This is a genomic window from Gracilibacillus sp. JCM 18860, assembly GCF_055395245.1.
Genome location: NZ_AP043868.1, coordinates 4,127,723 through 4,185,393, shown reverse-complemented (window position 1 = coordinate 4,185,393; position 57,671 = coordinate 4,127,723). Strand labels below are relative to the sequence as shown.

The 57,671-nt window shown below is 36.7% G+C and carries 48 protein-coding genes and 1 pseudogene (2 of these 49 running past the window's edge); 10 read left to right on the top strand and 39 right to left on the bottom strand.

Annotation, left to right across the window (positions count from 1 at the left end):
* From ACZ5R4_RS20290 to ACZ5R4_RS20270, 5 genes are all read right to left on the bottom strand, one after another.
* Nucleotides 1-168, bottom strand: the 5' portion of a protein-coding gene (locus ACZ5R4_RS20290; RefSeq protein ID WP_464367906.1) for a double zinc ribbon domain-containing protein. The gene continues 531 nt to the left of window position 1, outside the view; the window shows 168 of its 699 coding nt (coding positions 1-168); it begins with the start codon at nt 166-168; its stop codon lies beyond the left edge, outside the window.
* Nucleotides 165-1,517, bottom strand: a complete 1,353-nt coding sequence (locus tag ACZ5R4_RS20285) for an ATP-dependent helicase ComFA (protein ID WP_277678780.1) — start codon at nt 1,515-1,517, stop codon at nt 165-167. The genes ACZ5R4_RS20290 and ACZ5R4_RS20285 overlap by 4 nt, the downstream gene beginning before the upstream one ends.
* Nucleotides 1,518-1,649: 132 nt before the next feature.
* On the bottom strand, nt 1,650-2,492 hold the full coding sequence (locus ACZ5R4_RS20280) for a DegV family protein (RefSeq protein ID WP_109983844.1): 843 nt from the start codon (nt 2,490-2,492) through the stop codon (nt 1,650-1,652).
* Between the two features lie 207 nt (nt 2,493-2,699).
* Nucleotides 2,700-3,401 carry a response regulator transcription factor gene (locus ACZ5R4_RS20275; RefSeq protein WP_109983566.1) on the bottom strand — a complete coding sequence of 234 codons (702 nt, stop codon included), beginning with the start codon at nt 3,399-3,401 and terminating at the stop codon, nt 2,700-2,702.
* 101 nt (nt 3,402-3,502) lie between these two features.
* Entirely contained in the window at nt 3,503-4,633 is a 1,131-nt protein-coding gene (locus ACZ5R4_RS20270; protein ID WP_277678785.1) for a sensor histidine kinase, read from the bottom strand.
* A 141-nt stretch (nt 4,634-4,774) separates the two neighbouring features.
* Between ACZ5R4_RS20270 and ACZ5R4_RS20265 the strand changes: the two genes are divergently transcribed.
* Nucleotides 4,775-5,425, top strand: a complete 651-nt coding sequence (locus tag ACZ5R4_RS20265) for a YigZ family protein (RefSeq protein WP_054859870.1) — start codon at nt 4,775-4,777, stop codon at nt 5,423-5,425.
* Between the two features lie 73 nt (nt 5,426-5,498).
* On the opposite strand, the gene ACZ5R4_RS20260 is transcribed toward ACZ5R4_RS20265, so the two are convergent.
* From ACZ5R4_RS20260 to ACZ5R4_RS20250, 3 genes are all read right to left on the bottom strand, one after another.
* Nucleotides 5,499-5,642 (bottom strand): hypothetical protein, encoded by a 144-nt coding sequence (locus tag ACZ5R4_RS20260; RefSeq protein ID WP_181397431.1) that lies wholly within the window; start codon nt 5,640-5,642, stop codon nt 5,499-5,501.
* A 40-nt stretch (nt 5,643-5,682) separates the two neighbouring features.
* Nucleotides 5,683-6,177: a VanZ family protein gene (locus ACZ5R4_RS20255; protein WP_109983567.1), complete on the bottom strand. Its 495-nt coding sequence runs from the start codon at nt 6,175-6,177 to the stop codon at nt 5,683-5,685.
* 179 nt (nt 6,178-6,356) lie between these two features.
* The gene (locus ACZ5R4_RS20250; RefSeq protein ID WP_054859869.1) at nt 6,357-6,686 is read right to left on the bottom strand and encodes a helix-turn-helix domain-containing protein; all 330 of its coding nucleotides are present in this window, start codon (nt 6,684-6,686) and stop codon (nt 6,357-6,359) included.
* Between the two features lie 290 nt (nt 6,687-6,976).
* On the opposite strand from ACZ5R4_RS20250, the gene ACZ5R4_RS20245 reads away from it, so the two are divergent.
* The gene (locus ACZ5R4_RS20245; protein WP_109983568.1) at nt 6,977-7,564 is read left to right on the top strand and encodes a class D sortase; all 588 of its coding nucleotides are present in this window, start codon (nt 6,977-6,979) and stop codon (nt 7,562-7,564) included.
* 65 nt (nt 7,565-7,629) lie between these two features.
* Nucleotides 7,630-9,648, top strand: coding sequence for a penicillin-binding transpeptidase domain-containing protein (locus tag ACZ5R4_RS20240; protein WP_464367905.1), 2,019 nt, complete (start codon nt 7,630-7,632; stop codon nt 9,646-9,648).
* A 265-nt stretch (nt 9,649-9,913) separates the two neighbouring features.
* Here the strand turns inward: ACZ5R4_RS20240 and ACZ5R4_RS20235 are convergent.
* Nucleotides 9,914-10,909 (bottom strand): annotated as a pseudogene (locus ACZ5R4_RS20235) (Gfo/Idh/MocA family protein).
* 192 nt (nt 10,910-11,101) lie between these two features.
* On the bottom strand, nt 11,102-11,554 hold the full coding sequence (locus ACZ5R4_RS20230; protein ID WP_277678778.1) for an IDEAL domain-containing protein: 453 nt from the start codon (nt 11,552-11,554) through the stop codon (nt 11,102-11,104).
* Nucleotides 11,555-11,733: 179 nt separating this feature from the next.
* Here ACZ5R4_RS20230 and ACZ5R4_RS20225 point away from each other — a divergent pair, with 179 nt between their 5' ends.
* The gene (locus ACZ5R4_RS20225; RefSeq protein ID WP_109983570.1) at nt 11,734-12,774 is read left to right on the top strand and encodes an FUSC family protein; all 1,041 of its coding nucleotides are present in this window, start codon (nt 11,734-11,736) and stop codon (nt 12,772-12,774) included.
* Nucleotides 12,775-12,877: 103 nt separating this feature from the next.
* Here ACZ5R4_RS20225 and ACZ5R4_RS20220 read toward each other — a convergent pair whose 3' ends face one another.
* Nucleotides 12,878-14,593 carry a methyl-accepting chemotaxis protein gene (locus ACZ5R4_RS20220; RefSeq protein ID WP_464367904.1) on the bottom strand — a complete coding sequence of 572 codons (1,716 nt, stop codon included), beginning with the start codon at nt 14,591-14,593 and terminating at the stop codon, nt 12,878-12,880.
* A gap of 194 nt (nt 14,594-14,787) precedes the next feature.
* Here ACZ5R4_RS20220 and pxpB point away from each other — a divergent pair, with 194 nt between their 5' ends.
* From pxpB to ACZ5R4_RS20205, 3 genes are read left to right on the top strand one after another with little or no spacing between them, the layout of a single operon-like run.
* Entirely contained in the window at nt 14,788-15,477 is a 690-nt protein-coding gene (gene pxpB, locus ACZ5R4_RS20215) for a 5-oxoprolinase subunit PxpB (protein ID WP_464367903.1), read from the top strand.
* Nucleotides 15,474-16,418, top strand: coding sequence for a 5-oxoprolinase subunit C family protein (locus ACZ5R4_RS20210; RefSeq protein WP_464367902.1), 945 nt, complete (start codon nt 15,474-15,476; stop codon nt 16,416-16,418). The genes pxpB and ACZ5R4_RS20210 overlap by 4 nt, the downstream gene beginning before the upstream one ends.
* 2 nt (nt 16,419-16,420) lie before the next feature.
* Entirely contained in the window at nt 16,421-17,158 is a 738-nt protein-coding gene (locus ACZ5R4_RS20205) for a 5-oxoprolinase subunit PxpA (protein WP_054859863.1), read from the top strand.
* 30 nt (nt 17,159-17,188) lie between these two features.
* Here ACZ5R4_RS20205 and ACZ5R4_RS20200 read toward each other — a convergent pair whose 3' ends face one another.
* From ACZ5R4_RS20200 to lacZ, 8 genes are all read right to left on the bottom strand, one after another.
* Nucleotides 17,189-17,791 (bottom strand): DUF624 domain-containing protein, encoded by a 603-nt coding sequence (locus ACZ5R4_RS20200; RefSeq protein WP_464367901.1) that lies wholly within the window; start codon nt 17,789-17,791, stop codon nt 17,189-17,191.
* A gap of 133 nt (nt 17,792-17,924) precedes the next feature.
* Nucleotides 17,925-18,935: a LacI family DNA-binding transcriptional regulator gene (locus ACZ5R4_RS20195; protein ID WP_109983574.1), complete on the bottom strand. Its 1,011-nt coding sequence runs from the start codon at nt 18,933-18,935 to the stop codon at nt 17,925-17,927.
* A gap of 94 nt (nt 18,936-19,029) precedes the next feature.
* On the bottom strand, nt 19,030-19,662 hold the full coding sequence (locus tag ACZ5R4_RS20190; RefSeq protein WP_054859861.1) for a YesL family protein: 633 nt from the start codon (nt 19,660-19,662) through the stop codon (nt 19,030-19,032).
* A gap of 36 nt (nt 19,663-19,698) precedes the next feature.
* On the bottom strand, nt 19,699-20,535 hold the full coding sequence (locus ACZ5R4_RS20185) for an ABC transporter permease subunit (protein WP_054859860.1): 837 nt from the start codon (nt 20,533-20,535) through the stop codon (nt 19,699-19,701).
* 14 nt (nt 20,536-20,549) lie between these two features.
* Nucleotides 20,550-21,479, bottom strand: coding sequence for a carbohydrate ABC transporter permease (locus tag ACZ5R4_RS20180; RefSeq protein ID WP_109983576.1), 930 nt, complete (start codon nt 21,477-21,479; stop codon nt 20,550-20,552).
* A gap of 69 nt (nt 21,480-21,548) precedes the next feature.
* Nucleotides 21,549-22,832 carry an ABC transporter substrate-binding protein gene (locus ACZ5R4_RS20175; RefSeq protein ID WP_464367900.1) on the bottom strand — a complete coding sequence of 428 codons (1,284 nt, stop codon included), beginning with the start codon at nt 22,830-22,832 and terminating at the stop codon, nt 21,549-21,551.
* A gap of 339 nt (nt 22,833-23,171) precedes the next feature.
* Complete coding sequence (locus ACZ5R4_RS20170; RefSeq protein ID WP_054787101.1) at nt 23,172-23,354, bottom strand: cold-shock protein; 183 nt, start codon at nt 23,352-23,354, stop codon at nt 23,172-23,174.
* A 124-nt stretch (nt 23,355-23,478) separates the two neighbouring features.
* Nucleotides 23,479-26,583: a beta-galactosidase, LacZ type gene (gene lacZ / locus ACZ5R4_RS20165; protein WP_464367899.1), complete on the bottom strand. Its 3,105-nt coding sequence runs from the start codon at nt 26,581-26,583 to the stop codon at nt 23,479-23,481.
* A gap of 141 nt (nt 26,584-26,724) precedes the next feature.
* Here lacZ and ACZ5R4_RS20160 point away from each other — a divergent pair, with 141 nt between their 5' ends.
* Nucleotides 26,725-27,687 (top strand): LacI family DNA-binding transcriptional regulator, encoded by a 963-nt coding sequence (locus ACZ5R4_RS20160; protein WP_277678767.1) that lies wholly within the window; start codon nt 26,725-26,727, stop codon nt 27,685-27,687.
* Between the two features lie 17 nt (nt 27,688-27,704).
* On the opposite strand, the gene ACZ5R4_RS20155 is transcribed toward ACZ5R4_RS20160, so the two are convergent.
* The 5 genes from ACZ5R4_RS20155 to ACZ5R4_RS20135 all read right to left on the bottom strand — a co-directional run bounded on the left by ACZ5R4_RS20155 (nt 27,705) and on the right by ACZ5R4_RS20135 (nt 31,727).
* A complete protein-coding gene (locus ACZ5R4_RS20155; protein WP_109983580.1) occupies nt 27,705-28,463 on the bottom strand; it encodes a sugar phosphate isomerase/epimerase family protein in 759 nt (252 codons plus the stop codon).
* Entirely contained in the window at nt 28,464-29,459 is a 996-nt protein-coding gene (locus ACZ5R4_RS20150) for a hydroxyacid dehydrogenase (protein WP_464367898.1), read from the bottom strand.
* 169 nt (nt 29,460-29,628) lie between these two features.
* Entirely contained in the window at nt 29,629-30,240 is a 612-nt protein-coding gene (locus tag ACZ5R4_RS20145; protein ID WP_054787106.1) for a hypothetical protein, read from the bottom strand.
* Nucleotides 30,241-30,337: 97 nt separating this feature from the next.
* Nucleotides 30,338-30,706 carry a VOC family protein gene (locus tag ACZ5R4_RS20140; protein WP_054787107.1) on the bottom strand — a complete coding sequence of 123 codons (369 nt, stop codon included), beginning with the start codon at nt 30,704-30,706 and terminating at the stop codon, nt 30,338-30,340.
* A 10-nt stretch (nt 30,707-30,716) separates the two neighbouring features.
* The gene (locus ACZ5R4_RS20135; protein WP_109983583.1) at nt 30,717-31,727 is read right to left on the bottom strand and encodes a dienelactone hydrolase family protein; all 1,011 of its coding nucleotides are present in this window, start codon (nt 31,725-31,727) and stop codon (nt 30,717-30,719) included.
* 181 nt (nt 31,728-31,908) lie between these two features.
* On the opposite strand from ACZ5R4_RS20135, the gene ACZ5R4_RS20130 reads away from it, so the two are divergent.
* On the top strand, nt 31,909-32,160 hold the full coding sequence (locus ACZ5R4_RS20130; protein ID WP_054787109.1) for a YkuS family protein: 252 nt from the start codon (nt 31,909-31,911) through the stop codon (nt 32,158-32,160).
* 184 nt (nt 32,161-32,344) lie between these two features.
* Nucleotides 32,345-33,742 (top strand): Na+/H+ antiporter NhaC family protein, encoded by a 1,398-nt coding sequence (locus ACZ5R4_RS20125; RefSeq protein ID WP_109983584.1) that lies wholly within the window; start codon nt 32,345-32,347, stop codon nt 33,740-33,742.
* Nucleotides 33,743-33,890: 148 nt separating this feature from the next.
* Here the strand turns inward: ACZ5R4_RS20125 and ACZ5R4_RS20120 are convergent, their stop codons facing one another.
* The 15 genes from ACZ5R4_RS20120 to ACZ5R4_RS20050 all read right to left on the bottom strand — a co-directional run.
* The gene (locus tag ACZ5R4_RS20120; protein ID WP_464367897.1) at nt 33,891-34,544 is read right to left on the bottom strand and encodes an SGNH/GDSL hydrolase family protein; all 654 of its coding nucleotides are present in this window, start codon (nt 34,542-34,544) and stop codon (nt 33,891-33,893) included.
* 410 nt (nt 34,545-34,954) lie between these two features.
* Complete coding sequence (locus tag ACZ5R4_RS20115) at nt 34,955-37,144, bottom strand: YhgE/Pip domain-containing protein (RefSeq protein WP_464367896.1); 2,190 nt, start codon at nt 37,142-37,144, stop codon at nt 34,955-34,957.
* A gap of 184 nt (nt 37,145-37,328) precedes the next feature.
* A complete protein-coding gene (gene yicI, locus ACZ5R4_RS20110; RefSeq protein WP_464367895.1) occupies nt 37,329-39,593 on the bottom strand; it encodes an alpha-xylosidase in 2,265 nt (754 codons plus the stop codon).
* Between the two features lies 1 nt (nt 39,594).
* Complete coding sequence (locus tag ACZ5R4_RS20105; RefSeq protein ID WP_464367894.1) at nt 39,595-41,628, bottom strand: beta-galactosidase; 2,034 nt, start codon at nt 41,626-41,628, stop codon at nt 39,595-39,597.
* Entirely contained in the window at nt 41,618-42,520 is a 903-nt protein-coding gene (locus tag ACZ5R4_RS20100; protein ID WP_347834641.1) for an ROK family protein, read from the bottom strand. Before ACZ5R4_RS20100 ends, ACZ5R4_RS20105 begins: the two co-directional genes overlap by 11 nt.
* A gap of 86 nt (nt 42,521-42,606) precedes the next feature.
* The gene (locus ACZ5R4_RS20095) at nt 42,607-44,289 is read right to left on the bottom strand and encodes an ABC transporter substrate-binding protein (RefSeq protein WP_109983590.1); all 1,683 of its coding nucleotides are present in this window, start codon (nt 44,287-44,289) and stop codon (nt 42,607-42,609) included.
* Nucleotides 44,290-44,343: 54 nt separating this feature from the next.
* On the bottom strand, nt 44,344-45,225 hold the full coding sequence (locus ACZ5R4_RS20090) for a carbohydrate ABC transporter permease (protein WP_109983591.1): 882 nt from the start codon (nt 45,223-45,225) through the stop codon (nt 44,344-44,346).
* 28 nt (nt 45,226-45,253) lie between these two features.
* A complete protein-coding gene (locus ACZ5R4_RS20085) occupies nt 45,254-46,114 on the bottom strand; it encodes an ABC transporter permease (RefSeq protein WP_425454566.1) in 861 nt (286 codons plus the stop codon).
* A gap of 453 nt (nt 46,115-46,567) precedes the next feature.
* Complete coding sequence (locus ACZ5R4_RS20080; RefSeq protein ID WP_464367893.1) at nt 46,568-48,250, bottom strand: ABC transporter substrate-binding protein; 1,683 nt, start codon at nt 48,248-48,250, stop codon at nt 46,568-46,570.
* Nucleotides 48,251-48,779: 529 nt separating this feature from the next.
* Complete coding sequence (locus ACZ5R4_RS20075; RefSeq protein WP_181397433.1) at nt 48,780-50,120, bottom strand: DUF4340 domain-containing protein; 1,341 nt, start codon at nt 50,118-50,120, stop codon at nt 48,780-48,782.
* Complete coding sequence (locus ACZ5R4_RS20070) at nt 50,107-50,790, bottom strand: YesL family protein (protein WP_245902257.1); 684 nt, start codon at nt 50,788-50,790, stop codon at nt 50,107-50,109. The genes ACZ5R4_RS20075 and ACZ5R4_RS20070 overlap by 14 nt, the downstream gene beginning before the upstream one ends.
* Nucleotides 50,791-50,805: 15 nt before the next feature.
* Entirely contained in the window at nt 50,806-52,323 is a 1,518-nt protein-coding gene (locus tag ACZ5R4_RS20065; protein WP_277678353.1) for a response regulator, read from the bottom strand.
* A gap of 32 nt (nt 52,324-52,355) precedes the next feature.
* Complete coding sequence (locus ACZ5R4_RS20060; protein WP_277678352.1) at nt 52,356-54,113, bottom strand: sensor histidine kinase; 1,758 nt, start codon at nt 54,111-54,113, stop codon at nt 52,356-52,358.
* Nucleotides 54,114-54,627: 514 nt separating this feature from the next.
* Nucleotides 54,628-56,103: a glycoside hydrolase family 1 protein gene (locus tag ACZ5R4_RS20055; RefSeq protein WP_464367892.1), complete on the bottom strand. Its 1,476-nt coding sequence runs from the start codon at nt 56,101-56,103 to the stop codon at nt 54,628-54,630.
* A gap of 18 nt (nt 56,104-56,121) precedes the next feature.
* Nucleotides 56,122-57,671, bottom strand: the 3' portion of a protein-coding gene (locus ACZ5R4_RS20050) for a glycosyl hydrolase family 95 catalytic domain-containing protein (RefSeq protein WP_464367891.1). Its footprint extends 703 nt past the window's final position; only the last 1,550 of its 2,253 coding nucleotides appear in the window; its start codon lies off the right edge, out of view; its stop codon occupies nt 56,122-56,124.

Genomic DNA, 57,671 nt, shown 5'->3' with positions numbered 1-57,671 from the left:
CCCTTGTTGCTTCATTTGTCGACCACATTTTTCGCATATGTCTCCTTCTATCTGTTCTATCTTTTTTTGGCATTCTTCACATAGGTTGCTAGCTTTATTAGGAAAAAGAAAATTGGACCATGTCACCTCTGTTTGAATAAAGGACTGACAAATTAAACAGTAGCTCATAACGCTTTTCCTTTCTGGTTCATTCGTTTTATTTGCTTGACCGCTTGAATCATAGCTTCTGTCTTACCTTGATGAATCAACAATACATCTCCTGTTGGATCTTTTGGGCTTCTGCCAGCGCGTCCAGCAATTTGAACGATTGCTGCTTCATCAAAAACGTCGTGACCAGCATCGATCATAACCACGTCAATGGAAGGAAAGGTGACGCCTCGTTCTAAAATCGTTGTTGTTATTAATACATTTATTTTCCCTTCACGGTATGCTGTAATTTTCTCTTTTCGTTTTGGATCATCGGCATGAACGGTAGCAAGGTCCAGACCTTTTTCCTCTAGTAATTTCGCAAAAGGAGTTAGCAGTTGTATCGTTGGAACAAATAGTAACCATTGTCGCTTCGGATCATGGCTATCTAGAAACGCTTCTAAACTATGAAGCATTTTATTTTGAGAGATTTTTCGCTTGAGACCTAACTCAAGCCTTAAACGTGGAACAGGTAGTGGATAGCCATGAAAACGAATCGGGACAAAGATAGCTTTTAATTTGTTCGATTCAATCAATCGTTTTTGTTTTGGGCGAGGCGTTGCGGTGAGATAAATTTTAGTGGCATATTTTTTGGCAGATCTTACTGCAAACTGATGTAGTAATGGATCATGATGAAATGGAAAGGCATCGAGTTCATCAATGATAAGTAAATCAAATGCATTCTGATAACGGATTAACTGATGGGTAGTTGCGATAATAAGCTGCCCAACACCTGTCCTATCCCCTGTTCCGCCATATAATGCCTCCATTTCTGTATTTGGAAACACCTCTTTTAGACGGGGGTATAATTCTTGGACAACATCTGCTCTTGGTGTAGCAAGACAAATCCTTTTATTATGTCTAATCGCTTCTGTAATTGCTGGATAAAGCATTTCTGTTTTACCTGCACCGCAAACCGCCCAAATCAGTAGCTCTTGCTTCGGTTTACTAGTAGCATGAAGGATAGCATTTGCTGCTAACTGCTGATGCTTAGTTAGAGTACCATCCCAGTAGCATGGATTTTTTTGCTGTGGCCAGACGATATCAGGTCCCGTCCAAAGGAATAGTTCTTCACAAAAAAGTACTCTACCAGTTTGGATACAATTTCGGCAATATACATGGGTGGTTTGGCAACGAGAGCATGGGATTTTACCAAAGTGATGTAGGGTAGTGGTGTGACATCTATTACATTTATATTGATGAAATTTTCTCGTGATTGCTGGAATTGATTGAAGGTAACCAAGTTCTATTAGATGGTGAAATTGGTCATTGGGGATATTAATTTCTTCACGAAGTAAAATTTTCCCTGCTAAATAATGACTTTCTTTCATACAAACCTCCTATTCTACCATTTTGTTCGTCATCAATAGAAGGAGTTGCAAACTAAAACCTAAGGTAATGTCTGCATGACCAACCTCCTCCTCTGATGAAAGTCTCGCTTTATTTCAATACAGAAAAATTGCTTATTTTTTGTACCATCCTATCCCTAAAGACCCTTCTCCCAAATGTGTCCCGATTACCGGACCAAAATAGCTAAGTTCGAAGTCGACATGAGGATATTTTTCCATTAACTGTTGCATGATTTCATTTGCATCTGCTTCTCTGTTAGCATGGATAATGGTTGCTCGGAGCGGTTCTCCACTACTTGCATCCTCATCAAATAACTGAAAAATTCGTTTTAAAGCTTTCTTCTCTGTTCGGATTTTTTCAAATGGAACGATAATCGTATCTTCAAAATGTAGAATTGGTTTAATTTGAAGCATACTTCCGATTAGGGCTTGAGCTCCATTCAATCGGCCACCGCGATGTAGATGGGAAAGATCATCCACCATAAAGTAGGCTCTCAAGCTTTTCTTCATTTCATCAAGCCTTTGAAGAATAGTAGGAGCATCCTTTCCTTCTTTAGATAATCTTGCCGCTTCTAAAACGTAAAATCCTTGGGCCATACAACTAATCTCTGAATCGAATGGATAGACCTCTATATTATCTGCCATTGATTGTGCAGTTCTAACCGTTTGATACGTGCCACTAATACCACTAGATAAAGTGATAAAGATAGCTTGGTCATATTCCTTTGATAGTTCACCTAGTTTTTCATTTATCTTACCAATGGATGGTTGGGTTGTTTTGGGTAGCTGTTTAATTGTTTTCACTTTTTCATAGAATTCATCTGTCGTGATATCTACCTCTTCTTGATAGGCCTTATCACCGAACACTACACTTAGTGGCACCATGTGAATATGATTTTTTTCTCTTTGCTGTTCAGGTATATATGCTGTACTATCTGTAATGATTGCAACCTTCATCACATCGTTTCCTTCCTATAATTTATATTGCCTTCTATTTTACCTAATTATGAATGGGATGCATAGTAATATTATATAAATTTCTAAGTGTTCATTCTGCCATGTCCGGTTCTTTTTAGTTAGAAATCTATATATTTTGCTATAATACCCGTTTTTCCTCCCACCAAATAATAAAATCCCCGAACATCTCCGGGGATTTCGCGTAATTTATAAAATTTCAACCCAACCTTTTTTGATCGCGATAACGACAGCTTGGGTTCGATCCTTAACTTTCATTTTTTGCAGGATACTACTCACGTGATTTTTCACGGTTTTTTCACTTATATAGAGGGATTCAGAAATTCCTTTATTGCTTTTCCCTTCAGCTAGTAATTGTAGAACCTGGCATTCTCTTCGAGTAAGTAAATGCAATGGTTTACGATGATCGATTTTCTTTAATTTAGATAATGTATTATCCGAACCATAAAGCGCATCTTCTTCTGCTATTAATCTGCGGTACTCTTGAACTAAGTTATGGGTTACTTTCGGATGGAGGTAAGATCCGCCTTCACTTACAACAGTAATTGCTTCAATTAGGGCATCAGAATCCATTTCTTTCAACAAATAGCCTTGAGCGCCAGATTTTAATGCATGTGTTACATAATTTTCATCATCATGGATGGACAAAATAATGACTTTAACTCCAGGATATTTTTCTAATAATTCTGCAGTAGCTTCGACACCATTAACATCAGGCATGTTAATATCCATCAAGACTACATCAGGTTTGTACTTTTTAACTAGGTCAATGGCAATCGAACCATCATCCCCTTCTGCTAATACGTTAAAGCCTGATTCTAATTCTAGAATTCGCTTGACACCTTCCCTAAATAGTTTGTGATCATCGATTAGTATGATATTTGTTGTCATGTAAAAACCTCCTAGATTTTATTCTATTTTTATCTATGCTTTTAGGAAAACGTTCTTTTTTACTAGCTCAAAGTTATTATACACTGATTCTAAATAATGTGTTAATTTTTAGTTATTGGAATTCGTATCAAAACCTGTGTTCCTTTTCCGAGTTCACTTTTAATTTCTAGTTTGCCACTTAACATTTCAATCCGTTCTTTCATCCCTATAATCCCGAATGATTTTTCATTTTTAAGAGACTGATCAAAGCCTTTTCCATTATCACGTATTAAAACAGTAGCTTGATCCTTCATAATCTCTAGCTTTACATCAATTCTAGGTGCTTCAGCATGCTTTAAAGCATTTTGTATCGATTCTTGTATTAACCGAAAGAGTGCTACTTCATATTGTCCTGCTAATCTTTCCTCCGGTGCTCTGTATGTAAAATAAATCTCTCCATGCTGATCCTCGAGTGTAGCTATATATTTCTTTATCGTCGGAACAAGTCCTAAATCATCTAAAGCCATTGGTCTGAGATCATAAATAATCCTTCTAACCTCATGTAATGAATCACGAATCATAACACGAGTGCTTTTCAGCTCTGACATCGCATTTTCTACATCCCCTTTACGATAAGCACGCTCGACAATGTCGGATCTAAGCAGGATATTCGCAAGCATCTGTGCAGGACCGTCGTGCATTTCTCTTGAAAGTCTACGCCTTTCCTCCTCTTGTGCTTCAATTATCTTCAAGCCAAAAGCTTGTTTTTCTTGGGCATTTTGTAGTATATCTGATATATGTTTGAAATCTTCACTTAAATAATTGAGGATGATCGAGATCTTCCCCATAACATTCTCAGCTCTCGCAACGGTGCCTTCGATGGTTTTCAGGCGTAGCTCGATCTCATCCCTTCTATGACGTAAAGATTTTTCCTTATCACGCTTCATAATGAATTCTGACTGAATTTGATGAGCTACATCATAAGCATTTCGTATCGCATCCTCCGAATAAGTGGCGAAATTTCTACTCACCTCTGAAAGCTTTTTTCGTGCTAAGCTAGACTTACGCTCTAGTTCATTACCTTCTTCGATGGTTTTGGCTACTTGCTTCTTCAAGGTTGCTAGCTCTTTCGTCAGCGCTTCATATTCTTTACGTGATTCTTCAGTGATATCGAAAACATCATCCTTACTATTTTTGACTGTTTCGATCATTTCTTCTATTATAGAATCTAAATCATGCTCCAGGTTCTCCATATTATTCAACTTTCACCACCTAGTCTCATTTACACATTTTCGATATAATTAGTACTTTTTATGGGGGTATAAATAATTTTGTTGTAGTACGATTTTACACATTATTTGTGTGATAATACAAGTTTTTTAGGAGGAAAGACAATGCTCGATCAATATTATACTGTAAAACACGAGGGAGTTGATGAACAAGTCATCCAAAAATCTCGTTTTATCGGTTATGTAAAACGTGTAGAAACCGAAGAAGCTGCTCAGCAATTCATTTCTCAAATAAAGAAAAAACACCATGATGCAACACATAATTGTTCTGCATATATGATTGGAGAACATGACCAACTACAAAAAGCAAATGATGACGGCGAGCCGAGTGGTACAGCTGGTGTACCTATCCTAGAAGTCTTAAAAAAGAGGCAGTTAAAAGACACAGTAGTTGTCATAACTAGGTATTTTGGTGGTATAAAGCTTGGTGCTGGTGGCTTAATTCGTGCATATGCAAGTACCACATCTCTTGCAATCAATTCTACTGGTGTTGTGGAAAGAAGTCTAATGCAAGAAGTAATCCTAACCATTGACTATCCATTACTTGGAAAAGTCGAAAATGAACTACAACAATCCTCTTTCATTTTAGACAAGATAGAATACTTAGCACAGGTAACACTACATGTTTATGTAAAAAAAGATGAAACAAACAAATTTAAGGATTGGCTGATAAACCTTACTAATAGTCAAGTTATCTTAACAGACGGTGACGTGAAATATATCGAGGTTGATCTACCTATTACTAATGACCTTTAATCACATTTCCCTGGGAATAATTTTTTAAAAGAGTGTGACAAATCTATAATTCTAGTTGCACACTCTTTTATTTTTACTTTTTTAATGTAATCACATTAGATTGTTTGATTTCATCTGATAGTTTTTTTATAAAATCAGAGGAATTTTCAATTTGATCACGCTCTGTTTCATCTAACATTTTTTGTAGGATAGATTTGTAAATTTCCTGTTCGGACAAACTCTCAACCCCTTTTTCGTACCCTCTAGTATATAATATGTTAGTGCATGATTTTTGTTCGATGCTGAATGATACGAAGAATAGAAATAATAAGCACAGCGATGATTGCACCTATCCCATCCAAAAAGATATCCCCTATATATGGGGTGCGATTTGGTGTCCAACCTTGATGCCATTCATCGAAAATAGCGTACAATATCGTGGAAAAAAATGCAAATAAAACTGCCATTCTACTACTAGCTATCGTTCTCGTAAATGCATAGTATAGCAATAGACAAAGAATTAGAAACACCGTAACATGTGCTCCTTTTCGAATAAAGAATTCGATGAATCCTCCGATCCCAAGAGATGCGATGCTTACTTCTGATTGATGATATACAAAGGAAACATGATCAAATATCGGTTCCAAAAAGGTTAGATCCAAATATTTTGCTAATGTTGGCTTTAAATCTTGGTCTTCGTAGGGCTGTGAAGATGAATAAAAGATAACCCCCATCCAAAGTAATGCTGGTATATAATAGGTATACTTTTTCATCTGCTTCTCCTTTACTTACGAATAAATTATCCCCTATGCCGACTCTACTATATCATTGGCAATTACCTATTTTATTTCGGGGGTATTTTGATAGATTATACAACATATTATAAAAACAAGAAAGAATGCGCGAAAGAAAAAAAGCCAGTCTCTTGAGTAAGGACTGACTTATTATTAGTTTAATGTGATTGTTTTTTCCATTTATTAAATTCTAAAAAATCTTTAAATTCCTCTTTTGATACACCTGACTTCATGGCTTCTTCCGCTAATTGTAACCATTCATCGTCTAATTGTTGGCGAAGTGTTTCATTATCTGCACTCATTAACAGCTCATTGACAGATACTCCAAGAACCTTTCCTACCTTTTCCATAAATTGAATAGACGGATTGGACTGAATTCCACGTTCAATGGAGCTTAAATATGATTTAGCAACTCCAGCTTGTTCTGCAACCTCTGAAAGAGACATTCTCTTTTCTTTTCGGATTCCTTGTATTTTTTTGCCAATCATAGTGACTCACCTACTTTCTATTTTCCAATATCATTATAGCACAATCTTCCCATTTGTTCTATATAAAGTTACATTTTTTGTCGAAATCATGAATAACATATGAATAAAACGTGTATTTTAGACGAATAATTAGTTCTAAATACCTATTTTAGTTCTTGAAATAGAATGGGTATTTTTACAAGTATAGGCATTAAATAACGAAAATATGATGAATTTTTTTATTTTGCTTTGCGTGCATTTTTCACCATTTACCAGTATAATATGTATAACATATGTAGTGAGGTGTTTCAATGAGGAAATTAGCCTTAATCTTTATCATTGCTGGTTTAGTATTACTAGGAGTTGGGGGCTATCAATATTTCAAGATCCAAGCGGCTGAAAAGCAAGCGGCAACAGAGGCAAAGGAATTCCTAAAGCAACCTTCAGATCAAAAGTCAGCAGAAGATTCTTGGAAGTACTCTTCTGATACCTTTTTCCCTGAAACAGGGCTTGAGGTTGGTTTTTTAAGAATTCCTACACTAGATGCTGAACTTCCTATCGTGGAAGGAACGGATCCTGATGACTTGGAGAAAGGCGTTGGGCATTATAAAGGCTCAGCATATCCATTACAAAATGATCAAATTGTACTGTCTGGACATCGAGACACTGTCTTTCGTAGTCTTGGTGAAGTGAAAATTGGTGATACTTTTGTGATTGAATTACCATATGGTGAATATACATATGAAATGGTAGATTCAAAAATAGTAGATGCAGATGATACAACAATTATAAAGTCTACAGCACCTCGAGAAGAGCTTGTGATTACAACCTGCTATCCATTTTCTTATGTAGGTAATGCACCAGATCGCTACATCATTTATGCAAAACCTGTTTACTAAAAAGCGTATGATCTTATACGCTTTTTCTATTTATCACAACAAATAATGAGGGGGAATAATTTGTGATGAAAAAGTTTTTATTTTTAGGCACTATACTCTTTACAGTATTACTCATCGGCTGCCAAGAAAAAGAGGAAGTGGAGCCAGAGGAACGCTTACAAGAGTATGCTGATCATTGGATGAACCAGGAGTATGAAAAAATGTATAAGATGGTAGCGGAAACAGAGAAAGAAGATTTTATTGATCGTTACCAAAAGATATATAAAGACTTAGAAATAAACAAAGTGGATGTTTCGTTTGACGTCCCAGATACAGAAGAAAAAGAAAAAAACGACGAAGCAGAAACAGAAGTATTTCCTCTGAAAGTCAGTATGGAGTCTGTTGCAGGACCGATCACTTTCGATACCGAAGTCGAAATGAAAAAGGTCGTTAAAGAGGTGGAAGGTGAAGAAAAAACGGACTGGCTTGTTAATTGGAATCCTGGACTTATTTTTCCTGAAATAAAAGATGGGGGCACAATAGGTTTAGAAACCATTGAGCCTAAAAGAGGAGAAATCTATGACCGAAATCGAGAAGGACTTGCTGTTAATGCAAGTGTCTATGAGTTAGGCGTCGTACCTGAACAGTTCACGGATGATAAGATCAAGAGTGAGAAAGAAACCATTGCTAAAGCATTGGGTATTACTGTAGAAGAAATAGATAATGCTTTAGATGCTAACTGGGTCCAACCTAATTATTTTGTCCCATTAAAGGTTGTTCCTTCTTTAACAGACGAAATAGAAAAGGCGATTAGTTCTGTCCCAACACTAAAAACCCAAACCACCACAGGCAGAATTTATCCATTAGGGGAAGCAGCGGCCCATTTAGTAGGATATATTGCACCAGTTACAGCAGAAAAATTGGAAGATTTAGATGATGCCTCTTATTCAGAGAATGATATGGTTGGTTATCGAGGATTAGAAGAACTATATGAAGAACAACTTCGTGGAGAAGCTGGGGTCAAGATTACCGTTGAAAAAGAAGGGCAAGAGCCTGTTATTCTAGCGGAAAAAGAAGTGAAAAATGGTGAAAATCTAAATTTAACGATAGATATAAAAGCACAAAAGAAAATATTTGAACAAATGGACAATGAACCTGGAACGGCCACTGCTATTGATCCTAAAACAGGAGAGACATTAGCTTTAGTCAGCAGCCCTTCCTTTGATCCAAATGCCTTTATTTATGGATTGAGTAATACCCAATGGACAGAATGGCAGGAAGATCCGAATAACCCATTACTAAATCGATTTGCTTCGACCTTTGCACCTGGTTCCGTTTTTAAACCGATAACTAGTACAGTTGGCTTGGAAAATGGTTCGATTGATCCTAATGAAACATTTGAAATTGACGGTCTCACTTGGCAGAAAGAAGGCTGGGGAAATTATTATATAACAAGGGTTTCTCCATCTAATGGACCTGTTGATTTAGATGATGCACTCGTACGCTCAGATAATATTTATTTTGCTATGCAGGCATTGGATATGGGAGCAGATGCCTTTGTGAAGGGATTAAAAGAGTTCGGATTGGGCGAAGATGTTCCGTTCACTTACCCGATTGAAAAAAGTACGATTTCCTCTGATGGAAATATTACTGAGGAAGTACTTCTAGCAGATTCTAGTTATGGGCAAGGGGAAGTACAAATGAGTGCCCTTCATCTCGCAAGTGCTTTTTCGATATTTCTAAATGATGGAAATATGGTAAAGCCTACTTTATTGTTAGATGAGGCAGATGGCGAAAGCTGGAAGCAAGGATTAATATCTGCTGAGAATTCCTCATTAATAAAAGAATCCATGAGAAGAGTCGTTACTCATGGCACGGGAAAAGCAGCCAACTTAGATAGTATAGAAATTGCTGGGAAAACAGGTACTGCAGAATTGAAACAATCCAAGGATGAAGAAAACGGTCAAGAAAATGGCTGGTTTGTCGGATATCCTACAGACGGAAGTATCCTCATTTCTATGTTTATCGAGCATGTGGAAGATAATAATGGAAGTGGGTATGTAACAGAAAAAGCCGCAAACGTTTTGGCTGAGCTTAAAGAATAGAGTAACGGACATTCCGGAAGTGATCTGGAATGTCCGTTTTAGTTATTGTTGGCTTTTGTGTCAAGAGTTTAACAATACTAGGATATATTTTTTATCTTAGCTATCCTGCTTCGCAACTGCTATATTACCGAGATATATCTTTTTATCTTGGCTATCTTGCTTGGTATCAACTATATTGCCAACATATATCTTTTTATCTTGACTATCCTGCTTGACATCGATCTTGTTACCAAGATAAACCCTTTTATTCTACATTTTTATCACACTATAATTTAATCACTTTGTTTTCTCGACTACTTTGATAAACTGCATCTAAAATAGCCATCTGTTTTTTCATTTCTTCCACATTATAAGCTAATGGTTTTTGTTCTAAGACAGAACTAGCAAAATTTTCCACCATTAATTTATATTGATCACCAGCTTCTTTATGAGTGACAGGTGTTTACCCTTCTTTTTTTAACACCAATTCTCCAGCCATATTCTCATTCTCATCTGGACGAAAGGCTGTCGTTACGGTTATCGTACCTTTAGAGCCTACAACTTCGTAGGATTGACGGTTAATTGTATCAAAGCTTGTATCAAATACTCCTAATTTCCCATCATGAAAGGTTAGCACTCCTATCATTGTCGTATCTACTTGAGATTCTCTTTTTTTCGTAGAACTAGCATAAACCGATATAGGCTCGTCTGATAAAATATTTCGAATTGCATGTAATGTATAACAACCGACGTCATACATTGCCCCTCCTCCTAGGTGGTTTTGCAAGCGGATATTTTGATCATTATCTAAGTAAAAGGAAAAGCTGGCCCTCATCATAACTATTTCTCCAATTTCTCCATTGCTGATTAACTTCTTCACTTTCTGATGTTGTGGATGAAATTGATACATAAATGCTTCCATAAATGTAATTTTGTTTTGTTTTGCTGTCTCTATCATTTCTAATAATTCGCCATTATTCAAAGCTACAGGCTTCTCACACAATACGTGCTTTTTAAAATTCGCTGCTTCAATCATCCATTGTTTATGCATGGAATTAGGTAGCGGAATATAGACAGCGTCAATTTGCTCGTCTTTTAACAATGCATCATAGCTATCATAAGCTTTAGGGATAGCCCATTTATCTGCCACCTCTTGTGCCTTTTCCAACTTACGACTTGCTATCGCCACAACCTCTCCATTACTAGATCGTTGAATAGCTGGAATAACCTGCTCTTGTCCAATTTTTGCAGTACTTAATACGCCCCATCTTAGTTTTGGCATATGTAGCTCCTCCTTCTTATGCTATAACCGAACTATATTGTCCAGTGATATAAGTATTCGCCTCTGCGTCGGTAAATACAACTGCTTTTGGAAATTCTACTCGAAATCCCAAGTACTTCCTACTCTTTATCATACAAAAACTTTTATAGTTACAAGTAAAAAAAGCAGGTATGTTCACCTGCTTTCAAGTAATTACATCTCATTTAATTTTGTTGTATATAGTTGAAATTTTGCTTGATCTCTTTCATCAAGAGCTTTATCTATTAATCTTAATAAATTATTTCTTTCCAATTCCATAATCGCATGGTCAATATTATCCTTTTTATTTTTTGTTTGTGGCATGACCATATATGAACTTAAAACGATGGACAGATGATCTTCAAAGTCTTTTATTTTCATAAGATCTTCTAATGTAATGCGATTATATTTCTTTCCTTTTTGGAAAACAAATACAGCATCCTTATTTTCTATTTCCTGTGTATCGCGATTGATTCGGATTTCTCTCGCTTCAAGTGGAACAAAATGGTATACTTTTTCATCCATTAATAATGAAAAGTATTGATATGCTAACATCACCCGAATGTAGTTGCCTTCTTCCTTTACGTAATAGGGTTTGAACATTTTAACCGAAAGCAAGTCTGCCACCTCCTCAAAAATTCGCTGAAACAACATTCTAGAAGATATATCTCTTATTTTACATCATATGCACCGAATAAGAAAGCGTTTACACTTATTTTATTTTTATTTCAAAAAAATTAGTACTATAGTTTTTTTTCACTTGTTGCGTTATACTATCGGATAGAAAGTTGAGGGAGTTTTACGTAATGAAGAATTATTTAAGCAATCGGATTCTTGGTAGGCGTATTATTAAGACAGCATTAGCCGTATTCTTTACTTCCGTCATTTGTGAGTGGTTGGAATGGCCACCTGTTTTTGCTGTCATAACCGCTATTGTCTCCATCGAACCAACTGTTGGTGAATCTATTCGAAAGGGGATTGTCCGGTTCCCAGCTTCTGCTATCGGATCTTTTTATGCAGTCCTCTTTATATACTTTTTTGAAAATTCACCAATTACATATACATTGGCTGCTTTTTTCACGATTATTACTTGTTATAAGCTTGGATTACACGCAGGACTTCTTGTGGCCACATTAACATCTGTTGCAATGGTAGAAGTAATTCATGCTAATTTATTTATTTCATTTGTTATTCGTCTCGGAACAACAACCGTTGGGCTACTCGTCTCCACTATAGTGAATATGTTTATTTTGCCACCAAATTATACGAAGCGGATTTCGATGGATTTACATCAGCTCTTAAAAGGAACAGGAGAGACACTAGAGCTCATCGTTGATCCATTAATGAAAAATGATCGTAATCAGCAGAAGAAAGAACGTATTTTGTCTCGATTTGATCAAATGAAGCGCTCCTTAGATAAAACAGAAAGATTGTTACACTATCAAGCAGATGAAGCCAAATATCATCGCTTAAAAGAATCGACCAAAAAACTTTTTGATCAAGAGCAAAAAAATTTAACCAAAATTCGCCTTATTCACTATCATATTGGAAATCTTATCAATACACCTATTCAGTCAATCTGTTGGTCGGAAAAAGAATGTCAAGATATCTTCCATCTGGTGCACTCATTAGCAGACTATATGAGGCATCCTGATCACTATAAAGCGAGTATCTACAGAAAACAAGTAAAATTGTTAATGGACCAATTTTGGGCGAGTAAAAAGCCTACGAATGATATGAATACAAATCTATTCACACCTGAAATTATTGTATTATATGAATTACTATCCATTTTTAATCTTACTGAGGACATCCTAAAAATAGAAAATAAGGTAAGAGCTACATAATCTATTCACTTAAATTATAAAACCCGTGTCAGTATAGGATGCCCTGAAAAATTAGAGTGAAATCTAACCTTTCGGGGTTGCTCCCTAGACACGGGTTTGTTATTTAGATCTTGAATTGTCTCACTAAACTATTTAGCTCTTCAGCTAATTTTGCTAATTCATCCGAATTGGCGGATACCTCCTCCATAGAACTACTCGCTTGCTGAGCAGATGCTGATGTCTGTTCAACTCCTGCAGCAGATTCTTCAGAAATGGAAGCAATTTCTTCAACAGATGTATTAATTTCTATACTACTTGAAGAAATCTCTTCAAAATTTTTATTAATAGTTTCGAGACTGCTCACCATATTGTGGACGGCGTCATTAATCTTCACAAAGGTTGTACCTGTTTGTTCAATTTGGGCCGATCCATGCTCTACTTCGTCATATCCCTCTTCAAGTGCTTTTGTAACAACTGTAGATTCCTGCTGAATATTAGTGACAATGGACGTAATATCTGTCACCGAGCTCCCTACCTGTTCCGCTAATTTTCTTACCTCATCAGCAACAACAGCAAATCCTTTACCATGCTCACCAGCTCTAGCTGACTCAATGGCAGCATTTAAAGCAAGAAGATTTGTTTGTTCCGCAATGTCTTTTATAACAGAAACAAGCTTTGATATCTCTTTAGTCTGTTGGTCTAGTCCTTTTACTTTTGCTACTGCGTCTTTTACAATCTCGTTCACACGCTTCATTTGCTCGACCGAAACACCCATCATATCACGACCGTCTTCTGTCATGGACAACACGTTAGCAGAGGCCTGTTCAATTTTTGCTCCATTTTCATTAGCATGACTAATAGCATTAGAAAAATCTGCCATTTTGGTAGCGACATCACTTGCTTGACTTGCTTGTGTTTCTGAACCCGATGCAAGCTCCTGCATTGTTGTCGCAATTTGCTCTGTACCATTTTTTACTTCGTTTGCTGATTGATTTAACTCTTCACTCTGTGCACTAACTGTATCCGACACAGAAGAAACCTGGGTAATAATTTTTCGTAAATGTTCACTCATTGCATTCATTGAAGAAGCTAGTTGTCCAATTTCATCTTTTCCATTGTAATCAATTGCTTTAACACTTAGATCGCCTTTCGTGATACGATTACTCGTTTCCACTACCTTATTCATATTTTTGGTAATATTACGCGATACAAAGAAAATTAATAATATACTAATAATCGCAGAAACAATAATGGATGCAACTAACGTAATAATAGCAATAAGCTGATCCGATTTTGCTTTTTCGATTGCCTCTTCTTGTTGTTTATCCACTAATTGTTGGAGCTGATCTATTAATGGAATAGCCTCTGCTTGAGCCTCATGTGCATCTATCGCACTTCCATAGGCAGCTTCTGTTTCTCCTTGTCTCATATAACCAATGATTTCATTAAAACTACTACTAACCTTCATATCAAGCTCGACAAATTGATCAAAAAGCTCCCTTTCCTCTGTTGTATCCATTTTGCTGTCTAATTCTTTGGAAAGTGCAATGATTTGTTCATTTCTTTCATTAAATTCCGTTTCCACTTCTGTCGTTGGATTTAGTACATATTGATAAATACGGGCACTTTTGGACCTTAGAAGTGAACCCATTTGGCCAACGGATGATGCGCGATCACCTCGACGTTCTACTGCATCGATGTCATCGGCGATATTTTGCAAAGAAAAAATAATGATAATAGCAGAAATAATAAATAATGAAAGCACAATTCCTAGTATAATCCCATACTTTTTACCTATTCTGGCATTTTGAAAACTTAATTTTCCCCAAATACGCTTCAAGCTGATCTCCTCCTGTTCAATTAAGTCCATTGATTCACATCGTGATTATAAATTTGAATTTATAATAAGACTATCTTATCATTTATAGTTATATTTTACTATTAATTTTTCTGGGAAATTCCATTCTTTTTATCAAAGGTTGTTGTTTTTACCGAAGCTTCTCCTCATGATAAAATATAATTGGAGGGATCAATATGCAATTTTTTACGCTTGCAGAAAATGCCTTGATGTTACAGCTCGGTGATAAAGTAAATACAGCACTACACCAAAAACTACGACATATTCAGAAATCGATCGATCGTTTGCAAAATCCCGCTATTATTGAAACCGTGATCGGATATACAACTCTCGTCATCTACTTTGATCCATTTCAAACATCTCATCGCGAAATCAAAAGGATTCTATCTCACTGTATCGATCAAACCAGCTCTATGATAAATTCTCAACCTTCTACTATTCATCAAATACCTGTTTGCTATGAGGATAGCTTTTCACCGGACCTTTCGTATGTCGCTACAACAAATGGACTAACCAAACAGGATGTGATTAAACGTCACACGGATAATACCTATCTTGTCCATTTCATCGGATTCTCTCCAGGATTTCCATTTCTAGGAGGGATGGACCTAAGTATCGCTACACCTAGAAAAACTCGCCCAAGAATGAATATTCCAAAAGGGGCCATCGGTATCGCGGGTGGACAAACAGGGATTTATCCTAGTTCTTCCCCTGGAGGCTGGCAAATCATTGGTAGAACACCGATAGAACTCGTTGACCTTTCGAACGAGCAATCAACCTTATTGCGTGCCGGTGATCAGCTAAGATTTTATGCAATTTCTAAACAACAATACTTGGAATGGAGTGGGGGGAAGCGATCAAAATGAGAGTGATTGAGGAAGGCTTACACACAAGTATTCAAGATTTAGGTAGAATAGGATATCGATCCTCCGGGTTTCCTATCAGTGGACCAATGGATTCATTTTCAATGAAACTAGCGAATTATCTTGTCGGCAATAAGGAGAACACTGCCGTTGTCGAAATGAGTTTTGTCGGTCCAACCATTGAGTGGACAAAGGATGCCATTATTTCGATTACTGGTGCAGATATGGTACCACGTCTTAATGGGAAACAAATTTCATTATATCGTCCGATTATCATAAGAAGTGGGGACATCCTGCAATTTCGTACTGCGCGAAATGGTCTGTATACCTACCTTGCGATTAAAGGGGGATTAGCCATTTCCAAAAAATTAGGTAGCAGGAGTATGCTCGTTCGTACGGAGGGAACAGGGCTTCTCAGCCGAAAATTACAAATTGGTGATCAAATTCCGATCAACTCTATTACTACTCCAAATATCAAGCTAAACTGGTCGATGAATCCAAATACTTTTGAGATATATTCATCTACTGAGGTTATACATTATATCGAAGGGCCACAGGCAGATTGGTTTAAACAAAACCAACTCGATATTACGGAGTGGTCTATCTCGACAAGATCTAATCGCATGGGGTACCGGCTAATGGGGGATGAGATTGAGACAACAAGAACCCAACAATTATTAACAGAACCGACTAGCTTTGGCTCTATTCAAGTACCACCAGATGGTCAACCGATCATTCTAATGGCTGATAGTCAACCTACTGGGGGATACCCAAAAATTGGCCAAGTTATACTAGCCGATTTACCAAAGCTTAGCCAATTACTACCAACTAAGCGATTTATGTTTGAGAGATGCACTATATCAAATGCCTATAAAGCACTGGCTACCCAAAAACAACTTTTAACCAAACTAAGCCATACACTTAAACAAAAGTGGGAGGGATGAGCATGATTAAGCCTGAATTAAACTGTGATCTAGGAGAAAGCTTTGGTATATTTTCAATTGGAAATGATCAAGAAATTTTGCCGTTTGTTGATGCCATAAATATTGCTTGTGGTTTCCATGCAGGAGACCCACATACAATGAAACAAACGATTCAATTAGCGAAACAGCACAATGTACATATAGGGGCACACCCAGGTTTTCAAGACATTCAAGGCTTTGGTCGCAGAAGGATTAATCTTTCTTCTGAGGAAGTATATGATCTTGTGTTGTACCAAATTGGTGCCCTATATGGATTTACGAAGGTTGAGGATGTAACTCTCCATCATGTAAAGCCACATGGCGCACTTTATAACATAGCCAGCTCTGACAAAGAAATTGCATTAGCTATTGCTCAAGCGGTTTATGATTTCGACAAGAGCTTGATCCTCTACGGATTGGCTAATAGCTTTATAACGAGAGCTGGAGAACAGATTGGTTTGAAGGTTGCACATGAAGTTTTTGCCGATCGCACCTATCAATCAAATGGTACGCTTACAGACAGAACATCAGAAAATGCTGTGATCCATGATCTCGACCGCTCGATGCAACAGGTAGAGGAAATGATGAAAACAGGACACGTAACATCAATAGATGGTCAAAAAATACCTATCCAAGCAGATACAATATGTGTCCATAGTGACACCACAAAAGCATTGACCTATGTAAAACACCTCAAGCAATTTATCACACAGTTGAATTGAAAAAAACCTCGAAAGAATTCCGAGGTTACACTAGCGGTAATTATATTTTAACAAGCATTGATCTAGAAAGTCAGATGGTAGTTTTTTAAGTGATTTTTGCCATATACGCATATGCATAAAAGCAAAAAGACCAGAGCATGTAAATAAGATAATTGGAAAAAGCAATGATCCAAAAATAATCATACCTCCAACGATTCCTATAAACGAAACTTGCGGAAGGATGGAGATGGATGTAATCCATGCATTCTTCCAGAGTTTTCTCCCCCGTAAATGAGAGGTAACAATTAGTGGCAGTATAGATAAAACGGTAAGTAGGATTAGACTTGTAGCAAATAACACAAGCCAACTCATTGTCTGAGGCATCTTTAAAATCATATCTGACCATAAAGTAGGATACATATAGAGCAACATTAGGACAAAAGACAAATTAGTGCTTGGAAGAATCGTTCGCCTGAAATAAAATTTAAATGTTTCAAAGAAACTCTTCCAGATATTAAGATCAATACCTTTCTTCGTCCACTCTACAACAATCGCGTACATGGAAATAGTTGCGGGAATGACTGTAATCACTCCTAAAGAAAAGAAGAACCATAAAAACTGCAAAGTCAAAAATGCTGCAAAAACATGTAACATGTGAAAAAATCTTGATTCCGACTGGTTCATTCCATCACCTACTTCACAAGAAATGTTTAGATTTTGTTTACAGTATAACCGTTTGGACAAATAGTAAACATATTTAAACAAATTTGTGAAATAGGTTTTTACTCTATACTTCTCCTGATTTTCGTATAATTAATTCTGGATCAACAAATACCGAATTCTGTACTTGTCTATCATTTATTAAATCATGCAATATATGTGCTGTTAATAATCCAATCTTCACTTGATCCTGCCTAACAGTAGCAAGAGGAGGGTCACTATAACGGCACGCTTCTATGTCATCACAGCCAACTATTTTCATCTGTTCCGGGATGGAAAGCCCTTTTTCCTTTATCGCCTTTATCGCACCTAGTGCCATCATATCTGAAGCAGCAAAAACCGCCTCTGGCTGTTCTTCCTTTTGTAATAGTTGAAGCATGTTTTCATAGCCACTTTCTTCAAAATAATTCCCGTATTTGACCCATTCTTCGCGATAATCCATCCCATAGTCATTCATCGCTCGAATAAATGCATCTCTTCGAACTATCGTTATATTAGAATCTCGATTCCCACCTAGAAAAGCAATACTACGTATTCCTTTAAGATAAAAATACTCCACTACTTGTCTTGAAATTTTTTCATTATCTGTCATGACATAGCTAGAGCGATCTCCTGAAAGCTTTAAATCTACTGCCACGGTTGGTATATCACTTTGGTCTAATTCATAAATATCATCCTCTATCTGTTCTCCCGCAATAATAAGACAACCATCCAGTTGATAATGCTTACTTCTGGCAACATAATCTTCTTTTCCAATATTAAAGGATTGATTAGAAAAAACTAAAATGTCATAGCCAAGTTTACCTACCGCGTTTTTGAATGAATTAATCACTTGATTAAAAAAAGGGTGGTTGAACTCTACATTTACTTCTCCAGCATAAATTAATCCAATCATATTGGATTTTTTCGTTGCTAATGCCTTAGCAGAAAAACTAGGCTGGTAACCGGTTTCTTCGATTACCTGCTTTACTTTTTGAATAGTTTTGGGGCTTAAACTGCCTGTCTGATTCATCACCTTGGAAACAGTACCAGGCGATACCCCAGCCATTTTGGCGATCTCTCGTATAGTTAGCTTCATCTTTTCTCCCTCTAAACGTCTGTCTAATCTCTATCATCTACTTTTATTTATTATAATCTATTTTTAGTTTCTAGCGATTCATATGTCAAGTATATCAAGTCAGAATTTCGGATGTTTGCTGAGAATTCTTAGTAAGCTGCTCAAGTTTTCTTAGCAAGCTTTGGAATATATAATATAGAACAAATGCCAAAAAACTACCAATAACAAGCAGGAAGAATGGCATGATATAAGTGAATAAAAAGGTTACTACGACACAGCCAATACAGGCTAATGTATGTGGCAGACAGCTAATTGATAAGAACAGGGCGTTTTTGATTATAGCAAACACTCCAAGTTCATAGTGAACAAGTACAAAGAATAGATAAATGGTTAAAAAGAGAAAGAGAATTAACAGGAAGGTGTACAAGCTTAAAATAACCCATTTACCTATGAACTGTACATGAGATAATATCATACCATCCATGACTAAAAAGACCATTGCAATTTTCCACATTAACCCGATTAAAAAGCTCTTCCTAAAGTTTTCGATAAAATAACGATAATAAGTGGAAATAACGCCAAAGTCTGTTCCTTCTTTATGCCACTTCCTTACGGTTGCAAACAATGCAGTTGTAGCAGGAAATATGGTTACAATAAAAAGACAGCTGACCATCCAAAGCAAATTAAGCAAAACAAAGTTTGCAAAAATATCTAACACCTTAAAAAATACATTACCTTTATCCCTCACATGCTCCCCTCCCTCTTGCTCTTTTATTTCGTTCGGTTAGCTTTTAACTGCACCTTCCGTTAGACTTTGGATAAACAAACGATTCAGTAATAAAAAGACAATAATTAACGGTACCGTCGCCCAAAAAGTCCCTGATAAAATCATACCATTGTCACGTACATAGTTATCGATTAATCCACGTAATGCCACTTGAATGGTAAAAGAGGATTCCTCTCTTAGAACAACTAATGGCCACAAGAAATCATTCCAAATATACATAAACTTGATAATCGCTAATGTAGCAAAGGCTGGGATGATAACAGGAACTGCAATATTCCAATAAATTCTTATATTGGAGCAACCGTCGATCTTTGCTGCATCAACTAGCTCATCCGGAACATTACTACTTATATATTGCCTCATCCAAAAGATACCGAAAGCATCAATAAGACCTGGTACAATAATAGCTTTCAAATCATTTAACCAGTCTAGTTGTGTAATAATATAATACTGTGGGATCAATCCAAGCTGTGGTGGTATCATCATTGTGACGAGTATCGCAATAAACAAAATATTTTTTCCTTTGAAATGGAATTTGGCAAAAGCAAATCCCGCTAACGAACATAAAAATAAAACACCGAGCGTTGTGATAGTGGATACAATAACGGAGTTCCACATTGCGCCAAAGAAATCAATCGTATTGATCACATTGGTGAAATTGGTTACCAATTCTTTTCCTGGAATATATGCAGGAGGCAGACTATTGATCGCACTGTTATTATTCGTCGCCATAACAAACATCCAGTAAAAAGGAAAAATAGAGAAAAAAGCAGCAAGAATGAGTATTAAATAAACAAATAGCTTTGAAAATGAAAACTTATGTGATCCATTCATGTTCACATACCTCCTTATCGCCCTAATCGATTCGCTATCCATACATTTACAGAGGATAGGAGAATGATAATAATAAATAAAATAATCGCCGCTGCTGATGCTGGTCCAAATGAAAGATTAGCAAATGCTTCTCTATATAAATAGAGTACTACAGAAATACCTTCCTCTCGATAAGTTCGACCTAAGAAGATTAATGGTTCTGTAAATAATTGAAGTGCACCTATAGTAGATGTAAAAACAGTTAAAATAATAATCGGACGCAGCATTGGGATGGTAATATATTGAATTTTTTGCCGAACGGTAGCTCCATCGATTTGAGCCGCTTCGTATAATTCATGTGGAATCGCCTGTAATCCAGCTAAATAAATAATAGTGTTATAGCCGACCCAGCGCCAGAAAACCATAGAAGAAATAGCTATTTTGACACCCCACCATGAAGTGGACCAACTAACAGGGTCTTGACCAAACCAGCTAAGAATGACGTTCATCAAACCGAACTCTTGACTATTGAACATGACGCCAAAAACAATGGCAACAGCCACTGTCGAAGTAACGTATGGCATAAAAACAGATACACGGAAAAAGCCTTGCATTTTTATTAAGGCAGAATTAAGTGCATATGCTAGAATTATCCCGATAATTAACTGAGGAATGGTTCCGAGAATCCACATTATAAGTGTGTTAGATAAAGAAACCCAAAACACTTTATCTGTTAAAATCCATTGAAAATTTTGAAGTCCAACAAATTCCATTTCCCCTAGTCCATTCCATTTTTGAAAACCTAGATAAAAGCTAAACAAAATCGGAAATAAACCAAAGATTGCAAACAGAATGAAAAACGGAGAAATATATAAATAACCAGAAATCGCTTCTTTTTTCTTTTCTGTAAAAAATGATTTTTTTGGGATTATGTCAGTTTTGGCATTGGTTTGCCCCATTTCCATACTCCTTTCCCTTCTTGCTAAGATTTGGGACCTACGATAGACTTTCTATGTTAGGTCCCATTCTCTAAATTATTGTCTCTCTAATTGGGAATTGATTCTCTCAACCGCTGCATCCCATTCTTTTTCAGGATCTGCACCTTCTATCGCTACATTCAAGAGCGCTGTACCCAATTCGGTATCTACAATGGAATAATTCACACCCATGTATACTGTTTTTACAGACTGAGCAGCCTCTGCGAAGATCTTAGCAGTTGGTGCATTATTATAGAATTCATCAGTCGTAGCTAGAAAATCTTCATTCTCATATACATCTGGAGTAGATGGGAAAAGTCCAGCAATTTCAAAGGATTTTAATTGTTGTTCAGGTGCTGTTAACCATGAAATGAATTCAAATGCCTCTTCAGGATACTCTGATTGCTTCGGAATAGTTAGAAAAGAACCTCCCCAGTTACCAGCACCTTCTGGGATTTTTGCAATATCCCACTTTCCACTTGTATCTGGTGCATTTGCTTTCACATTAGCAACCATCCAACCTGGAGCTCCTGGCATTGTCGCATACGAACCTTCTGCCATAGCACTTCCCCATTCAGGTTCCCAGAGTTCATTTTTGCCAACAAGACCTTCCTCAATCATCTTAGTCGTATAATCATATGCTTCTTTTACTGTATCCTCAATAATTAATTCGTCCTCTTCATTAAAATATTGCTGTTCTAACTGGTCCCTTAATGAATTAAACACAAGCTGAGGTGAGTCAGATATTGGTTTTCCTGTCTTGTCTTTTATCGTTTTTGCTGTTTCATAATAGGCTTCCCATGAATCGATTTGAGCGGCAACCTCTTCCCGATCAATAGGTAATCCCGCTTCTTCCATAACATCCGTACGATAGAACATGGTTGTAGGTCCGATATCTGTAGGTAACCCAATTTGGAACGATCCATCCGCAGATTGTGCCTGTGCCCATTTCCAATCTAAGAAATTACTAGAAACATCTTCTGCACCATAATCAACTAAGTTATAAAATTGATCCTGTGCTTCTTGGAATTTTTCGACTTGACTAATTTCAATCTGTGCAATATCGGGCGCCCCGCTTCCAGCAGAGATAGATGTAAATAAGTTATTATGCATATCATTCATTTCGCCCTCGTTTATGTTGATCTTCACATTCGGGTTGTCTTTCATATACTCCTCTACTAGCTGATCATACCCAGTACTTCCAAATATCCAAAAATCTAGTTCTACTGTATCGTCACTTCCACCATCACTGTCAGATCCAGCGCTCTCGTCATTATTACTACATGCGACTAGTCCTACGAAAATCAAAGAAAACACCACTAACATTAACCATTTTTTCATGTGAAAAAACCCCCATTTTTTAGTTTCTTCAGTCATTCAAACTATCGTGCCCAAAAAGAAATCGGTTTCCTTCGTGATGAAAATAAAAGATTTCATATTTCGCTGCAGCCTGATGAAATCGCTTACTTAAAAGAAGTATATTATTAAATCTGATGAAAATCAATCCTTTTTTTGCTAAAATACTTAATAAATTGCTTTTATTAAGAAAACGGTTTCTTTAATTGATACTATTTTATAAAAGATTAAGCTTTGTCTTAACCTTTAAAACGAAAAGTATTCTTCGCGTATAATAGTGAAAAGAAAAAACTGCTCTCCATATCATGGAGAACAGTTTTTGACTTATTTTAATTCTGGTATTACTCGAACTTCTCTTTTCATTTCTGAATGACAGATTGGACATGTTGGTTCTTGTTCAAAGGAATAATTTTCACGCATCCATCCCTGACAATCATCACTCAGACAGGACCACACATTCGTTTCTACATTTTTGACAGGTTCCTTCTGGTTATTAAAATAAGCCATTCGGCACTCCCTTTCATGATATTCACCATGACAACAGTGAAATAAGTAGGTATCCCGTTGATTTTCAGGACGATGTTTGCCATACTATTCCTTATTATACGCTTATTTCGAATTTAATACAAAGTTATTTCGAAATTCCTTTAAAGCTAAATCGATAACGATAATTCCTGTTTGCAAACAAACGATATTCTGGATGAGTTTGTTGTCCCCAGCTATCATCTCCACCAACACCCATCTGCCAGCCGTTAATTGTCACGACCACTTTGTTTGGTTCAGGCAATTTATAGTGATGGCTTGCCTCTTCCAATTCCTCTATTGCATAATGTAGAGCATTTGCTTCTATCGTCGGCTCACCTTCCACCCGTACTCCTAGACCTGCATTGTTTTTAACCTCGAACCAACGAACCCCACATTTATTCCCACTTTCTTGTGGCTTTAAGTATGGCTGTAATTGGTCACTAACAATACCCTTGTATATACTAACTTTCCCGCTTAGTTGGCGATCCAAATAGGTTTCATGAGGACCCTTTCCATACCAACTTAATTGATCAAAGCTCCTATCCATTTCCCATCGCATCCCTATAGCAGGAATCTCTGGAAGTCCTTCACCTGGTTGTAGTTGCTGTTCCACTTCAACCGTTCCATCAGCACGTACCACATAAATAACTTCTACTACACTGATAGGCTTTGTAGGTAGTTGATAGATTGCTTTCACTCTCACACCATCAGCATTATTGGTTACATTAAGTGAAGCTAAATTACGAGAAAAGCTTGCATTTCGCCATATCTCACTTCGTTTATCTAACTCACAACCTCGATCATTGTCTGTCATCGCTCGCCAAAAACTAGGTATAGGGGCAGCTGTTAAAAGTTCGTTATCCTTTATCCTATAAGAACTAAGCATACCTGTTGCCTTATCAAACGTAAGTGAAAAACTTTCTCCTGTTATTTTAAACGTATCTTCCAATTCCTGTAGTTGTAATGCCCCTAAAGCAAATGGTTTATGACGAATAGCAGGTTCTGCATATTGAGTAAATGCTACTTCATGATCTGCTGTAGCCCAGCTTGGTGTCTTATCATAAACGACCGACAATGTTAGCACCTGTTCCTTATCATTTGTAAATAGTGCACCAGGATATTCTAAAGAAATCTCTTGTGTCTTTCCTGGTTCTGCCTCTAATGGTGCCATTCCTGATGCTTTCGTCAAGCCTTCCTCTGCAACTGTCCATACTAGTTTAAATGCATTTAAATTGGTAAAAAGGTATTTATTGTGAAGCTTAACAGTACCTTTTTTGTGATTTATTACCTCAAAATCGATATTTTGATAGCATGCCTTTACTTCTTCTAATTTTGGCGAAACAGTCCCGTCCGCAAATATTAAGCCATCTCCAGAAAAATTGCCATCATGTGGAGATTCCCCAAAATCTCCACCATATGCTAAAAAGCTTTTGCCATCTGAGGTTTGGTGCCACAATGCTTGATCCTTCCAATCCCAAATAAATCCTCCTTGAACGATGTCATATTTATCAAAAAGCTCTGTATACTTGTGAAGGTTCCCTGTAGAGTTTCCCATAGAGTGTGTATATTCACAGAGAATGTAAGGCTTCTTTTCTCCAGGCATATTAGCATATTCCTCTACCTGCGCAGGACTTCTGTACATTGTGCTTTCGATATCAGATGCCTTCTCGGAATCACGGTAATGGAAGACCCCTTCATAATGGACAAGTCTAGTTGGATCTGTTTCCTTAAAGTACTGATGCATTTTCAAAAAGTTGTCTCCACCAAACGATTCATTTCCAAGTGACCAAATGATGATTGATGGATGATTTTTATCTCTTTCATACATCGACTTACAGCGATCTATTAAATTATTTGTCCATTCTGGTCTACTCCCAGGCACCGTGTTCTCAAGCGTTTGTTGCCCATAATACCAAGATCCATGTGTTTCTAAATTGGTTTCATCAATAACATACAGCCCATATTCATCACATAAATCATACCATTTCGGATGATTTGGGTAATGGGAAGTTCTCACTGCGTTAATATTATATTTTTTCATTACAATGATATCATCGATCATATCTTGAACCGTTACTGCTCGTCCCCGATCTGCGGTGAATTCATGTCGATTGACGCCTTTAAAAACAATACGCTTCCCATTAATATGCATAATATTGTCGATCATTTCAAACTGACGGAATCCAATTTTAGTAGCAAAAACCTCTAACAACTGATCTTTGTCATCCTTTAAACGGAACACTAATGTATATAAATGAGGAGTTTCTGCGCTCCATTTTTTTGGCTGTTTAATTTCATTACTTGAAGAAATGGAGACATGTTCTTTTTCGTTTATTGGTAGGATTGCCGTTTGGGTAGCCACTTGATGGTTTTGATCATCCAACAGCTCCCATTCTAGCTTGGCATCGACATATTCTTTTTTAAAGTAATTAATTACATCTGCTGTTATTTCCAGTGATGCGTTTTCATAATTTTTATCAAAAGTCGTTCGAACACGGTGATCATATAGATGTAGATTGGGCAAAGCATAGAGAAATACGTCACGGAATATACCACTCAACCGCCAAAAATCCTGATCCTCTAACCAACTGGCATCTGACCAACGATAAACTTCCACTGCTAGTTTATTCTTTCCATGCTTCAAATATGGAGTAAGATTAAATTCAGCAGGTGTAAAGGTATCCTCACTATAACCTACTAATTCACCATTTAACCATACATAAAAAGCAGATTCTACTCCTTGAAAGTTGATGATGACTGGTTTATTTTCCCAATTATTTGGTAAGGTAAAGGTAGTAACATATTGCCCTACTGGGTTATAATTAGTTGGAGCAAAGGGCGCCTCAATTTCATCATGATTGATCCATGGATAGCGGACATTGGAATATTGTGGATAATCATATCCTTCTAGCTGCCAATGTGCTGGAACCTTTATTTTATCCCAACCTGAACTATCAAAATCCTCTCGATAAAAATTGGCAATTTTAGCATCAGGATTTTTGGAGAAATGAAAGGACCATTCCCCATTTAGATTCTTGAATAAGTCTGATTTTTCTTGATCAAGGCTTAGAGCTTCCGACTCTGTTAAAAATGGTGTAGCAAGTGCATGTTGTGGCATACGATTTAGTTCAAAAATTTCTGGGTTATTGTTCCATTCCGGATAACCATTTCTAGGTGCTTGATACTGAAATTTGGTTTTCTTTAAATCCATTTGTCATACCTCCTATTTGAAATCGGATTCATAAACAACTAGACAATTCATTGCAATTAGCATAAAATATCAAGTAAAATAAGTCAAGTTAAATTTTACTATTAGTTTTACTTACTATGTATTTGGAAGGATGTTATTACTATGGCAACTATTAAGGATATCGCTGAGAAAGCTGGTGTATCCATCGCAACCGTTTCACGTGTTTTAAATTATGATGCAAGTCTATCTGTAGGAGAGGATACAAAAAAACGGATTTTCGAAATTGCGGAAGCACTCTCTTATCAAAAAAAATCCTCTCGTAAAAAGCTATTTCGTCGGGTTGCTTTTATTCACTGGGTTACAGAGGCAGAGGAATTGTCAGATCTCTATTACATGGCGGTTCGACATGGTATAGAAGAAGAAGCGGAGAAATATCATATACATTTACTAAAATATCTACTCTCAGAAATTGACCAAATTCCTAATGATATAGATGGAATTATCGCAGTTGGACGCTTTAGTAAAAAAACACTTAATCAACTTAAAATGAAATCCAATCATGTTATTTTGATCGAGTCAGAAATGAATGAAGGCTGTGATGCCGTACTAACCAACTTTGAAACGGTTATTCAACAGGCTACCGATCATTTAATCGAAAAAGGGATGGAAAAGGTTGGTTTTATAGGAGTAAAGGGTACTATTGATAAGGATATTCGTGAAAAGGCAATGAGAAGCTATTTAGCTGAGGCCAATAGGCTAGATGAATCCCTATTTTTAATTGGAGATTATCATGTGGACAGTGGATATGAGCTAATGAGTCAATTTATCGAATCATACAGTAATCAACCAATCGGTTTTGTTACAGCGAATGATCCGCTAGCAATTGGAGCAATTAAGGCATTAAATGAAGCCAAAATAGAAATACCTCAACAAATTAGCATTGTCGGAATTAATGATATCAGTGTATCGAAATACATTTATCCGGCATTAACAACTGTTCGGATTGAAAAAGAATTAATGGGAAAAACGGCTGTAGGTTTACTAATGGAGAGATTGCGTGAAGAACGAACAGTGGCGAAGAAAGTGTTCATTGATACTGTTTTAATCAAAAGAGAAACAACCTAAAAGGTATTTAGGTTGTTTCAAATGATGTTATCTATCCAGTCTTTCAATACTTTTGCATCTCTTAAAAACTGCTGTTCATCATCCTTCTTAACAAATTCCATTAATAGATGACGATCTCTCTTGTCCTCTACTATTTTTCTCAGATAGGCAAGCCATTCCTGCTCTCCTTCTGCTAGCGCATAACGTTTTTCCCATGTTTCCCAATGAAAAACATGGACATTTGAGATCCATCTCCTAACCGCTTCAATACTTGCTAAACGCTCTTCCACTGAAGCTTGATTCATCGGCTGCCAATAAAGGAATACATTGTCATGTGAAATCTCTTCCATTAGCTGACGGGCACTCTCCTTTGTATCGGTTAACGTACCATTATGATATTCCAAATGGATGGAAATACCCTCCTTCTCAGCTATTTCTGCAATTCTAAGTGCATCCTGGATTACCTGCTGCCGGTAAATTTGATCCGCCTCATTACTACCTAAACCACCTGGCCAAACTCGTATTTTGGTGGCACCTAGAGCACTGGCAGTCTCTACTATTTTCTCAAAGGGATAATCATTTCTATCTCCAACACGGTAGTAGGACCCGTAGCTCGCTACTTCCATTCCATAGCTCTTCGTTTTTTCTGCTACCTTCCTCGCATGATCAAGATCGTCTGGGGGAACATGAACATCTCCTCCCCATTCTACACTGTCTAATTCAGCCTTAGCGGTGATTTCTAGAACTTCTTCTACTGTTTTATGACGGAATGTAACCGAGCATATACCTAATTTCATTCATGCCATCCTCTCAAATTGTGCTTTCGTAATCCTCCACTTAAGATTTTCCCCTTTAATATATCGGCCCAATTCTTGTAGCATATATTCTCCCATTCTTCCACACTCTATGCCTTCGCTTCCTGCAAGATGGGGGGTTAGCACGACATTTTCCATGTGATAAAGTGGTGATTCCTTCACAGGTGGCTCTGGATCTGTTACATCGAGAACTGCTGTTATATCTGTTCTTCTTTGAAGTACTTCTATCATTTCTACTTCCTTGACTATAGCCCCTCTTGCGGTGTTTAAAAAGCTCGCCCCTTGTTTCATTTGTTCAAAATGCTCTCCTGTTATCATGCCAATCGTTTCAGGTAATAAAGGAGCATGTAAGGATACTACATCGGAAACCTGAAAAATCTCTTCTAAGGTTGTTAGCTTTACCCCAAGCTTTTCAGCTTCCTCTTTAGAAACAAATGGATCATATGCTATTACCTCCACATCAAACGACGAAAGTAGTTGGGCAACCTGCCGTCCAACCGTGCTCAGTGAAATGAGTCCGACTATACTTCTAAAAGCACCACATATAGGAAAAGGCTTTTGCGGAAATTGTCGTTGTTTGCGAATTCCTCTAACAAATTGCCAGCCATTCTTTAGACAAAATAATATTTGAGATAAAGTGAATTCGGCTACTGGTTGTCCATTTGCATTTACTGCTGTTGTGAAGATTATTCCTTTATTCCACGCCTCCTCTGTTGCTAATTGTTTAATAGAGCCTGCTGCATACAATACTGCTTTTAAATTTGGCGCATAATCGAGTAAATGTTGATCTATTTTAGGTCCTCCCCAACCAGTCAACAAGATTTCTACCTCATTTAAAATGGACGGATCCTGTTCTAACTCACTGGCGGTCAATTGAGGAGAAGGTATGTCCACTAGCTGCGCAATTTCTTCCCTAATAAACGTTGGATACACAAGATCAAACGGTTCTCGGTTCATTACATAAATAGCTTTTTTCATGATAAAACTCCTTTATCTTCTATATTAGTTCATATATGGCGAGAAGATTGATCAATATTTTACTTAAAATAATGTTATTATGTTTTTCTTGAAAGCAATGGGTTCGATAAGGCATTTCATTTCTAATGTTAAAACGACAAGCGTGAGTCACCACTTGTCGTCCTTTTTGTTATGGTAATAATGCTTCTAAAAAGTCATCTGTTAAATCTACTTGTTCAGCATTGGAAGGAAAAACTAATACGCGACTTTGATAATGTTGATTATCCTGAAATACATCCAGCTTATTTGACTTAATTCCATAAGCAGTTCCACTGCCAAAGTCAACAACTTCCACCCCATGTTGTTTGAGTTTTTCTACATCAAATAAATCTTCAATAGGAGTAAGCCCTTCTTGTTCTACTAGATCTAATGCAAAGCTTTCGTCTGTTACCATTACGTCCACCATTCCAGCAGCAATTTTTGCTATTAATTTCTGTACTTGATCATACGACTGATTAGACAAATCGCCACCATCATAAATAATATTATCTACCGCTACTTCGAAATCCTCGTAGTGAGCTTCATTGATTTGATCAGAAAATACATTCACTTCGTCATAAGGTATGGGAGCAACTACCATCATATTGTATAGAACCTCGTCCTCTTTCAAAACACTCGAGATAATAGATCCTAAAATAAACAAACCCGCTATAATACCTATAATATGAATCTTATAATATTCCCAAATATAATCAACTGCCTCTTTAAAAGACATCGTTTTCAAAGTTTCCCATAGCTTCATTTGTTTCTATCCCCCCAGAAAAGCTTTCTTTTTTAAAAAGTATAACATAATGAAGAGAAATAGAAATCGTTTACTTAATATTTTCACAGACTTTCCATTATTTCCATTCCAGCAATTCCAAGCGATTTCCAAAAGGATCATTTACATATATTCTGTTAGCGCCAGGAAGATTATTGTCATCCATAAACTCAATATGATGGTTCGTGAGATGGTCCTTTAATCCATCCAAATGTTCCACTTCAAAGGCGGGATGTGCTTTCTTAGCAGGTTGGAAAGGATCTTCTATTCCAATGTGAAGCTGATAGTCGCCAAATTGAAACCAGACACCACCACGTTTCTTCAAATTTTCTGGTTTTTCTATCTGTTTCATTAATAATATATCCTTAAAGAAATGAATAGCCTTTGCTTCTGATCCGATTGGTGCAGCGAGTTGAACATGATCAAGTCTTTTCCAATTAAAACTCATAATACCACTCCTACAAGAGTTGATTTTTTAACCAGTCGTATGCTTTTCGACCACTAATTTCATGTGAGCCTGGAAATATGTCATAAGCAAATTTTTCCGGTCTGTTATGATATGCCTCTTCTATTTCCTTTATTGCTTCTAAAACAGATCGATGTGGAAAAATAGGATCTTTGTCTCCGGCTTCGATAAACAATGCCCTTGGTGCGATTAAGGAGATCCATTCTGGTAATTCTGCAAAATTTAAAATGCCTGGTACATAGTTATCAATACAATGGCGCATAGCCATAATGCTACCTCTAAATGTGTTGGTGAATCCTGTTAGTACGGTTGCCTTCACTCGTAAATCTAAAGCGGCAGTATATGCAGTTACTAATGCACCTCCTGAAAAGCCCATCATTCCTAGTTTATCTGCATTAACATCAGGATGTTTTTCCATATAAGAGAGCACTTGACGAGCCTCCCATATTCTCAAGCCAGCAAGCGTCTTCCCTTCCATCAAAAGGTTTGTCGCCATCGCTTCACAGGAATTTTGCTTTCCTTGTTTGATATCACGAGTTAACATCCTCTCCCCAAATCCAATTACTTCCGGAGCAAATACCTTTAACCCCTTTTTGACGAGTTTGACAGCAAAATACTGGTGAATGCCAGGTTCCCCGTCATCCTCCTCCCCGTTTTCCTTAAGACCAACAATTTCCTTCACACCATAACCATGTCCATGTAATGCCAAGACCGATGGATAAAAATTTTGCTCACTTTTTGGTGTTAATACATACATTTTACATTCTAATAAAGGAGTAATAGGAAATAGAAATAATTCACGAGTATATTCTGGAAATTCTCTTTTCTCCAATAATTCTGGTTTAGCTGTTAGCATTTCCTCTTCCAATTGGGAGAAGTCACCCAATAAATTTAGTAGACCTGTTTTTAGTGTCAGTTTTCTTTCGACTGGACCAACTGCTTTGACGGAATCTGTTAAAGCATGATCGTAAAACTGATCAAACAATTCATCTAATTTATTCATTCACACTACTCTCCCTTTTTATAGCTTTGAAAACGTTTTTTTAGTTGTAGTTCTATTATAAACTAAATTTGAAATAGAGAAAGTAAAAAAATTTAAATTACGATTTAGAGTTAGAATTTTGTGAATAAATCAAGGAGTTACGACAAACATTAAAATGATTGAAAATCAAGGAGGTTTTAATATGGCACGCATTGGTGTAGAAGAGTCTTTAACAGATGTACAGCAAAGACTACAAGAGGATGGCCATGAAGTGATTACATTAAGACAAGAACAAGATGCAAATGGTTGTGATTGCTGTGTCATTTCCGGTCAAGATCAAAATATGATGGGGATGCAAAATGCTGTGATTCAAGGTTCTGTCATTAGTGCTCATGGACTTAGTGCAAATGACGTATGCCAAGAGGTACAACAAAGATTACAACAGCAACAGTAATCGAAAAGTATGTTATATCAAATGAGCACAAGTGATGTAATCATACATCACTTGTATTCATTTAGACATCATTTTCTACTTTAGGTGCTTGCTTTTCTTTATGAGACTACTAATGTTATAAGAATATTTTCCACTATTTTCACACAACCTAACAAAAATCTGATCAACCAAAGGAGAGGAAAGGATGGAAGGAAGCTGGATTTCAATTATTCCATTTGTCGTTGTTATTATTACTGCGATCAAAACAAAACAAGTTTTTCCTGGGCTCACGCTTGGACTAATTGTTGGAGCATACTTCGTTGAACCTTCCTTACTTGGGGGGATTCAAAGAGCAACTCAATATATTGTAGATAGCTTAACAGATATTAATAACTTAAAAATTATTATTTTCTTATATATGTTTTCTGGACTTGTCGGAATAATCAAAGTGTCTGGCGGGATCAGAGGATTTGTGGATCTAAGTGCTAAAACGATTGATTCCAAAAAAGAAGCTGTTCTTTTAACATGGGCTTCTACTCTTGGGACCTTTAGTGCTCCAAGCTTTCGTATCGTTACCGTTGCGCCTATTATGAAGGCTTTATTAAAGAAAATAAAAATGACAAGAAAAGAACTTGCCTTTATGATCGAAACAAGTACACAGCCTGTTATTGTTTTAATCCCTATTGCAACAGCATTTGTAGGATATATGGTGTCTGTTATTGAAATGGGGTTACAAAACCAGGGAATTGAGGCAGACTCCTATACGCTGTATGTTCAGAGCATTCCTTTTAATTTCTTTGCCATTTCAATGATTATTGTTGGTACACTATTTGTTTTATTTCGCCATTCAAAGGAACGGGTGACACACGAAGAAAATGACCCATCTGTTGTGAAAGAAGAACAAGAACAATCCTCTGAACATGAGACACCTTCTAGACCTTGGAACCTGATTATCCCTGTTGCGCTTGTTATTATTTTTACCCTGTTTTTAACATGGTGGGATGGCTACTCCAAGGGATATGATTTTTTTCAAGCTTTTATCCAAGCAGATGTGCTTGAGGCAATGGTTGTCGCCTTATTCATCACATTGTTAGTAACAATTGTAATGTTGCTCTTCCAAAGAAATTCATTAAAAACAATGATTCATGAATTTATCGAGTCTGGTAATAACTTAATGTCAGTAATATTACTTCTTTCTGTTGTTTGGGCACTATCTTCTGTAACAGAGGACTTAGGCTTTTCTGAGTTTGTCACCAATAATGTTAGCTGGGTACCAGCCTTATTTATTCCACCTGTCATGTTTGTCATTGGTGCTTTTGTTTCCTATTTTATCGGCTCCTCTTGGGGAACGTGGGGGATACTAATGCCACTTGGTATTTCATTAGCAACAGCTGCTGATGCTCATTTACCATTAGTTATTGGGGCAGTTTTTGCAAGTGGATCGTTCGGTTCTATATCATCACCATTAAGTGATAACAATAACACGATTGCACAAATCCTTGATATCAATGCACTTTCCTATGCGAAATACAAGCTATTACCTGCGATCATCTCAGCAGGTATTGCCACTGTTTTGTTTGGCGTAATGACCTTTATTCTTTAAAGGCTTTGATACCATAATTAGGGATTTGCAAAAATACGATCGACATAAATTAAAGGTGCAATACCTGTCAAATAGTAAAATAGCTGTTGAATTAAAAGGTGATAGAGGAAGGTTCGTAAACCTACTCTACCACTTTTTTAGTTGAATTTTATTTCGTCCAATCAAAGCCTATTTTGTTTAAAAATGCTTTTGCTAAAATAGTATGACCTATTTCATTTGGGTGCACTCGGTCCCATGCAATGGTTGCAGCATATAAATTTTTTAGAATTTTGTTAAAGGCAGCCTGTGTATCAATAAATAAACAACCTTCTTCCTCCGCTATCTGTTTCACCACTTTTCCATACTGGTCCATTTTCGCTCTCATTAGATCATTTTCATTTATTTCTATGTAATATGGGGTCATTAAAAGAATATTCTCAGTCTGTAATTTTGACTCTTTAACGAGTGCTGTTAAAGTCTCCTGATATTCTTCTATGTATACATGGTGATCCTTAATAAAAGGGGAATCGAACTGTCGCCATACATCATTTATTCCAATCATAATGGATAACCAATCAGGATTTTGTGTAATGACATCCTCCTGCCATCTCGCTTTTAAATCACGCACTGTATTTCCTGAAATTCCTTTGTTAACAACTCGAATTCCTAATTCAGGATAATTCGCTTTTAGGAAAGCATCGACAATGGAAACATATCCATTACCAAGCGCATGAAACAAGCCTTCACCATGTGGCTTTGCACGATCACAATCTGTAACTGAATCTCCAATAAATAATAATTTCTGCCTTTGTTCTAATAACATGAAAATCCCTCCTCAACCATTTTATTCTATCACAACCAGAGCGAAAAGGGAGCGCTTTCCTGATTTTTAAGACGATTATTTGGATTAATCTAAAACACCCGTGCAAACATGGTTTTTTAGAGGTGAGTTCACGATTAGTCCTACTCTTGACACAAATGATAGAGGGAATACATTTAGAACTATTACTTTACGATTTGAATAGTGAACTCACCATTCTCACAAAATGGCCTTAGAATTTTATTCATTGTGAGCTCGTTCAAACTATCGTGACTTCATATCTGGTTAATGTGCTGTAACTAGATCGATTGTGAGCTGAAGTTTCTTTATTGTGCTCTCAAGCTCTCTAATGCAAGCTCAGTCTTCCCTATTGTGCATTTTTAAAAAAGTAGGAAGATAAAATCTCCCTACTTTTAATGAAACAAGCCTGATTCTTTTGATTTCTTTTTTAGTTTATTCGTGTAATGATTAATTGGTTTCTTCAAAAATGCTCCGATAAGAATGGCGGCAATCCCGAATAGTGTGAGTATCGAAGCGTCTGCATAGACCTTATCCCAAACTATTCCACCTACTGCCTCCCTCATGAGATTAATTCCATAAGTAAAAGGCAAAAATGGGTGAATTACCTGAAAGAATTCTGGTAATAAAACAGCAGGATAAGTACCCCCAGCTGCTGCGATTTGTAGGACGAGAAGTACAATCGCCATCGCCTTTCCGACATCTCCAAAGACGGACACTAATGTGTAAACAATAGAGATAAAAATCAAGCTAATCAATAATCCGAAGAGAACAAACCATACTGCCGAGTCTACGCTTACTCCTAATAAGAATAAATCTCCAAAGGTGACGATGAATGTTTGTAATATTCCAATGACATAAAAAGTCAGTAATCTTCCAAAATACATATGTCTTTCGGTATAAATAGAAGGATCATGTGGCTCTGTAGACATTAGAGATATTAATAATAGTCCACCAACCCAAATAGCTAAAACAGTGTAGAATGGTGTCATTCCTGTTCCATAATTCTCAATTGGAAAAACTTTATTCGTATCTAATGTCACAGGCTCCTCAAAAAATCCCTTTTCTGCATTCGGATCATTTTGGAGGAGCTTAATAATCTCTTCCATATCTGTTTCGCTTTGAATGCTTCGAATTTTGTCAGCTAATGTATTGATCTTATCATTTACATAAGGGAATTCGCCTAGCACATAATTAAGCATTTCTTCTCCTTCGGCTAGGTTTCCTTCGGTATTATTCAACATTTGTTCAATTTCTGGTAATGTATTTTGGACTTCCACTAGAATGTTTTTCGCAGTCGTCAACGTTGATTCTGCTTGCTTGATTTCTTCTTCTACTCTTGGTGCGATGGTTTGTTGATATTCCTTTACAAAAGAGTCAATGGTTGTGTTCACATCATCTGAAAATTGTGTTAATGATTGAAACCTTTCATCGATTTCCTGTTGTTTCTCCTGTATCGTTGATTCAACTTCTGATGTATTTGTCTTCATTGTGTTTATTGATTCTTTTATTGAAGCAATTTGATTTAATGCTGTTTCAATTTGTTGATCATTTTGTTCTGATTCCCCATTATCGGGATTATTTTCGTTATTATTTTGCTCCTGTAATTGTTTTAATGCCGTTTCTATTGTGTTTAAGCTTTCTAACGTACTATCTAATTGCCCATTTACCTGATTTAAAATTTCACTACCTTGAGTAATTTCTGGTTGATTATTCTCGATTTCATGGAGAAAATCATTAATTTTTTGGCTAGTGGATTGGATCTTTTTCAAATCCTGCTCTATCTTTGGTGCCATTTCCTTCAAGCGATTCTCCGCTTTTTCCAAATAGCCAAGCGTATCATTCACTGTAGTTAGACCATTATTTGCTGCATCTTTCACAGTCGGGATTAAGCCTTGGGCATCATTAATCATCCCTTCAGCTTTATCTGCATCGCTAAGGGATTGATTTAATATTTGATGAATTTCTGGTAAATTTTCCTCCAGTGTAAAAATATAGTTTTCAAATCGCTTAATATCTGGTAAAGATTGTTCCATTTCTATACCAAGATCATTAAACATCTCAAAGATTACACCATTTACTTCCGAAATAAATTGACTACTCACCTTATCAACAATCGCCCCCGCACCTTTATCTGTAATCTTTGGTGCGATTGCATTAATCTTTTCGTTCACGTAATATTCTATGTTTGCTTTTTCCGGGTTGTCAGTGATCACGGTTGATAATTTCTTTGAAAAATCCTCTGGTATGATGATTGTAGCGAAATAATTACCATATTCTAGCTCATCCATAGCTTTTTCTGTGGTCACAAATTGCCAATTCATCGTATCATTTTCTTTTAATGAATCCACCAGTGTTTCTCCTACATCAATTGATTCACCACGAACTTCCCCACCGGTATCTTCATTCACAACACCTATTTTTATATTTTCTGTTCTTCCATACGGATCCCAGGATGCCTCAATATTCATCCATGCATATAAGGATGGTAGGATAATCAAACCACCCAATAATATAGCGGCAACCCAATTTGTTGTTCCATGCTTTAAGTCTGTCTTAAATAGATGCCAAAAACCAAATTTCAATTTTTCTTCGCCTCTTTAATAAAATTTTGATAACCAAAATTATAACACTACTTAAGGTTATTATGAAAGGAATACCATTAATAATGAAGCTTCTCGGCAAGACATTCCTCATGCCTTGCACGCCTATAGTAAAAAAGCTATCTTACTGGTTAGATTCAACCAATAAAGATAGCTTTATTCTATATTATAGCTTTATTTTCACTTGTTCTGTACCTTGCCCTGGACTAACCTTCGTATGTCCAACCACTTCAACATGGTATGATTTATCCAATCCTTCAACATGAATGAGTAATTCATTATTTTTTCGAGTTACTTCAATGGAACCTACCTCTTTTCCGCTTGCTTCAACTAACCTCTTGCGGATGATTACTCCATCCTCGATTTGGTAAAGCTTAAAGGTTACGCTATCGACATAATCATAAACTGGAGTATCCTCACTCATGCCAATCGGTAAAATGGTATTCGGACGAACAAACAATGGTAAGCTAAAATAATCATATGGCTGCTTAAGCCATGTTCCACCCTCCACTACTTCCCCTGTTAAAAGATGTGTCCACTTTCCCTTTGGTAAGTAAAAGGAGCCAATCCCTTCCTCATTAAAAATTGGAGCAACTAGTAGGCTATCTCCTAACATATATTGACGATCGAGCGTTTCACAAAGTGGATCTTCAGGAAATTCCAATACCATGGATCGCATGACTGGTATCCCTGTCTTACTATTTTCTACAGATTGTTCATATAAGTATGGCATCAAACTATTTTTTAGTTTCGTAAAATGGCGTGCTACATCAACAGCTTCCTCATCGAAATTCCATGGAACACGGTAGGATGAGCTACCATGGAAGCGGCTGTGGCTAGACAGTAGTCCAAATGCCGTCCAACGTTTAAACACATCTGGAGTTGCTGTATTTTCAAAGCCACCAATATCATGACTCCAATAGCCAAAACCGGAAGTGGTTAATGACAAGCCTCCTCGTAAGCTTTCAGCCATAGCATCATAGGTAGAGTCACAATCTCCTCCCCAATGAACGGGGAATTTTTGACCACCAGCTGTTGCAGAACGGGCAAAAACAATCGCTTCTTCTTCCCCTTTTTCTTGTTTCAGTAGATCAAATACGACATCATTATATAGATAAGCATAATAATTGTGCATTTTGTTTGGATCAGATCCATCAAAATAAACGACATCTGTTGGTATTCTTTCCCCAAAGTCTGTTTTGAAGGAATCCACTCCCATATCGAGTAATCCCTTTAGTTTTTCCTGGAACCACTTACTAGCTTCTGGATTAGTAAAATCAACAATTCCCATCCCTGCTTGCCATAGGTCCCATTGCCAAACATCACCATTCGGTTTCTTCAATAAATAACCTTTTTTTAGACCTTCATCAAACAGAAGCGATTTTTGTGCAATATATGGATTGATCCATACACAAATTTTTAAACCCTTATCCTTCAATCGTTTTAGCATTCCTTCTGGATCTGGAAAATTACGACGATCCCAGAGGAAATTGCTCCATTCAAACTCCTTCATCCAAAAGCAGTCAAAGTGAAAGACACTTAATGGTATGCCACGCTCTGCCATACCATCAACAAAATGATTGACTGTTTCTTCATTATAATCAGTTGTAAAGGATGTGGATAACCATAAACCAAATGACCATGCAGGTGGTAATGCTGGGCGACCAGTTAATGTTGTGTAGCGACTGACCACTTCTTTTGGTGTTGGTCCATTAATGAAATAATAATCAAGATATTCTCCTTGTACACTAAACTGTGTACGAGAAACGGTTTCCGATCCAAGCTCAAAGCTTACCTCCTCAGGATGGTTGACAAATACACCATAGCCTTTACTGCTTAAAAAGAACGGAATATTTTTATAGGATTGCTCGGAGCTTGTTCCACCATCTTTGTTCCAAATATCTACCGTTTGGCCATTTTTTACAAACGGGGTAAAACGCTCACCTAATCCATATAAATGTTCTCCAACGCCAAGCTTTAGCTGCCCACGCATATATGTTTTCTCCTCTGGACCATTAATCCAAGCAAGTCCTTTGCCATCAGCATCCGTGAGCTTTCCATTCTGATTTTTGAATGACAAGGCAAAATCCTGTTTCTGTAGTGTTAAATACAAACCACCACTGGAAAAGGAAATTTCATCTTCTTTATCTTCTACGTTGATCGTATTTACCCCATCTAATACATCAAAATTTGGATATTTTGCTTTTTCTCCTTTAAAATGCCATGTTTGAACACGAATCACATCATCGATAGGAGAGGACAATTGGATCGTTAATAAAGGACCATCTAGTGTATCCCCTCGATGATTAATATACTTACACGGTGCATATAAGGTTATGGCACCATTCTGCTGTTCCACCTCATGAATTGTTTTTGGAAAATGTATTTGATAACCCTCTCGGATCATCCAATTACCATCTGTAAATTTCATGCTAGTTTTCCTCCTTTAATATCAGCACATCTCTACCTGCTATTTCTGCTTTTCCGTTATATTTCTCACCGGTAATTTGATCCACATACGTACGCTCACCTGTATCGAAGGTATTGTTATCTACAGAATGATTTAGGACAAAAATGATGGTGTGACCATCTTTTTCTCGTGCAATAACCTCTACGCCTTCCTCAGAAGTGAATATACCCTGCACCTTTTTGTTCGTACAAATCGTATCCACAAAATCTTGAACAAATGCCTGATCAGGACTTGAGGCGATGTAATAAGCTTCCCCTTTTCCATAATTATTTTTAGTTAAAATTGGCATACCTTGATAAAAATCGGATCCATATGTTGCTAGCACTTCTGCATTTTCTGCATGAATTAAATCAAATAAAATATTGCATTTATATTTGCCTTGTAGGGAACCGAATGATTGATTAAATACAATCTCGTTGTAATGGGATGGCTCTAATGCATCAATTTCTTCTGCCCAAACGCCTACAAGCTCACGTAGTTCACCAGGATAGCCTCCTAATGTGACAAGATCATTTTCATTGACAATTCCACTGAAGAAGGTCGTCACAAACGTACCTCCATTTTTAACAAACTCCTTCAAACGATCGGCATGGCCTTCCTTCACCATGTACAACACTGGAGCAATAACAATGTCATACTTACTTAAATCCTCTTCGACGGATATCATATCAACTGGAATATTGTTCCGATAGAAGGCATCATAATATTTGTGTACTTCTTTGACATAATCAAGGGCAATCGATGGACCACTCGACAGCTGGATTGCCCAACGATTTTCCCAATCGAACACAATAGCTACTCTAGCATTCACTCTACTACCAATAATTTGATCTCCGAGCTTTACTAGTTCTTGTCCAAGCTGTGCAGATTCACGGAATACTCTCGTGTGCTCATGACCGACGTGTTCAATTACTGCACCATGATATTTTTCCGTCGCACCTCGAGAACGTCTTAATTGGAAAAACATCACCGTGTCCGCACCATGTGCTACCGCTTGATAGCTCCATAATCGCATCACGCCCGGTCGTTTCAAGGCATTATATGGTTGCCAATTTTGCTGACTAGGTGTTTGCTCCATTAACATAAAGGGTTGTCCACTTTTTAAGCCTCTCATTAAATCATGGGTCATTGCAGTCATACTAACTGGTGTATCAATCGATGGATAGTTGTCCCATGACACGACATCCATTTCTTTTCCCCATTTAAAATAATCGAGTTCAGGATATAATCCCATCAGATTTGTTGTCACTGGTATATCAGGTGTATGCCTTTTCAAGGCATCACGTTCCAATTTATAGACATCTAGTAAACTATCTGATTGAAAACGACGATAATCTAGTGAAATACCCTGAAAATTCGTATTTTGACCGCCTTGCCACTCTTCGCTTAGGCCATTAGGTGGAACAATCTCCTCCCAATCATAAAAGGTATGCCCCCAGAAACGTGTATTCCACGCTTCATTGACCGCTTCTAATGTTTGATATTTATCCTTGAGCCAAACACGAAATGCTTTTTGACAATTTTCACAATAGCAATAACCACCATATTCATTTGAAACATGCCAAACTAAGACAGCAGGGTGATTTTTATACCTTTCTGCCAATCTCTCCGCTATTCGTTCTGCATATTTATGATAGGTTGGGCTATTAGGACAGGAATTATGTCGACCGCCAAACTGTCGTTTTTTCCCATCAAAATCTACTCGGCGAACATCTGGATAGCGTTTTGCCATCCATGCGGGGTGTGCTGCTGTACTTGTTGCTAGACAAATAGACACCCCATCTTGATATAAGCGATCAATTGTTTCGTCTAACCATGAAAAGTCATAAGTATTCTCATCTGGTTGATTCAAAGCCCATGAAAAAACATTAATGGTTGCAACATCTATTCCTGCGAGCTTGAACATTCGTTGGTCCTCAGCCCATGTTGCTTCATCCCATTGTTCAGGATTATAATCACCGCCATACCAAATCTTTTGTAATTTATCATTTATCATATTTTTCCTCCTCTAAACATTTATATAAAGCACCAAGGATTCCAGCATCATTATGATGCTTACATGGTACAATTTTTGCTTGAATATCGTGCCAAGATGGGATGTTATTTAATTTCACTAATAGATTTTCATATAAATCGGATCGAACGCTAATAGCCCCACCTATTAAGATTCTTTCGGGATTTAATACGGTTGCTAGATTAAATATTCCATAGCTAATAGAGGCAAACCATTGATCAAGTAGCTCTCTTACCTTTACATCTGTTTCTGCTTCTTGGAAGACTTGCTCTCCATCTACCCAACAATCATCATCCATATGCTTTAATTGTTTAAATTGATGAATAAGGGCACTAGTAGAGGCAATTTCATGCATTGTTTGATAGCCATCTCTCATCCCATCCACAATCATTAATCCAAATTCTCCAGCTTTAAATGAATGTCCATTTACTAATTTTCCATTAACGACTATTCCCCCTCCTATACCTGTCCCGATTGTCATGCAAATAAAATGGTCACAACCAACCGCGTTCCCACTTAATTTCTCTGCAAGTGTCGCACAATTCGCATCATTTTCTATTAGAATGGGTAAATCTACTGTTTCCTCTAATTGTTCTTTTATGTTCGTTCCATGTAAAACCGCAATTGCTCCTGCAAATTCTGCAAACCCTGTCTGTGGATTAATAAAGCCTGGAAAACTTATGCCAACCTTTTCAATAGCATATTTCTTACTCATTTCATTTATTGTATTCGCTAAGTCTGATAGGAATTCCTGCCTCGAACTTAGTCTTGTTCGATAGCTATCTTGAAAAATAAACTCTCCCATATGTGTTAAAACACCATATTTAACGCTTGTTCCTCCAATATCCATGCATAAGTATTGCTTTCTACTCAATCCTGTCACTCCCTTCTCTCAGCTTAGAATAGAATAGATGGAGCCTGATCCAAATGATTGGAATCAGGCTCATGGATTGATTTACATTATTCGTTCGTTTCCCAAAGCTCCATTTTATCTTTTGTCATTTGTGTCATTTCTTCATTTGCTTTTTGGATATTCATTGCTTCTAATTCAGCGATCATATCCTCCCATGCCTTATCAAAGTCCGCTGGATCACCTAATATAGCTTGAGTGATTTTTTGTTCGGTTAAATCATCTGCTTTTTGTTGGATAATTTGAACATCACTGCCTGGTGGTATGGTATAATTGGACACTGTGCCATGATTGGATCTACCAAGCTCTTCTGTAGATGGGAACCACTCAATCCAATTAGTCATTTCATATTCTTTTAATGCTTCTTTCTCAGCACTGTTATAGTTAGCTACAATTTGTTCTTCAGAATTTGGTGTTATTGGTTGACCCTCTGAGTCTACAGCACCATTACCCCATTGTGGGAATGGATAGACATAGTAGCCGACACCTGTTTCTTTTGCATAATCTGGATCATTGTTCATTCTTTCGCGATCATCTTCTTGCATGACACGTTTTCCATCAACTATATCGTAATTCTCGCCTTCAATTCCCCAATTAGTAAGAATTTGTGCTTCTTCTGATGCCATCCAATCTAGAAATTCAAATGCTTCTTCCTGATGTTCACTCGTAGATGAAATAGCTATACCCCAACCACCTGCAAATCCATAATCCTTTAATGCTTGAGATTTATATTCCTCTCCTAATGTTACAGGTAAAGGAGCATAAGTTCTCCATTCTTTACCATCAGCAACTAATGCTTTATCGGCATCTCCAAAGTTCCAATTCTGATCGGCTACACTTAGCACGCGTCCAGATGATAATTTGGAGATATACGTATCATAAGTTTGCGTAAAGGATTCTGGATCTAGTAATCCTTTTGCATTCATTCCATTTAACCATTTGAAATATTCTTTAAATTCTGGTAGTAAAAATTTATAGGATGTTTCACCTGTTTCGTCATTAACCGCCCATTGGCCATCATCTTGTAATCCTGCTGCAAATCCTGCAGGGTTTCCTACGGTAATAAGCCAACGCCAATCACTACCTAAAAGCGATAGCGGGAGTGTTTTCTGTCCATCAATTTCAGGATATTTTTCGTAGTATTCTGTTAACGCTGCTTCAAAATCCTCTAATGTGCGAATCTCAGGGTAACCTAATTCACGTAATACGTCTAATTGAATTTGGAAGGTTCCACTCGTTTCCCAGTAGGCATTTTCCACACCATATGTTCCTACTGTATAAATACTTGGATCCTCAATTGAATTACGAAGACGGTTAATTTGATCGCCATACATTGCTTTTAGATTATCACCTTTTTCTTCGATCAAATCATCCAGCTTAATGACACCTCCAGCTTCGATTAATTTACCGATATCACCTTTGGCAAAAATAAGATCAGGATATTCCCCACTAGCAATCATTAAAGGAATCGCTTCATCATTTCCACCAACTGGATAATCCATTTCTAGTTTGATACCAGTTTTTTCTGTTATTTTTTTGGCAACTGGATCATCAAACGTTTTTTCTTCTCCTCCATCAGCATTGAAGAATGTTAAAGTTAATGGTTCATCTGAGGAACCCTCTCCTTCCTTCTCTGCATTATCTGAAGTTTTGCCATCACTACATGCAGCAAGTACGACTAAGCCTAGTAAAATAAGTACTGCTAGCGAAAATTTTGATAGCCTCTTACTCATATTAACCCCTCCATTTTGAATGTTTATATATATATTAATTATAAAATTAATACCTTAGCTCTTGACTGCCCCCAATGTTAGCCCTGTTACAAAATATTTCTGTAAAAATGGATAGACTAGAAGGATTGGAACAGTTGCAATAATGGTAATCGCCATTTTAATTGACTGTGGATTCGTTTGACCTGCTACAATTTCAGCATTTTGTGAATTAATATCACCACTGGAAATATTGGCATTGTCAATAATCTTCATCAGCTCGAATTGCAAAGTCGTTAATGCTTCATTGCTTCTAGCATAAAGATACGTATCAAACCAACTATTCCATTGTGCTACGGCCAAAAATAATGCTATCGTTGCAATTACTGGCATACAGAGCGGGATAATAATCCGACTAAAGATCACAAAATCATTAGCCCCATCTATTTTTGCTGATTCCTCTAACGCTGCTGGTAAGTTATCCATAAACGAGCGGATTACGATTACATTAAAGGCAGACAGTAGCATCGGTAGAATATAAACAGAAAAATCATTAATTAAACCAAGATTACGAATTAACATATATTCTGGAATCAGACCACCACTAATGAACATTGTTAGCACTAATAGTAAGCCAACAAAGCCATTTAAGACGAAATCCTTTCTACTCAACGTATATGCCAGCATGGTACTTGCAATAATTCCTGTAACCGTACCAATGACTGTTCGTAAAATAGACATGAAGAAGGCTTGTAGTAAACGATCATTACTACCAAAAATCTCTTCATAATTCGCAAAGGTAAATTCCCTAGGCCAAATATGAATACCACCTCTTGCTGTATCTGTCGCATCATTCAAAGAAATCGCCAATATATTTAAGAACGGGTAAAGTGTAATGACAACAACAAATAGCATAAATAGCGTCAATATGATATCAAAAGCTGTCCATTTCTTTTTCATTGTGTATGCTCCTTTCGTTCATTTATCATTAAAATACCCTACCTTCGCCTATTTTTTTGGCAAAGCCATTACAAATCAAAATTAGAATGACACTTATGACTGACTTAAAAATACCGATAGCTGTACCAAACGAATATCGGAACATACCAATACCATAATCTAAAGCATATAAATCTATAACAAGTGCCTTTTCCTGTACAATGTTGTTTCCTAGTAACATTTGTTTCTCAAATCCAATATTGATTAGATTACCAATATTTAAGATTAATAAAACGATGATCACAGAACGAATACTTGGCAAGGTAATATGCCACATTTGGCGGATTCTACTTGCTCCATCCACTTTTGCTGCTTCATATAATTGAGGATCTACACCCGCCATTGCAGCTAAATAAATAATGGCATTCCACCCTGTTTCCTTCCACACATCAGCTGCTGTTACAATCCCCCAAAACATCTCAGGCATTGCCATGAAATTGATAGGATTATCAATGAAGCCCATTCCTGTTAAGAGATTATTAATAATTCCTTCTTGTGAAAGCATTGTTATCACAATGTTAGCTGCAATAACCCATGAAACAAAGTGTGGTAGATAAGAAATCGTTTGTGTCCACTTTTTCACCACCATAAAGCGCAATTCATTTAATAGTAAAGCAAATACAATGGCTGAAGCGGTACCAAAAATAAGCCCTAAAATCCCCATACCTAACGTATTTTCTAATGCCGTATAAAACATGGGCTCATTGAATAAATCTTTAAAGTGATCAAGACCTACCCAATCCTGCTCCAAAAAACCAAATTGTGGTTTATAATCCTGAAAGGCCATTAACCATCCTGCAATTGGGATATATTTAAAAACAATTAACCAAATAACAAATGGTATCGACATGAGAAGAAGTGCCTTTTGCTTACTTGCCCTTTTCCAAAAGCTTTTTTGGTCTGGTCCTGCAGAAGGTTTCTTCTTCTTTCTTAATCCTGTTCCCGTTCCAAGCTGAATTTGTTCTCCTACAGAAGTAGCAGCTTCAGGCTGTGTGTTTGACGCATTATTTGCTTGACTCATATTTTTCTCTCCTTACCTGAAAACCTAATTATCATGATTAAAGAAATCCTTAATCTATGTAAGCGCTTCTTACTTATATAATATTATAACGGAAACCGCTTTCCCCATATACCGTATAAACTAGTGATAAAACCTAGTAAAAAGAAGAGGTGATCGAATTTTATAGGCAATTATTAGATGTTGACTAAAATACTTAAGGAAGAGATTAAGACATAAAATACAAATTCGAATAGAGAGAGCCTGAATCCAGAAAAATCGGAATCAAGCTCTACCTGATACTTTTTATTCGTTCGTACCCCAAAGTTCCATCGTATCTTTTACTTTTTGACTCATTAATTCATTTGCCTTTTCTATGTTCATTGCTTCTAATTCAGTAATCATATCATCCCATGCCTGATCAAAGTTTGCAGGGTCTCCTAAGATAGCTTGTGTAATACGTTGTTCTGTTAAATCATCGGCTTTTTGTTGAATAATTTGAAGCTCACTTCCAGCAGGAATACTATAATTGAATGCCTGACCATGTTTCGAAATTCCTAAATCTTCTGTTTGTGGGAACCAGTCAACCCAGTTTTCCATTTCATACTCTTTTAGAGCTTCTTTTTCTGCACTATTGAAGTTAGCAATTGTCTGTTCTTCAGAGTTAGGAGTGATAGGCTGCCCACTTGAATCTACCGCACCATTACCCCATTGCGGAAATGGATAGACATAGTAACCAACACCTGTTTCTTTAGAATAATCAGCGTCACTGTTCATTCTTTCGCGATCCTCTTCTTGCATAACTCGTTTACCATCAACAATGTCATAGTGTTCGCCTTCAATCCCCCAATTCACAAGAATCTGTGCCTCTTCCGATGCCATCCAATCTAGAAATTCAAATGCCTCTTCTTGATACTCACTAGTTGAAGAGATTGCTATTCCCCAACCACCAGCGAAGCCATAATTTTTCAAAGATTTAGATGTGTATTCTTCACTGATAGTCACTGGTAGTGGTGCATACGTTCTCCACTCTTTCCCATCTGCTACTAAAGCCTTATCAGCATCAGTAAAATTCCAGTCTTGGTCTGCAATGCTTAATACTCGTCCTGAAGATAACTTAGAAATATACGTGTCATATGTGTGTGTAAATGATTCCGGGTCAAGCAACCCTTTTGCATTCATACTATTTAACCATTTAAAATATTCTTTTAATTCTGGACGAAGGAATTTATAAGTTGCCTCTCCTGCTTCCTCATCTACTACCCATTGACCATCTCCTGCAAATCCTGCCGCAAAACCAGCTGGATCCCCGACTGTAATTAACCAACGCCAGTCACTCCCTAGTAAAGCTAGTGGAATGTTTTTTTGCCCATCGATTTCCGGGTACTTTTCATAATATTCCGTTAGTGCCGCTTCAAAGTCTTCTAGTGTCCGGATCTTGGGATAGCCTAACTCACGCAAGACATCTAATTGAATTTGGAAGGTTCCACTTGTAGACCAATAAGCATTTTCTACACCATAAGTACCAACTGTATAGATACTTGGGTCATCTAATGAATTACGTAGTCGATCTAATTGATCGCCATACATCGCTTTTAAGTTTTCACCTTTTTCTTCGATCAAATCATCAAGCTTAATAACACCACCAGCTTCGATCAATTTTCCAATATCGCCTTTGGCAAAAATAAGATCAGGATACTCCCCACTTGCTATCATCAAAGGAATAGCCTCATCGTTTCCTCCAACTGGGTAATCCATTTCTAATTTGATACCAGTTTCTTCTGTTATTTTTTTGGCAACTGGATCGTCAAACGTTTTTTCTTCTCCTCCATCAGCATTGAAGAATGTTAAAGTTATTGGTTCATCTGAGGAACCCTCTTCTTCATTTTCAGCCTCTTTTGAAGTTTCGCCATCACTGCATGCTGCAAGTGCGATCAAAGTAAATAGAATAAGCACTGCATGCAACCATTTTGATAGCTTTTTAGCCATATTAACCCCTCCATTTTTGGATATTTTTATATATTAATTATAAAATTAATACCTTAGGCCATTGACTGCGCTTAAAGTCAGTCCCTTTAAATTAAATTTCTGTAAAAATCGATAAACAAGCAGGGTTAGAACAGTTGCATTGATATAATCATCTCTTAATCGATGATAGATGGCTTTGACCTGCAACAATTATTCCATGATTAGAGAAATCATCGGTATCTGTAAGCGCTTCCCTATAATTATAATGGAAACCGCTTTCTCCATATACCGTATAAATTAGTGATAAAATCCTGTAAAAAGGAGAGGTGATCGAGTTTTATAGGTAATTTTTAGATATGGATAGCAATGCTCTGTTAGAAAAACTCGCATTCACTCGTCCATTAACCGATGTGTTAGCTTTTCTAATACTTTAGACATCAAAATTTTCACTTCGTCGCAATACTTCCTGAAAAAAATTTATACTTTCCTAGCGTAAAAAAAGAGAAGCTGTTGCTAAAATCAACTCCTCTTCTTGAAACCTCAGTTTAAGTTATGGTAGAACATTGGCCAGTGCCTCTAATGCCTGATAAACCTTATCTTTCTCAATAATAAAATCGATCCCTTCATTATTTTTGTTTAGCGCAAAATATTTATCATCCATCGATAAAAATTCCAAGGAGTAAGTTGGGTCTTGTTCCTGATCCGTATCAGCTGTATATTGAATCATTAATTCCCGCTCCATCTCTTGAGGCAAATCTTCCACAACTTCATCAAAAGTTAGTCCTGCTAAGGTTTGATATGCCTCTCTCCAATCTATTAAACGTATTGGCTTATCATTTATTATAAAGGACGACTCTGTTTCTTCTTCGTCCTCTGATCTCTTGTGTTCCCCCAAAACCGTCCAATGGTATTCGTTTGATTGAATTTTTAATTCTTTCACTGCATTTAATGGGAGAATATGAACAAAATGATCAATTAAATCAAAGGAAGGATGACTATATGGCTCTAAAGCTTCCGTTGTCACAGTAAATACTTCGTCCTCCCCTTCCAATTTAGCATAGTATTGCTGATTGGCAGCAGGCTCCCCGATAAGCAATGTTTCTGATTGGTCCTTTGCTTGAAAGGTAATTTTAAAATCTGTTTTTCCGAGCTTTGTTGCATCCTCCACAACTTGAGTTTTAGTTAAGCCTTCGAGTCCACCCAAGATTGCTTCCATTTTCGAAAAGGCTACACTATATACACTTTTATATGGCTGATACATATACCATCCGCTAATATGGGCAAGTGACTCGCGTTCCGTAAAAGGGGAGTCATTACGAAGCTGGATAATTTCCGTTCCATTCTCAATATCAATCTTCTCTAATTCTTTGGCATTGATGCTAATAATTTGATTATCTAACAAGCTATTTACATTTAATGGAATGGTTTCAATATCCGTTCGATCCACTAGATAAATCGTTTCTGTTTCATGATGTTCAATATAATATTTATCCCCATTTACATTCGTCTGACCAACTGATACACGTTGTTTGTCTCCATCCTCATCCGCAAATACGACAGTAACCTCTGGAAATTGCAAACTTACCTCATTTGGTTTAACATTTGCTTCGACTCCTTGTAATCCTTGCATTGTTTCCACAAAATGAGAAACCTTTTCATTATTTTGTTCACGTCCCACCCCCTGTAATCTCCATTGATCACTTTCCTTCTTTAACTCCACTTTTTTGTCTGCTAATACTTTAATACTCGTAATCTCCTTAAAATCTTTCACGATAGCCACATTTTTGTTATCATTCTTCTCGGAATCGGTCTGATTTGAAATGATAAAAAGTAGGGCGACAATGGCAATGATACCTAGTACTAACCAAATGATAAATTTATGCTTTTTCATCCTTACGCTCCTTGTTCTCATTTGACATTTCTAATTCCATTACTTCAAATGGCTTACGCATATTAAACATAATAAAAAAGGTAGCAATACTCATACAAAACCAAATCGTAATACTAGGTGCAAAGTAATAGATAACACCTAATGATACAAAGGTAGATAGATTTAATAATGTTGTTTTAAAAAATTTAAAATTGGCATATATCGCGACAAGCCATAAATTTTTTATTTTCACTTCAAACCTTGTTAATATAGGAAAGGCATATAATAAAATGAGTAATGCGACAATAATTAAAATAAAGATAATCGGTGTTAAAACCTGGATATTAAAGCCTGTATAACGCAAATCTAACAATAGAATAACGAGGATCGTCCATTTTAACAGCCAGTACTTCGTACCAATCATGAAGTTCTTCTTATAATAGCTCCAAAAATCCTTTGTCGGACTGATTTCTTTCTCTCGAACTAACTTGCCCATTGACGCAAAAAGTGCAGCAAAGGCAGGCCCGGCTGGTAATAGCGCCAAATAAAATAATAAAATATTATCCAATGTTAATTCGACAAATAAAAATATCACCAAAAAAAGAATATTTGCAAGCATAAAATAGATATTTGTCATCAAAAAATAATAAATATATTGTAATGCAACATAAAGCGGTCGATCTATCCCCATTTCCATTCCCCCATTCTATTCATGTCTTTCCTGTAATTCTATCGCTCTTTTTTGAAATTCCTTTGGACTAATGCCAATATATTTTTTGAACTTTTTATAAAAATAATCAATATTATGATAACCAACCATTTCTGACACTTCATAGACCTTTAGCTTTCTTTCTTCTAGTAATTGTTGTGCCTTTTGCATCCGTACTTTGTCTAAATATATATGAAAATAATCCCCTGTATAATTTTTAAATTTTTTTCCTAAATAAGACGGATTATATTTAAATAGCTCTGCCATCAATTTCAAATTGAGTTCCTTATCATAATATTGCTCGATATATTGGATGATTTTTTTGACAGGATCATCAATATTTCCAACAAATCCGTTAACCTTTGTCGACAATTGAATAAATCTTTGCTTAAGACAATCTAATAACATGATTAAATTAGGAGATTGGTAGATTTGTTCCATCCATTCGTCCAGCTTTATTTCTTTTACATCAGGATTAGTTTTGCTAAGGCGATTATAGACATTTTTCACCAGCTCGATTAATTCGACGAGAATATTTTCCTTTTTAACCACATGTTGTTGATAGTATTCCTTGATTTCGTCCAACAAATGATCTAGCTTTAAAAAGTTCTCAAATTCAAGTACTTGTGATATTTTATCATCCCAATTCTGGGCTGCTTTTGGTCTATTTTCTCTAGAATGAATGATTCTATCTGTAAAAATAATGGTATCGTCATAACTAAATCGAAAATCTTCCAAATGACGTAAGGACTGATAACCTGTAGATAAATCTAATAGGGAGAATGTTTTTTCTACTAGTTGTATCTTAGTATCCCTTGCAATCGATTTTATTTTCATTCTAGCCTTTTCCAAATAACTCTTTATTGTGGATCGATCATAATTAATGAATAGAATGCAAATACTCTGTTCCATCTGTAAGATTTTTGTCTGATAGTCCTCCATAGACAATAGCTTATTCTGTATGTTTTCCCAATCAATTGGTTTACTTGCAATTATATTTGCTAAATGAAAGGTATCATTTTCATAAGTGAATAAAAGCCTCTGACTTAATGTGTCTAGTTTTCCTACTAATAGATCCTTCCATTCCTGCTTCTCCACCATTTTTTCATAGTGAAGTAGTTGGGAATCCAGCTTACGTTCTTCGATACATTTTTCTTTTATTTTTTGGATTAATGGGATTAATTCATTTTCGTCTACTGGCTTTAACAAATAGGATTCCACTCCTAAACGGATCGATTCCTGTGCAAAGGTAAAGTCAGAGTATCCCGACAATACGACATATTTAGCAGTATTTCCAAATGCCTTTGCACGGGCCACCATATTAATTCCACTAATTCCTGGCATCTTAATATCCACAAAGACGAGATCTGGGTTTTGCTGTCTAATTAATTCCAATCCTTCTCTTCCATTTTTAGCAGTTCCAACTATTCGATAACCATACGACTTCCAATCAATAATTGAGCATAAGCCTTCACGAATTAATGGTTCATCGTCAACAAAGAGTACTTTTAACATAGGTGAATTACCTCCCTTTCAAAGTCGATTGTTTAGTTCTTCTGCTTAGGTAAATTCATCGACATTGTCGTTCCGCTTCCTTCAACACTGTCCATCCTAATGCCATATTTGTCACCATATAGTAAGCTAATTCGTTGATGGACATTGTGTAACCCAATACTATTCCCATTTGATTGATAGTCTTGATCTTTCATTCTATTATTTAATTCATTTAACTTTTCTAAAGATATACCTACCCCGTTGTCATTTACTTCTACAAGTATATCGTCCCCATCTTCTTGGATGCGAATTCGTAACATCCCTGGCTCTTCCTTCATTTCTAAACCATGAATGATCGCATTTTCGACTAATGGTTGAATCAATAATGGTGTTATTTTATAAGAAAGGATATTCTCATCTATCTCCATTTTATAGGATAAGTGTTCCCCAAATCGTAGCTTCTGAATTTCTAAATAGTTTTCAATTAAAGCAACCTCTTCACTCAATGGGATCGATTGATCAGTTCGCTTTAGGGAAGAGCGCATCATTTTGCTGAGCATTTTTATTACTTTTGCTACCTCAGGATCTTTATTCAATATAGCCTTCATTCGTATCATTTCTAATGTATTATAAAGAAAATGTGGATTGATTTGACTTGCGAGCATCTTAAAATCCATCTCTTTTTGTTTACGCTTCCAAGTCTCTTCTTTAATCTTATGAATATAAACTTCATCAATTATTTTTTGCACACTTTCGGATGTGGTTTGTAAATCCTTGTACACGTCTTTTATTTCATCATGACCCTTCATTTCCTGTGTAATATGGAAGTTTCCTTTTGCTACTTGGAACATGGCCCTTCGTAATTGCTGAATTCTTTTATGAAAACTATTCGTAAAAAAGCCAATGAGTATTAGTGAAATAGAAAGTGCACCCAAACTAATGAGAAAGCCTCGTGTAAAAATAGTATTCGGTTCATGAATAATGCCGTCAATTGGAACTTGTGTTGCTATTTGAATCGTATTATCTAGTGATTTCTCTGGTCGAAAACTATGAACATTAATCTTCACTGTTTCCTCATTAATCGTTTTGTCCATTACATAATTACCAATATCTGCATTTCTGTTCTGATAAAAATTAGCGTGTCTACCAAGTAAGGCAATATTTTGATTATACACGATCCTTTTATTATCAAGTGTAATAAAGGTATTATAGGAAACACCTTCTACTACAGATTTTAATATATCGGGGGATATATAAATAACTAATACACCTAAAGGTTGATTCTCATGATCAAAAACCGTTCTTGTGAGCGCTAAGTATTTCTTGCTTGTCCAATGATCCTGCATATATAACCATGTCAGTCTCCCACGCTTCATTAATGCATTTTGATACCAGTGTTGATTTTGGATGACCTTATTCGCATAAATAAAATGAGAATCAGTAATGATATCCTTTTTCATAAAAAATTGGATTTTTTCGATTTCTTCATAATAGGTTAAATAATCATCAAAAACTGGATATTGATTATAGGCATTATACACTTCAAGTGGAGAGTCATACTGACCAGCTAGAAATGTTTTTAAGTCTTGATTGATATAGATTAAATCAGATATATTGATCACACGCTTGATGATTGATTTTAAGCGCATCTCCATTTTATCTGCATTTGCCTCTACTTCATTCATCGTATTGGACAAAACGATTTCCCTTGTTCCAAAATTCAAATAAGCACCAACAAGAAGAATGGGGATTGCAGTCACCAAAATGAAAATTCCTAATAGCTTGTACTTCACCTTAAGTAGTTTTTTCAAAAACAATCCCCCTTCTCTTCTTTCGTTTTTTTGCCACTCTCGATTTGGATTACGTACAAATTAGTTCAGGATTTTGCTAGAAATGGCGTTTATAGCTTGGATAAATGTCATTTTGGGCCGGCAGTTTGCCCATTCTGACGTTTATAGCTTGGATAAACGTCATTTTGACCTCGCATTTGCTCATTCTGGCGTTTATTGCTTGGATAAACGTCATTTTAGGCCGGCAGTTTGCTCATTCTGGCGTTTATAGCTTGGATCCCACATTCTCTAGTTAAGAGTTATCTCAGAACAATTCTGTAAAATCTTTTCACTACATCCCCTCTAATGAAGCAATAAATATCCTATTCATGGTGCAAACGCTTTTAAAAGAGGAACAAAAAAAGCATCTGTAATATCCTTATGCAGAAGAAGTTGTTCCAATAGCTGTGGACTAACAGACGCTAATAGTCTAAGTATCGTATGGAGCATCAATTACTTTGGAGATTGCACCATCTGTGGCTGGCTAACTTAGAAATTAGTCTACCAAGTTACCATTTGTTTCAATCAGTTTTTTATACCAGTAATAGCTTTTTTTCGGAATTCTTTCTAATTCCTTTTCATCTTGTTCATCCCGATCAATGTAGACAAAGCCATATCTTTTTTGATAACCGTTTAACCAGCTTAAAAGATCGGTAAAGGACCATGCGCAATAGCCGAGTAATTCTACTCCATCTGTCAATGCTTTTTGAATTTCTACAATATGTTCCTTTAGGTAATTAATTCGGTAGTCATCCTCAATGGTACGCTGCTCTGTTAGATGATCATAAGCACCTAAGCCATTTTCCGTCACCATCATTGGTAAATCATAGCGATTTTGTAGTCTTCTTAAAGCAATTCGAATACCAATCGGATCGATTTCCCATCCCCATTTCGTTTTTTCTAAATGAGGATTCGACACATTGGCAAACATCCTTTTTTCAGGACTTTGTGCTTGCTCTTCTTTTGGCTGCATGAGATAAGGATCGGTAGCTTGAAAATCTTTTTCCAAATCTGCCTCACTTTCTTGAAGAGGGAATTCAATCTCATTTGCCCTAACCGTACCTCCATGATAATAATTCACACCAAGAAAATCTGGTTTAGCAGATTGCAGCAGCTCCAAGTCACCATCTTTAATGGCTGGCGCTACTCCTAATCTCTCTAATTGTTTATATGTGACCTTAGGATATTTACCATTTACATATACGTCTAACCACCAATGATTTTGAAATTCTTCTCCATTCAGTGCTGCTAACACATTATTCGGTTCACAATCAAGGCTGTACATGGGTCCATAGCCAAAGCTTGGTCCAATCATACCATTTGGAACTAATTCATGAAAACTGTTAATGGCCTTTGCATTTGCTAGATTAATAATATGATTTGCTTCAAACATTCGCTTCACATCAGCGATATTTGGTGGATGTGCTTCCCAGCGGTAACCAAGTGCTGTAAATACGTTTTGTTCATTAAAGCTTACCCAATATTTTACCTTATCTTTAAATCTTTCAAATAAAATTCTAGCATAATGATCAAAATCGTCTATCACTTCTCTCGATTCCCAGCCTTGGTATTCGTCCTGTAAGGCTTGTGGAATATCCCAATGATATAATGTCAAAACAGGCTCAATGTCATATCTCTTAAGTTCATCAATGAGATTTTCATAGAATAGTAACCCTTTTTCATTTACCTCCCCTTTACCACTTGGAAGAATTCGACTCCATGCAACAGAAAAACGGTAGGCCTTCAATCCCATTTCTGCCATTAAACGAACATCTTCTTTGTAACGATGATAATGATCTACTGCTATATCTCCATTTGTTCCTTGGAAGGTTTTCCCTGGTATCTTCGTAAAATGATCCCAGATGGAAGGACCTTTTCCATCTACATCCCATCCTCCTTCGATTTGATATGCTGCTGATGCCGCTCCCCATAAAAACCCTTCAGGAAATTTGTCTAATTTATCATGATACATCTGACTGATCGGCTCCTTTTATAATTGTATTACCAAGCTTTTTGGTTGATTGGGATATAAAGTGAACCTCTTTTCCGACACATCTGCTTCTGAATAAAGAGGCAAATAGATTTCCAATGTTTGTTCAATCTCACTTAAAAGCTCCATAGCTATATTTTTCTTAGTAAGATCCCACTTTAAAAAAGTAACCTGCATTTGTTCCGGAAGTCGAATGCCACGAATCTCTCCCTGTTTCAATGAATTAGGTAAAGCACCTAATAGTGTTAAGCGATGATGGCTATAGTCAACGAGCATTTCATGAACCACTTGAGGTAACGCCCCATTGCCATCTACATTAAACACCTCTTGATCATTATAGTGTGACATCATTAAAGAGGTATAGAAGCAATTATTTTTTACGAGCAAATGGAAGACCTCTTCCACAAGATCTGGCATATGAAATTGCGTCGCACAAAGAGCAGAATGCATACGACCATGTGTCGAGGACGTATCTGCTTCTTTATTTAAAAGCCATGCTTCTAACCTCTTATCAAAAGCTATTTTGGCTGCACTCCACATCTTCGGATCTGTAATTTCATTAAATTCTCTGCTTTGAAAGACAGGGTAAAGATGAGAAAAATGCCGATGGTTGTAGTTCTCTTCTTTTCCTGGAGTTAACCATTCCTTTAAAGCACCATCTTCATTGATTTGATAGGCAGGTAATTTTTGTAGCATTTGTTGCCACTTAGTGCGCTCTGGTGAGTCCATTGATAAAATATCATGTGCTATCATTAAATTTGTTAACACTTCCTTGGCTACAGCTATATCCTGTGTTGCATTATCCGCGCATCCATTTTCAGCAGAATAGGAAGGGGTAAATCGATAGGTGCCATCCTCGTTCTCGATTAAGAAATCCTCATAGAATAATACAATTTCCTTTAAAAACGGTATCGCTTCTTCTTTTAGAAAGATTTTGTCCCCAGTAAACCGATAATATTGGAAGTACCAATGGGCGAGCCAGCCTGCTCCACAGGTCCAAAAATGTAATGGCCAATCCTCATTCCAATGAAGGTGCTTACCACTGTTACTAGCGTGAATGGCAGCCATCACCCCTCTTGCTCCATAATATTTTTTTGCATTTTCTCTAAACTCTGGGATGAGTTCTTTTATTAAGCGAAAGTAACCTTGCATACCTTCAAGTTGATGACTAGATAAAGCTGCTGCAATGGATAACTCTACATTGGTATCAAAAGTGAAATCCCCACTCCAGGCAGGCTCAAAGGTTCCTGTCCAGATTCCTTGTAGGTTAGGAGTTAATTCACCGGCACTACATATATACATATACCTTCCTGCATCATACATTTTTTCTAACAACACTGGTGAAATTGATTTGTTTCTTTTAGCTTCTAATACGATATCATCAATTGATCTCAACCTTTCGTGATCAGTTGCTAGACTTAGCTCCACCCGCTCAAATCTATCTCGATGAATGTCACAATGTTTCTGAAAAAGCTTAGTATAAGTTATACCATTCTCTATCATTTTGGAAAAAACTGATCTCTTGCTCTCTATATCATATGGTATAATTT

Excerpts from the sequence above, each read along its gene's own strand:
- ACZ5R4_RS20285 (WP_277678780.1), bottom strand. The coding sequence starts at position 1,517 with ATGAAAGAAAGTCATTATTTAGCAGGGAAAATTTTACTTCGTGAAGAA.
- ACZ5R4_RS20280 (WP_109983844.1), bottom strand. The coding sequence starts at position 2,492 with ATGAAGGTTGCAATCATTACAGATAGTACAGCATATATACCTGAACAG.
- ACZ5R4_RS20275 (WP_109983566.1), bottom strand. The coding sequence starts at position 3,401 with ATGACAACAAATATCATACTAATCGATGATCACAAACTATTTAGGGAA.
- ACZ5R4_RS20270 (WP_277678785.1), bottom strand. The coding sequence starts at position 4,633 with ATGGAGAACCTGGAGCATGATTTAGATTCTATAATAGAAGAAATGATC.
- ACZ5R4_RS20265 (WP_054859870.1), top strand. The coding sequence starts at position 4,775 with ATGCTCGATCAATATTATACTGTAAAACACGAGGGAGTTGATGAACAA.
- ACZ5R4_RS20255 (WP_109983567.1), bottom strand. The coding sequence starts at position 6,177 with ATGAAAAAGTATACCTATTATATACCAGCATTACTTTGGATGGGGGTT.
- ACZ5R4_RS20250 (WP_054859869.1), bottom strand. The coding sequence starts at position 6,686 with ATGATTGGCAAAAAAATACAAGGAATCCGAAAAGAAAAGAGAATGTCT.
- ACZ5R4_RS20245 (WP_109983568.1), top strand. The coding sequence starts at position 6,977 with ATGAGGAAATTAGCCTTAATCTTTATCATTGCTGGTTTAGTATTACTA.
- ACZ5R4_RS20240 (WP_464367905.1), top strand. The coding sequence starts at position 7,630 with ATGAAAAAGTTTTTATTTTTAGGCACTATACTCTTTACAGTATTACTC.
- ACZ5R4_RS20225 (WP_109983570.1), top strand. The coding sequence starts at position 11,734 with ATGAAGAATTATTTAAGCAATCGGATTCTTGGTAGGCGTATTATTAAG.
- pxpB (WP_464367903.1), top strand. The coding sequence starts at position 14,788 with ATGCAATTTTTTACGCTTGCAGAAAATGCCTTGATGTTACAGCTCGGT.
- ACZ5R4_RS20210 (WP_464367902.1), top strand. The coding sequence starts at position 15,474 with ATGAGAGTGATTGAGGAAGGCTTACACACAAGTATTCAAGATTTAGGT.
- ACZ5R4_RS20205 (WP_054859863.1), top strand. The coding sequence starts at position 16,421 with ATGATTAAGCCTGAATTAAACTGTGATCTAGGAGAAAGCTTTGGTATA.
- ACZ5R4_RS20200 (WP_464367901.1), bottom strand. The coding sequence starts at position 17,791 with ATGTTACATGTTTTTGCAGCATTTTTGACTTTGCAGTTTTTATGGTTC.
- ACZ5R4_RS20195 (WP_109983574.1), bottom strand. The coding sequence starts at position 18,935 with ATGAAGCTAACTATACGAGAGATCGCCAAAATGGCTGGGGTATCGCCT.
- ACZ5R4_RS20185 (WP_054859860.1), bottom strand. The coding sequence starts at position 20,535 with ATGAATGGATCACATAAGTTTTCATTTTCAAAGCTATTTGTTTATTTA.
- ACZ5R4_RS20180 (WP_109983576.1), bottom strand. The coding sequence starts at position 21,479 with ATGGAAATGGGGCAAACCAATGCCAAAACTGACATAATCCCAAAAAAA.
- ACZ5R4_RS20175 (WP_464367900.1), bottom strand. The coding sequence starts at position 22,832 with ATGAAAAAATGGTTAATGTTAGTGGTGTTTTCTTTGATTTTCGTAGGA.
- ACZ5R4_RS20170 (WP_054787101.1), bottom strand. The coding sequence starts at position 23,354 with ATGGCTTATTTTAATAACCAGAAGGAACCTGTCAAAAATGTAGAAACG.
- lacZ (WP_464367899.1), bottom strand. The coding sequence starts at position 26,583 with ATGGATTTAAAGAAAACCAAATTTCAGTATCAAGCACCTAGAAATGGT.
- ACZ5R4_RS20160 (WP_277678767.1), top strand. The coding sequence starts at position 26,725 with ATGGCAACTATTAAGGATATCGCTGAGAAAGCTGGTGTATCCATCGCA.
- ACZ5R4_RS20155 (WP_109983580.1), bottom strand. The coding sequence starts at position 28,463 with ATGAAATTAGGTATATGCTCGGTTACATTCCGTCATAAAACAGTAGAA.
- ACZ5R4_RS20150 (WP_464367898.1), bottom strand. The coding sequence starts at position 29,459 with ATGAAAAAAGCTATTTATGTAATGAACCGAGAACCGTTTGATCTTGTG.
- ACZ5R4_RS20145 (WP_054787106.1), bottom strand. The coding sequence starts at position 30,240 with ATGAAGCTATGGGAAACTTTGAAAACGATGTCTTTTAAAGAGGCAGTT.
- ACZ5R4_RS20140 (WP_054787107.1), bottom strand. The coding sequence starts at position 30,706 with ATGAGTTTTAATTGGAAAAGACTTGATCATGTTCAACTCGCTGCACCA.
- ACZ5R4_RS20135 (WP_109983583.1), bottom strand. The coding sequence starts at position 31,727 with ATGAATAAATTAGATGAATTGTTTGATCAGTTTTACGATCATGCTTTA.
- ACZ5R4_RS20130 (WP_054787109.1), top strand. The coding sequence starts at position 31,909 with ATGGCACGCATTGGTGTAGAAGAGTCTTTAACAGATGTACAGCAAAGA.
- ACZ5R4_RS20125 (WP_109983584.1), top strand. The coding sequence starts at position 32,345 with ATGGAAGGAAGCTGGATTTCAATTATTCCATTTGTCGTTGTTATTATT.
- ACZ5R4_RS20120 (WP_464367897.1), bottom strand. The coding sequence starts at position 34,544 with ATGTTATTAGAACAAAGGCAGAAATTATTATTTATTGGAGATTCAGTT.
- yicI (WP_464367895.1), bottom strand. The coding sequence starts at position 39,593 with ATGAAATTTACAGATGGTAATTGGATGATCCGAGAGGGTTATCAAATA.
- ACZ5R4_RS20105 (WP_464367894.1), bottom strand. The coding sequence starts at position 41,628 with ATGATAAATGATAAATTACAAAAGATTTGGTATGGCGGTGATTATAAT.
- ACZ5R4_RS20095 (WP_109983590.1), bottom strand. The coding sequence starts at position 44,289 with ATGAGTAAGAGGCTATCAAAATTTTCGCTAGCAGTACTTATTTTACTA.
- ACZ5R4_RS20090 (WP_109983591.1), bottom strand. The coding sequence starts at position 45,225 with ATGAAAAAGAAATGGACAGCTTTTGATATCATATTGACGCTATTTATG.
- ACZ5R4_RS20085 (WP_425454566.1), bottom strand. The coding sequence starts at position 46,114 with ATGTCGATACCATTTGTTATTTGGTTAATTGTTTTTAAATATATCCCA.
- ACZ5R4_RS20080 (WP_464367893.1), bottom strand. The coding sequence starts at position 48,250 with ATGGCTAAAAAGCTATCAAAATGGTTGCATGCAGTGCTTATTCTATTT.
- ACZ5R4_RS20075 (WP_181397433.1), bottom strand. The coding sequence starts at position 50,120 with ATGAAAAAGCATAAATTTATCATTTGGTTAGTACTAGGTATCATTGCC.
- ACZ5R4_RS20070 (WP_245902257.1), bottom strand. The coding sequence starts at position 50,790 with ATGGGGATAGATCGACCGCTTTATGTTGCATTACAATATATTTATTAT.
- ACZ5R4_RS20065 (WP_277678353.1), bottom strand. The coding sequence starts at position 52,323 with ATGTTAAAAGTACTCTTTGTTGACGATGAACCATTAATTCGTGAAGGC.
- ACZ5R4_RS20055 (WP_464367892.1), bottom strand. The coding sequence starts at position 56,103 with ATGTATCATGATAAATTAGACAAATTTCCTGAAGGGTTTTTATGGGGA.